The sequence below is a fragment of the Pseudomonas sp. A25(2017) genome, assembly GCF_002001065.1.
Lineage (GTDB): Bacteria > Pseudomonadota > Gammaproteobacteria > Pseudomonadales > Pseudomonadaceae > Aquipseudomonas > Aquipseudomonas kilonensis.
In genome coordinates, this window is the sequence record NZ_MUOA01000034.1 from 1 (window position 1) to 57,671 (window position 57,671).

Consider the following 57,671-nt stretch of genomic DNA (forward strand, 5'->3'; position numbering starts at 1 on the left):
GCTTGGGGCGGGGTGAAGCAGACATCTGGAAAGCAGGCGATCGACTTGCCCGCCGCCGACTTGCAGGAAACTTCCATATTGTTGGCGTATACCTCATTCGCCATTACGCAGCCCTCACAGTCTGGTAACTGAGCAACGCGACGGCGCGTTCGCCGGCGTCGTTGCCGAGGTGGTAGAAGATATTCGGACCTTCGCCGTAGCCCTTGCGGCTGGCGGCCAACGCCACGGCGAGCATGGCCGGGCCGATGGCGGCGCCGACTTCACCGATGCAGTCGGCCGGGTGCCAGAGATGGAAGAACTCCTTGCGCACACGCAAGGTCCGGCTAAGGGCCAGGGAGGCTTCCTTGAAGTAGTACTGCTCGCCGGAGATGTCGGTGAGCCGATAATCCATTTGCTCCAACCCACAGCCGGCTTCGCTCAGGGCAGCGCGTACGGCTTGAGTCAGGCCTTCGGCGCGCAGGGGAATGTCTTCGGCCTCCACCGTGGCCTTCTCCACACCGAACCCCAGGCCGATGCAGGCCAGTTGCGGCGTTGCGCTGGCAACCGGAGCGGCCAGTACCACGGCCGCAGCACCTTCGCCGGGAATAAAACCGTTGGAGTTCTCGCTGGTCAGCAGGCGTTCGCGTTCTTCGAAGGCGGCCAGGGTCGGTCCGCACAGGAAGGAGTCGACACCGGCGATTAGCACGTGGCGATGGCCGCCCTGGTAGATCAGCGTGCGCGCGTCAAGCAGGGCCACGGCAGCGCTGACCCGGCCGCGGGCGATGATGTTGGAATCCGGATGAAAGCGCAGGCCCAGTTCAGCTCCGATGTCCTGCAACAGTGTTTTATCGAGGCCATCCAGGCGGCCAGGGCGTTCGGTTTCGGCCACGCCCAGAAGCAGCGGGGTCTTTTCCGGGTCGACCCCAGGGGTGCTCTGTAACGCCTCGGCGACGGCACGGGAGGCCATCTTGATCAGCTTGGTGCGGCCGCGCCAGGGCTGTTCCAGAGGTACGCTGGCGGCCATCAACCATTCGCCACCTTGGTCGATGAAGCGGGTTTCCTGGAAGTTGTCGATGGCGCAGCGGATCGCTGCGCAGCTCGCGGGTGCGCTGAGGCCGACAGCGCTGACCATGCCGGAGCCGATGATGCAAAGTGCGGTCATCAATCCGTCTCCTCAGGAGCGCGCCTGGCTTTTACCAGGGAGGAGAGCGACGGGTAGTAATCCTTGCCCAATTCACGGGCGCGCCACCAACCCGTGGACATTGTGCCGACCAGCACCTGGGCGATCTCGAACATATTGCGTCGCAGCGGACGGGAGACACGCCAGGTCAGCTGCACCTGGAGCGCATCCGTATCAATCAGCAGGGTGTCGATGACCGCCTGCACAGTCTCATGGCCACCTTTTTTCAAGAAAAACGTTACCGGCACCTCCATTTCAGGGATGCGAAAACCCGCGCGCTCCTGGGGCGTTAGGTTGAGCAGCAGCACGTCCTCGCCGCCACGCAGATAAGGAATCTGCTGATCGTCAGGGGCGGCCTGAAAGTAGCGGCTGTCGAAATCCTGCGGCAGAAATGGAAAGCAGTCGCCCAACCAGGCGTCATCGTAAGTACCGGCAAAACGTGCGCGTTGCGGCCAGCTGCGGCCGATGGGGCCGAGAGCCATGGGGCGGAAGTCGCCGGAGGGGCTGTCGATCGGCTTGCCCAGTTCCTCGGTATTGGGCATTGGCTTGTAAGCGACTTCAGCACTGTCGATGCTGCCTGGGAACCAACCGCAACCGCTTGGGTTGTCCGGGTAGCAATGCCGCATATCCGGATTCTTGGCCATGGGATGGGAACCTCCGTAGGCCTGGGCATAGGAGATGTCCTGCTCGGTAAAGGGTTGCGGTAAACCGGGAGAAACCCCCAATAGCCCCGGTTGCCATTGTCGGGGGCCGAGGACGGAAAAGGCTTTGCTCATCTGACCGACACGAATGCCTGCGGTCAACTGCGTCACGGGCCGGCCACCTGGCGCATAGGCCTTGCCGCGGACCAGCACATCGCAGAATGGCTTGACCGGGGCGAAGTCCATTTCCTGCAGCGGGGCGCTGAGGCCCGGTTCGCCGAGGAAAGTATCGGCCATCAGCAGCGGCTGCTGGACATCGGCAAGGGTCGCGACGCGACCGTCCAGCGGCAGATCGAAAGAGCCCTTGGCAACTATCACCAAAGATTCGCGACCGTCGCTCGCCATCCCCATGGTATAGGCAGCCTGTAGTTTGCTGGCGTTGAGCAGCTCCATCGTGCGACTACCTGTCTAGTTGATCTGCACCGAACCGCCCTTGATGCGGTTCACGCCGGATGATCGGCTCGAAAGATAGGTCCCTCGAATCAGCACCTTGCCCTCGCGGGTGAGGGTGATGCTCGCCTTGCCGCAGCGCAGGACGATTTCCCGCTCCGCCGTGAACTCCAGGCGTTCGCCGTCCAGGTGGGCGACGGCTGGCGTGGTGGTTTGTGGCAGGCGCTGGATGCGACCGATCACCAGCGGCCGGCTCAGGTCGCCGGCCTCGAACATCAGCGCGACCTGGGCGCCGATGTCTTCACGGGCGAGCGGGGTGGTGGTGCGTGCGGCGAGGCCGGTTTCGCCGGGGCAGCCAGGGAAGGCCACCACAGGGGTATCTGCACTGGGCACATCCAGCAGCACCCCAATCACGACGCCATCCACGCGCGCGGGCGTGGCAGTGGAGGAAACGGGGAAATGATATTCAACGGTCATGGCGCCCACTCCGTGGCTAGTTCTGCAGGATTTTCTGGCCTTTGACGACAACGTTCTTGTTCGCCTTGATGTTGATGGCACCGGAGCCGTCGATGGTAATGTTCTTGCCGCTGATCACGATGGTGCCGTCCTTCTTCATGGTGATGCTGGCCGCGCCCGTGGTCAGGCTGATCGAGTCGCCGGCGTTGAGCGAGAAGTGCTTTCCCACATCCAGGCTGTCGTTCTGCTTGACGTTGGTGGTGCGGTTCTGGCCGACCTGAGTACTCTGGTTGCCGTTGATCTCGATGCCTTCATTGCCTTGGACCGTTTCGTTACGGTTGCCGCTGATGCCGATGGTCTCGTTGCCGCCCACGTCTTCGGTGCGGTTGCTGGCGATGCTGATTTTCTCGTTCGCACCGACCTTTTCCGTGCGGTCGGCACCGATGGTGATGGTCTCGTTACTGCCCACGTTCTCGGTGCGATTGGCACCAATGGTGATTTTCTCGTTGCTGCCGACATCCTCGGTGCGGTTCACACCGATGGAGATGGTTTCGTTATTGCCGACCTTTTCCTTGCGATCCACACCGATGGTGATGGTTTCGTTGTTGTCGACGGTTTCAGTGCGGTCGTGTTTGACGTGCACGGTCTCGTCGTTGTCGATGGTCTTGCTGCGGTCGTGGCCCACCCAGTGGGTCTCGTCGTTCTCGACCTCGATGTCCTGGTTTTTTTCGGCGTGGATAAACAGCTGCTCGGCGCCTTTCTTGTCCTCCATGCGGATTTCATTGAAGTTGGCCGGTGAACCGCCCTTGCTTGAACGGCTTTTCGTCCCGCTCTGAGTGGCATTGGCGGGCAGCGCGTAGGGCACAGTCTGTTCGGCGTTGTAGACGCGGCCGGTGATGATAGGCCGATCCGGATCGCCCTCGAGGAAACTGACGATCACTTCCTGGCCGATCCGCGGGAGCTGCACGGAGCCCCAGTTCTTGCCGGCCCAGGCCTGGGAAACGCGAATCCAGCAGGAGCTGTTTTCGTTGGACTGGTCATGGCGATCCCAATGGAAGTGCACTTTGACCCGGCCATACTGGTCGGTCCAGATCTCCTCGCCATTGGGGCCGACCACCACGGCGGTCTGCGGTCCACGGACGACGGGCATGGGCGTGAGGGGCAGAGGGCGGAAGGCCTGGTTGGCATCCATGCAGTCCAGCTCGCTGACGAACTGTTCGTCGACGTCAGACTGCCCGCTTTCATAGGCATCCTGACGAATCTGATAACGGGCGGCCACCACGAGATACTCGCGGTTCTGGTCCGCACGGTCGTACCCCGTCAGCGTGAAGACATGACCGCAACCGATGCCGCGGGCGCGGCCGCGTAATTGCACACGCTCGAACTGGCTGTGAATGGCTTCGATGCGGGTACGGGCGTAGTGATCGCCATCGTTGCTCTGGACGTATTCACCCGGGTAGTCGTAGAGCGGGTAGTCGGCGTTGGTGTGGTTGCGCGGCACGCTGGAGCGCACCTCAAGACTGGCGCGTGGGCGCAGGAAGTCATAGTCGTTCAGCGCCAGCGAGCCAGGTTGGACTTCTCGCGCCAGTTGCCAGTCGTAGAAATGATCGCGCTCGCGCATTTGTCGATCGGGCGGGTAGAAGGGCACCGAGGCATAGTCCGGCGCCGTGGAGTGGGCGCCATAGGCGTCGGCGAGCACCAGCACATGCCGGGATTGTTCATGGCGAAAGTAGTAATAGATGCCTTCCTGCTCCATCAGCCGACTGACAAAGTCGAAGCTGGTTTCGCGGTACTGCACGCAATATTCCCACTCACGATAGCTGCCGCTCAGGCTGTCTTCGAAATCGGAAAACCCTAGATCGCGGAACACCTGCTTGATGATGTCCGGCACCGTCTTGTTCTGGAAAATCCGGCAATCGGAGGTGCGCGTGAGCAGCCAGAACCAGGGCCGTAGACTGACGCGATAACCGGCGAACTGGCCGTGCCCGGTCAGTTGCCGGCAGCTGCAGACAATGCCGTGGAAGTAGCGTTTGCCACCGTCGTACAGCTCCAGGGTCAGGCCCATCGGCTTGCCCAGCAACTGGTCGAACGTGATCGCCCGGTCTTCGGAGGTCAGGTCCAATTCGTAGTGGAACAACCGCCCCAGCTCTACGCTGCCTTCCATGCTTTGCAACAACAGGACATCGCCGCCGAGAGGACTGTCGACCTGTACCAAACGGTTGTTTTGCGTAATTGCCATGAGCGGCTTCCTTGGCTCGGGTTCGGGCGTCAGTTGGCCGTCGTAAAGAAGGTGGCGTCGCACGCATAGTCGTCGCCATAGGGGATGCCAGGGGGAATCGAGTCCAACAATTGCTGCACATCCACCACAGGGGGATCTCCTTATCGGTCTTGCGGTCTTCAATCAAACTGAACGTACGAGCAGATCCTTATCCTGCCGATTAACGTGTGTCTGGAGCCCGTTAGATAACGTTCCAGCATCGCCCCAGTTGGGACGGATACCTGACGTCAAGATAGGTGACGAAAGGTCGTCTACATAGTTTCGTTAGCTATAACTGTAATTCCAAATTCGAATAACTCAGTAACAGTGACGGACTCGGCCCTTGCAGCTTTCCTGACAAGAATGTCAGGAAGCGGTCAGCCTGAGGACACCTTCGCCGCCTAGACTGGGGAAAATGTACATCCAGGCGATCGTGCAGGGGCTTGAAGCATCAGCACCCAGCCAAACATCGGGATCGACTATTGGGTCTCCTAATTTGTGGCACCGTTTTAAGAGAGGCGTTACCCGATGCGTTTGCTCATTGTCGAGGACGAAGAAAAAACCTCCTCCTACGTCCATCGTGGCTTGACCGAGCTCGGCTACATTGTCGACGTTGCCACGAATGGTATCGATGGCCTGCACTACGCGTTGGAATGGGATTACGACGTGGTGATCCTGGATGTGATGCTGCCGGGCAAGGACGGCTACGACGTGCTGCAAGGCCTGCGCCTGCACAAGAAAACCCCGGTCATCATGCTGTCGGCCAGGGGCACGGTGGATGACCGCATTCGAGGGCTGCGCGAGGGCGCCGATGATTACCTGGGCAAGCCTTTTTCGTTTGCCGAACTTGTCGCACGTGTCCAGGCCTTGATACGTCGTCGCGCCGGTGACACGGTTGACCTGACGCATTTGCGCATCGACGACCTGGAGGTCGATCTGCAAGCGCGCAAGGTGACCCGGGGAGGGCTGCGGCTGGACCTGACGGCCAAGGAGTTCTCCCTGTTAAGCCTGTTGGCGCGGCATCAGGGCGAGATCCTTTCCAAGTTGATGATTGCCGAGCAGGTCTGGGACATGAATTTCGACAGTGATGCCAACGTCGTCGAGGTTGCGATCAAGCGCGTCCGCGCCAAGGTGGATACCCCGTATCCGCGCAAGCTGCTACATACCGTCCGCGGCATGGGGTATGTACTGGAAAGCCGAGAGGCAGATGGCAGGCAAACGGGTACACCTTGATGAAAAGATCGATCGCCAAGCGGCTTGCCCTGATGTTCGCCCTCGCTGTCCTGCTGATCATGTCGATCAGCGCGACGCTGTTGCGCTGTTCCTTGAAGCAATCGCTCGATGACCAGATGCAGAATGAGCTGATCCTGCGCCATTCCGTGCTCGACCCGGTGCTCGCCAAATACGATTCGCCGACGTTCTGGGTCGGTTTGCGCCAGAAGCTCGACGGCCTGACGCCTGCGGATGAACGAGTCCGCTATTGGATCCTGGTGGACAACCCAGCCTTCAGTTACGGCGGGGCGATGCCGGACGGCCAGGATTGGTCGAAGCGCTCCGATGGGCTGTTTACCGTCGACCTGCCTGAGAAAGAGCGGCCCATGATGGTGTTGCTCAAGACCATTCCCGCCATGGGCGATCGTCCGGAACTGCGCTTTATCGTGGGGCTGGATTCAACGCCGTTCAGGAAGACCCTGGACCACTTCACCAAGATATTGATCCTGACCTCGGCGTTGGGCATCGGGCTGGTTGCGCTGCTCGGTTACTGGATCGCGCGTTTTGGTCTGGGACCGGTAAGGCGTTTGAGCCGTCAAGCCAACAGCCTGCCGCCGGGGGATTCGAAGCAGCGACTGGACACCGAGGCGCTGCCAGGCGAATTGCAGGAACTGGCGGTGTCATTCAACGGCGCCCTGGCTCGCCAGGAAGCGGCCTGGTGCCAGCTCGAAGGGTTCAACGCCAATGTGGCCCATGAGTTGCGAACGCCCCTGACCAACCTGATCGGACAGACCCAGGTGGCATTGGCCCACGGGCGTGAGGTGAGCGAGCTTCAAGACTTGCTGCAGTCGAACCTCGAAGAGTTGGAACGGATGGGCACCATCGTCAATGACATGCTGTTCCTGGCCGGAGCCGAGAGCGGGCAACGGGCTACCGAGCTCAGTGATGTCTCGCTTTATGAAGAGGCGTCGAAGACGGTGGAGTATCTGGAGCCGGTCCTGCACGACAAACAACTGAGCGTGGTGATCCAAGGTGACATGCGTGTGTGCATCGACCGACGCCTCTTTCACCGCTCCCTGGCCAATTTGATACAGAACGCGGCGCGATACGCGGTGCCGACAAGCACCATCACGGTAACGCTGGCCAGCCACGGCATGCAGGTCGAGGTGAGCGTTTCCAATGCCGGGGAGCCCATCGACAACGTGCACCTGGAGCGTTTGTTCGAGCGTTTCTATCGCGCCGACACCGCCAGGGCGCGAAGCGATGCGCACCATGGCCTGGGCCTTTCCATCGTGCGGGCGGTGGCGTCCATGCACGGTGGACGCGTGTTTGCCCACAGCGAAAATGGGCTCAACACCTTCGGATTTTCCTTGATGAACCAGACGGCGCGTTAGTCGTCGCCCCTGCGAGTAAAGTCCGCCCGCGTTTGACATCTTCCCGTCAGCCAGCAGTCACCTTGACGTCAGTCGCCCCCGCCTAGAGTGCCACGACCATCCCAACGAGGACAGTGTCGTGGAGCCCACTATGAACATTCGAAACCTGTCGATTGCCGGCCTGCTGGCAGTCATCTCCTTGAGCGGCTCGCCGCTGCTCGCCAAAGAGCAAACGCAGTTCCCGGCCTACGAATATGGCATGCCGCTGGACATCGCCAGGGTCATCCATATCGAGGAGGCGACATCACCGGTATGCGAGGTCGTGCAAGCCAATATGACCTATTTGAATACCCAAGGAATAAAGAAGCACGTCAGCTTTCTGCAGTTGGCGCAGGCGTGCTCGAACCAGTGACCGTCCGGCGATGCCGGTTCATTTCTTCAGACAGGGACCATCACCATGTGGAATAGAACAACACCCGCCATTGGCCGCACGAGCACCATGAATCGGCTTGCGAGAATGGCGAGAACCCTCGCCGCGGGCGTCGCGCTGCTCAGTACGGTGAGTATCGAAGCTTCCGATCGCATTACACCGAAACCAGACTGGTCGACCAGCGACATACCGTCCCAGAAAGGCCGGATTGTCCTGATCACCGGTGGCACCAGCGGCATGGGCTACGAGGATGCGCTGGCCTTGGCGCGTGCCGGCGCCGAGGTCATCATCGCCGCGCGCAACCCGGAGCGCGGCGCACAGGCTATCGCACGTATCCGCGAGTCCGTGCCCGACGCCAAGGTGCAGTTCGAGAACGTGGACCTGGCTGATCTTTCATCGGTGCGCGACCTGGCCCAGCGTCTCAATCAACGGCTGCCGCGCCTCGACGTGTTGATCAACAATGCCGCCGTCATGGCACCGCCCGAGCGGGGTACATCCGCCGATGGCTTTGAACTTCAGTTGGCCACCAACTATCTGGGACACTTCGCGCTGACCGGCCTGTTGGTGCCGCTCTTGCGTCAAAGCCAGGATGCCCGCGTGGTGAGCCTGTCCAGCATTGCCGCGGCGCGCGGCGCGATGAACCTTGATGACCTTCAGAGCGAGCAGAAGTACGACCCGTACGCGGCCTACGCGCAATCGAAACTGGCCGTCCTGCACTGGGCATTTGCCTTGCAGCGGCGCAGTGATGCTGAAAACTGGGGGATTCGCAGCATGGCGGCGCATCCCGGCGTTGCGGTCACCGAGTTGGTCGCACGGGGGCCAGGCCTGGACAGCGAGTTCGGTCGGCGTTGGGCAAAGGACCGTGACGCGTACCACTCAGCGGCACAAGGGGCGTTGCCCACCTTGTATGCCGCCACTGCTGCGCAAGCGGTGGGCGGAGCTTATTACGGCCCGACCGCTGACGATGAAAGACGCGGTCCGTTGGGATTCGCCAAGACGCCGCCCGCCGCGAGCACGCAGGCCGATGCCGAACGGCTCTGGGCCGTCTCCGAGCGACTGACCGGCGTGACCTATCGCTGATGCAACCCTGGGCGCGGGCGTCCGTCCCGCGCTTGACCTTTGTCTTGTTGCCGTCTCCCCGGAGTTCCTTATGAGTGCGCCTTCCTATTTGCACCGGCTGAGTCTCGCCCTGAACGCCCGCGACGGTGAGTTGCGTCCGGCGCTGTGCGGGTTCCTGCTGTTCCTTTGTCTCTTCACCGGTTACTTCACGCTGCGCCCAATCCGTGAATCGATGGGCATCGCGGCGGGGGTGGAGAATCTGCAATGGCTGTTTACCGCGACCTTCCTGGTCATGCTGGCAGCCGTGCCGTTGTTCGCCTGGCTCAGTTCGCGGGTGCCGCGCCTGCGCCTGATCGACTGGGTGTACGGCTTCTTCGGTTTCAACCTGCTGATGTTCGTCGAGTTGTTCCAGTTCCAGCCGGACAGTGTCTGGCTGGCCCGGGTCTTTTACGTCTGGATCTCGGTTTATAACTTGTTCGTCGTGTCAGTGGCCTGGAGCCTGATGGCAGATGTATTCGACAGCGAGCAGGCCAAGCGTCTGTTCGCCTTCATCGCCGCGGGCGCCAGCGTCGGCGGTCTGTTGGGTCCGGCCCTGAGCGCGCTGCTCATCGGTCCCCTCGGCGCCTCGGGGTTGATGTTTCTGGCGGCCGTGTTGCTCGGTGCCACGCTGGTGTTGAAACGGGCGTTGATGGGGTGGCGCGAAACGGGCGGGGCTGGTCGTCCCGGCGCCGCGCCGACGCAAAGCCCCCAACAGCCATTGCACGGTAATCCGTTCAGCGGGTTGACGGCGGTGCTCAGGTCACCTTACTTGCTGGGGATCGCCGGCTTCGTGGTGCTGTTGGCGACGGTCAGCACCTTTCTCTATTTCGAACAGGCGCGCCTGGTGGCCGAGCACTATCCGGATCGCCAGGCGCAAGTACGCATCTTCGGCACCATCGACATCATCGTGCAGGCCGGTGCGTTGCTGTCCCAGCTGTTCATCACCGGCCGCATCGCGCCGAAGTTGGGGGTGCGTGCTTTGTTGAGCGTCGTGCCGCTGCTCATGTGCATCGGCTTCCTCGGCCTTGCGTTGGCGCCGGGGTTCGCTCTGCTGGCGGCGGTGATGATCGTGCGACGAATCGGTGAGTACGCGTTCGTCCGACCGGGCAGGGAAATGCTGTTCGCGCCGTTGGATGCCGAGAGTAAATACAAGGCCAAGAACTTCATCGACACCGTGGTTTATCGCGCAGGCGACGCCATGAGCGGCTGGGCCAAGAGCCTGCTCGACCTGCTAGGGCAGGGGGCCGGTCTGGCCGCGATAATCGGCGCCTGTTGCGCACTGCTGTGGGGTTACTTGGGCTGGCAACTGGGGCGGAGGGCGGATAATGCCACGTTGCGGGAGTTACGTTTGGCGACCATCTCGGCCAGGGCATGAAGACCATGCGGACCAGAATGAAACCCACTCTATTGTCTGCCGCGTCGTAGCGGCGAGGAAAGGTGAAGCGGATGAGTCTGAAAAACAAGGTACTGGCGATCGTAGCGCTCGTTGCTTTCTCGGCGTTCTCCACAGCGTTTGCGGGCAAAGAAAATGCCTTGGTCGGGACATGGCGCATGGTCAGTGCAACCGTTGAGAGCCAGGGCAGTAGATCGGATGCTTACGGCCCCGATCCTCATGGTTGGCTCGTCTTCACGCCAGAGCTGACGTTTGTCGAAGTACTCACGGATCCACGCGTGCCGGCGTTTCGATCCAACGTTCGTGGCGAAGGCACCGATGAGGAAAACCGTGCAGCGATGGCGGGGAGCATCGGTTTTTTCGGGCGATATACCGTCGACCCGAACGGTGAGTTCACAGGCAACACTGTCGAAGGGGCTACGTTCCCGAACTGGGTGGGCGCTGTGCGCACCCGGGACGACCTGCAGTTGAAGGTCGATGGCAACCGGATGGTAGAGGATTTTAGCCGCCCGGATGGGGCGAAGGTTCACATCGTTTTTGAGCGTGTCAGGTAATTTCGAAGCGTCTTCCCGAAAAAAAATCCGATACCTGTCATGGCATCGGATTTTGCGTCACGCTCGGGCCGTGGAACTGACCCGCTACATTGTCGGCTGCTAGGCCTGGTGCGCTTCGGCCAACTCATCGATCAAGTGCCGCTGAAATGCCGCAAGCGCCTCCTTCGGTTGCTGTAGTTGTATAAATTCCAACATGGGATCGGTGACTGCTGTCCTGACGCCCGCCAGTTCTTCGATGGTCGCCAGCCCGCAAAACGGCACATACGCTTCGGAATACCCACCTTCGTGGACCAGAACGAGACGGCCCTGGCACAGGCGTTCGGCGGCTTTGCGCACCAGGCTGGTCATCTGCCGGAACGAGTCGCTGTGCAACAGCATGCGAGCCAGCGGATCGACGGCGTTGGCGTCGTAACCGCAGGCAACAATGATCAACTCGGGCTCGAAGCGCTCCAGCGCTGGGATCACGATGCGTTCCATCGTATGCAGATAAGCCTCATGACCGCAGCCGGGTGACAACGGAATATTGATGTTCGCGCCCAACCCCGCGCCGCGGCCGCGCTCAGCTTCACCGCTGTAACCTGGCGGGAAACAGCCGTCCTGGTGCAGTGAAATGGTCAGCACGTCACCGCGCTCTTCGAAGATGGATTGCGTGCCGTTGCCGTGGTGTACGTCCCAGTCGATCACCGCGACGTTGCCCAGGCCATGGCGGGCTTTTGCGGCTTCAATGGCGATGGCAATGTTGGCCAGAAAGCAAAAGCCCATGGCGCTGTCGGCGAAGCAGTGATGGCCCGGCGGGCGCGACAGTGCGTACGCGTTATCGACTTCCCCGACGAGCACGGCATCGACGGCGGCGATGGCCAACCCGGCAGAAAGCGTGGCTATTTCATAACTTCCAGGCCCGATGGGCGCGTGCGGCCCCAACTCACCGCCCCCGGCGTCGCTCATCGCCTTGAAGCGTTGCAGGTAACCGGGTGTATGAACCCGCAGCAGATCTTCATCGGTCGCCGCGTTGGCGCTGCGTACCTGCAAATGGCGGGTCAGGCCGGAAACGTCCAGCAGGCTCTTCAGACGGCGTTTGGTTTCCGGCGACTCAGCGTGGCCCGCAGCGGCAGGTGGTTGCACCCATCCTCCCACCGGCAAGGTCAAGGCATGCAACCCGGCGCTGTGCCAGAGGCTGAGTTCGTCGAAGAAAAATGCACTTTTTCGGCTCATCGTCTTTCCATTTTCTTTAGGGTAATAAGGCCATTCATGCGTTTGGGCGGCTGCCGAGCATCAACGCCAGGGACAGCAGGGTGATGCACGTCCCGCCGATCAGCAGCGAGTGGAAACCGCCGCTGGCTTCGATCAGCCGGCCCGCCACTGTCGGGCCGATAGCCAGGCCACCGCCGATCACCAGGTTGGAGGCGTTCATCAGTTTTCCGGAGCGGTCGAGGTCGGCCAGGCAGGCGAGGATCAACGGCAGAATGAAAGTCCAGGTGAACTTGAACAGCAGCGCTGCCACGGCAAAACGCATTATTTCGGGTTGCCCCCGCAGCAACAGCACTGAGCCGGCCATCAGTGCGTAGCCCAGCAGCAACAGCAGCAAGCGTGGCAGTCGGTCGCCGATCAGTGAGGCACAACCCGCTCCGACAATACCCATCACCGTGGCGAGCGCCAGAACCTTGCCACTGGACTCGGCGGAGATACCTGCCTGGGTGGCGATGGAGCCGATAAAGGTCCACACACCGCCCAGGCAAATGTAGAAGCTCAAGACCCCCAGAATGCCCAGTGCGGCTTTCCACAGCGAGGCGATGGCGACGTGCTCGGCGGTTGTTTCAGCCGATGGGCTGCCTTGCGGAAAATAGCGGGCCAGTGGCAAAAAGACCGTCATCAACCCGGCGAGGATCACGTAGCACGCCGATAGCCCGAAGTGTTCGAAGAGCCGAGGCAGGATGCTCAAACCGATCGCCCCGACGACCAGTTGCCCCAGCACCCATAACCCATAGACGCGGCCGGGATTGGCTGTTGACGCGGCGCTGGACAGGCAGATGATCATCAACGAACCGCCCGCCAGGGCACTGCAAAAGCGCAATGCCAGGAGTATCGAGTAGTCAGCCGCAAGCACTGATAAAAGGTTTGCTGCAATGAATACAACACCCGCCAGCAATGCGGCGCGGCGCCAGTCGCTACGTTTCAGCCACCACAGGGCGGGCAAGGTGGCCAGGCTCATGGCGCCAAGTTCGGTGGAGAACAGATCGCCGATCTGTGACGGGCTCAACTGCCATTGAGTCGCCAGTTGCGCGGCGATGGCCGGTGCGGTCATGAGAATGGTCGGGGTGATGGCGGCGAACAGCACGATGGCTGCCAGCAGCGCCCGTTGAGATGATGCGCGCACACGCTCATCCACCAGCGATTGGGTCTGGGTGTTCATGGGGAAGCTCCGGTGAATGAATTCAGAACACATGGACCAGACGCAGCAGTGCGTCAGTGCCGTGGTAGCCGTTATCGGTGGCAACGTTCTGCGAAAGGCCGAACATCACCTGGTTCTGTTTATCCAGCCAGTGGCCGACTTCGAAGCCCACTTGGGTGTAGCGCTTGTGGGTGTCATCGATGCGCTGGTCGTTGATCCGCAGTTCGCCGCCGTCGGCGTGGATCAGCCGCAGAGCACCGTAGGTGCTTTGCGTAAAGTCGTAGGAGGCGAAGGCTTGCAGGCGATACAACGGGTCCTGTTTCAGATCGCTGCCAAAGTAGTCGTCGTTCTTGCCGTAGAGCTGGGCTTCAAGGTTGGCTTCCAACACCCATTTTTCGCCGATGCCCTGGGTGTAGTTGTAAACGAAGGTGGCCCCCCAGCGATTGGCGCCGGGCGATACATCTGGATTGTCGTTGTGGTACTCGCCAATCGGCAGCGTAATCAGCGTCAGCAATCCGCTGTAAGTGCGTGAAGCAGGGTCATTGATCAAGAACAGGGTGCCGCCGACCTGAGGGTCGCCAAAGCCGCTTTCCCCGGTGTGTTGGCTGGCACCCGGCAGGCGCGCGTTGATGTCGGCGAAGGGCACGATGAACTGTGGCGTACATAGCGTGCCGCAGATGTCGGTGAAAAATACCTGGCGGTAAGCCATGGCGTTGACCTTCAGGTCGGCCTTGCCGGTGCTGTCGGCCGGGCCGTGGAAGTCGTCAGCGCGGCTTGCCGGCAGATAAAGCAAACCCAGGTTGGTGCCCGAAGGCGCGCCGAAAAAATCCCGGGCGTTGAGGTCGGCGGCACTGGCGTGCAGGCTCGACAAGCCGCCGATCAGGGCCAGCGCTGTATTGCGAGTGAAGGTGTTGGTCATGGGCATTGCATCTCTTCTTTAAGTTGTTGTGCGGCGAATGGCTCGCCCGTAGGTGGCAGAGGGGCAAAAAAAGGGCAAAGGTGTCCCGTGGCCGTCAAAACGACAGCGAAAAAGTCAGCGCGAGTCAGCGGTGCGGATCAGTCAGGTGGGGCATGCAGCAGATGGGCGATACGGGCTTTGTCCTTGACCCCGAGCTTGCTGTAGATAGCGCGGATGTGGTGGCGCACGGTATTGGGGGACATGCCCAGGTCGCGGGCGACTTCCTTGTAGGTCTTGCCTTCGCCGAAGCCTTGGGCCACGGCGTTTTCCCGTGGGCTCAGTTGCATCAGCACCGTGCGGCTGCGGGCGGCCAGCAGGAACAGATCGCCGACCGTCGAGGCCTCGACCTGCAAGTGCTTGCCTTCATACCCGTCGGCGTCCATCGCCACCGGCAGGCAAGGACCGCTCCAGTCCGGCCATTCGCTCAACAGCAAGTCGACGAAGCCGCGCTCTGCGCAGTGCAGGGTGCCGCGTCGGTCGCACACGGCTAGAGCGAGATTGCGTGGGTGAGTGAGGGCCTCGCGCATGGCCACCAGCGTGCGAATCTGATTGGCGGACACTGCCGCCACCAGGTGCAGCATGAGGTTGTTCAACAGCAGGCAGTCCTGCTCGGTAAAGCGTGCCGCGTCGGTCGCGCGATAGAGCGCGAGGTGATCGCTGAGATGGGTTTGCGGGTCGATGTACACCACGCACAGCAATTCGCCAATGGCGTAGGTCTCACCGAGCCAATTGAGCCCAGGGCCGCTGGCAGGGTTACGCATGTCGACAATGACGGCTTGCCCGGGAACATCGTGAGCCCTGGTGACGGTCACATCGATATGACGAATCGACTGCCAGTCCGACAGGTAACTACGGGGCAGTTTATGGAGATAGGAGCTGTGTTCTTCGGGTAACCCGTCAATCAATGCTCCGCGGCCCCACCAGGCGCTGTCGAAGGGCAGCAGTTGGCTGATGCAGCTCAGTGCTGCTTCGTGGAAATGCTCGATGTCTTTGTCCTGCGCCAGGCGCTGAAGCTCCAGTGTCATTGCGCTGAAGGCCTCGAGGAGGCGGGCGTGACCATGATCATGACGGCTCATTCGTATGTACCTCTGTGCGACATTTTTATTGTTTTCGTCACGAAGTCATTGATGGCCGGAACGTCGTTTTGACGTGGGGCAGGGCCTGGGGCGAGTATCGGCGGATTCAAGGAGGATCGCCATCCTACAGATGCATGATGATAGCGCCCGGAGGGAGCTCTTCCGCCTGTGGACGGCAGGTGTGAAAATCCGCAAGTCCAAACGGTGGCCGGTGTCAGGGGAGGAAGAGGACGCGTTCAGCCTGCCTGTTCAAGGGCGAGGAAATGAGGACAGGCTACTAGATGATAGCCTTTTGCTTTTAAGCGGATCCCGCTAGAATTCGTCCCCCTCTCTGTGAGCGGCATTAGTCAAATTACGCAAGGAAGTCGATATGCAATTTGCAAAAGCCATAGGCCTCGCCTTGGCCTTGAGCCTGAGTGGATGCGCCAGTTTCACCAAAGATGAAGTTGCCCCCGTGAATCTGCCTTCAATGGCCAGCTACTCGAACAAGCCGAACGTCTATGTCGATTTCGATTTCTATCAGGGCGACCCCGACAATGCCAAGGCCACCGAGGTGCCGCAGGCTCGCGACATGCTCAAGCCCGACCTGAAGCGAACCTTCGATGAATCAGGACTTTTTGGGCGCGTGGTCTTTGACGAATTCCAGAAGCAACCAGGCGATTACAGTCTTCGATTGAAGGTCTACAACCATGCGCCAGGCGGTGGGCAAATGGTCCTGGCGTTCATCAGTGGCTTCACGTTCACGATCATTCCTGCGTTGGCGACCGACCAGTACACCATGAGCCTGGAAACCCTGGACGAGCAGGGCCAGCCGTTGGGCAAGACCAGCAATCATGATGCGGTCAACACCTGGATGGGCATCTGGTTCCTGCCCCTGGCAGGTAATACGCCCAAGGCGGCCATCACCGACACCTTCAACCGTCAGGTCAATGCGCTGTTGAAGAACTGGGTCGACAACAACCGCATAAAATACTCCGCTGTCGACACCCGCATTCCACGGGGCTGACACCGATAGAAAAAGAGCCGCAATCGCGGCTCTTTTTTTTGATCACTTCAACGCTTGAGTGAACTGCGGGTCGCTGTACAAACTCTTGAGCAAGTCTTGCAGCATAGGGTTGTAGTTGTTCGCAGCCGCCGGAATGGCGATCGGACCGAAGAAACTGCTATCCCAATCACGCTGCACGTCTTTAGTGGTTTCGTATAAAACCTGATCACCTTTACGCAGCGTGAAGCGCGCAGCCACTTCGCCATGGCCGCTGCTCATGCCTGCGGTGAGCTGGCTCTTGACCAACTGAACCTGCAACTGCCGGTCAGCCCGAGGGTCCAACAGACCCGCCTGGCGGAGCTCATCGTTGATCGCGGCCTGGATGTGCAGTGGAACGCTGCCCTCGGGCGACGAAATCGGGTTCAGGCGCACCATCAGCGACCCTTGACCTGAATCCGCATTCACCTGCGTCTCGCGCAAGGGCTGCATGGGTGCATTTTTCTTGAGCTGCTGAACGTTCTGAAAATTGGGTTCATAGCGGGTCATGGTCACGCCACAGCCTTGTAGCAGCAGCGCGCAGAACGGTAGAGCCAAGTAGAGCTTCTTCACAGCAAATCCTTATGTGCTTTTTTAGAAGGCGTGATTATCGACAGACGGCCTTAAGCTATCAAGGATGAGTTGAGGGTTATGCTGCACCCAAACATCTCAGCCGTATTGGCTGGCAGATCCAGCAGCGGTTCTAGGCTTTCTGGAACAGGTCAACTGGTAAGCAATTGCCAACCAGATGAACCACGCCGGCATGACCATCAACGCAATACGGGTGTCAGGTCTCAACGCCAGCAGGCAAAGAACAAAGCCCAGAAACACTAGGGAAAACCAGGCCATTGGCACGCCGCCAGGCATTTTGTAGGCCGATTTCGCATGCAGCTCAGGCCGCTTTTTGCGGTAGGCAATATACGACGCAAGGATCGTCGACCAAGTAAAAATCACCAAGATTGCCGATACAGTGGAAACAATGGTGAAGGCGGTCATCACTTCTGGAACGATGAAAAGCAACAACACACCCACGAGCATTAACAGCGTGGTGAAGGCCAGACTCAGCAGAGGCACGCTATTACTCGACAGACGTCGGAAAATCCCCGGGGCGTTGTCCTGGTTGGCCAGTCCGAACAGCATGCGACTAGACGAAAATACACCACTGTTGGCCGAGGAAGCGGCAGACGTCAGCACCACAAAGTTGACGATACCGGCTGCCGCGGGAAAACCTGCAACCAGGAACAGCTCGACGAAAGGGCTCTTGTTGGGCGATACCTGTTGCCACGAAGTCACTGCAATAATGCAGGCCAGTGCCAGCACATAAAACAGGATGATTCGCAGCGGAATCGAGTTGATGGCTTTCGGCAGGGTCTTCTCGGGGTTGCGGGTTTCGGCGGCGGCGGTGCCGATCAGTTCGGTGCCGGCAAATGAGAAGATCGCCATCTGGAAACCGGCAAAGAAACCGAACAGGCCGTTGGGGAAGGCCGCTTGTTTATCCAGCAGGTGGTTCAGCGAAGCAGTAACACCGCTGGGTGAGACAAAGGAGCTGGCAATCAGCACCATGCTGACGCCAATCAGGGTGATGACGGCAATGATCTTGATGATCGCGAACCAGAACTCCACTTCACCAAAGAGCCTGACCGTCAGCACATTCAAGGCGAACAGTGTCATCAGCATACCGATAGCCGGTATCCAGGCGGGTACATCGGGGAACCAATACTGAAAAAATCCGCCGACCACGACGCAATCGCCTATCACCGCCACGCTCCAACTCAGCCAGTACGACCAGCCAAGAAAGAATGCCGCGCGCGGGCCGAGGTAGGCACCGGCAAAATCCGCGAAAGTCTTGAAGTTCAAGTTGGAGAGCAGCATTTCGCCCATGGCACGCATGACGAAATAAACGAACAGACCGATGATCATGTAGATGAGGATGATCGACGTGCCCGAGAGGGCGATGATCTTCCCGGAACCCATGAACAAACCGGTACCGATGGCGCCTCCCATGGCCATTAACTGAATGTGACGATTGCTGAGGGTGCGCTGCAGCGCGGGCTGTTCAATCAGCCCTGATGGAGTCGATTTCATTACAAAACCTCTTGATTTTATGTTTTTGAGTTTTGGCAGAAAAGTGGTGTCTTGCGTATTTGTTAGAGATGCAACGGCTACTGACGGTGGTTGTTTTTGCAGAGCGAGATTTGCCGCGTACCCACAGTGGTGCGTAGCCCCTTGGCACTTTGCTCAGGGGCATCACTGATGGTTTTTTCAACTCACTGTGCGCAGGCGTGAGGGGATGATTGCTGGCTGCTGATCCAGGATCTGGTAGAGGTCTTTTATGTTGGCAGGCCTCGGCACCAAGTGGATGTGCTCACCGATTGCATGCTCCTGCGCCAGGTCTAGCACGTAGCGCAATGACGAAAAGTCTTCGAGGGCAAAGCCCACCGAATCGAACACGGTGACCTGCGCGTCGTTCTCGCGGCCCTTGATTTCACCCTGAACAATCCGGAAAAACTCGACGACGGGAAAGTCGGCTTCCAATTGCTGGATGTCACCTTCAATCCGGGTCTGAGGTTCAAATTCAACGATGACCCGGGCATTGCGCAAGATCTCGGCGTGCAGCTCGGTTTTCCCCGGACAGTCACCCCCTACGGCATTGATATGCATGCCGGGTTCGATCATCTCGGGCGTCAGGATCGTTGCGTAGGCTTTATCTGCGGTGACCGTGGTGACGATGTCTGCGCCCTTGACCGCTTCTTGCACCGAGCCGGCCAGGATCACTTCAAGATCCGGGAACGCGGCCAGGTTGCGCTTCAACTTCAGCGAGGCGTCACGATCGATATCGAATATGCGCAGTTCCTTGATCGATAGCATTTCGTGGAAGGCGAGGGCCTGAAATTCGCTTTGGGCGCCATTGCCGATGATTGCCATGATGCGGGCATCCGGGCGCGCCAAGGACTTCGCGACCAAGGCGGAGGTCGCCGCAGTGCGCACAGCGGTGGTCAGCGTCAGTTCACTGAGCAGGGTTGGATAGCCGCTGTGGACATCGGCCAGGACACCGAAGGCCATGACCGTCAGCAAGTTGCTTTGACCGTTGTCCGGATGGCCATTGACGTATTTGAACGAGTACTGCTGGCCATCGTCGGTCGGCATCAACTCGATCACACCCTTGGCCGAATGATTGGCGGTGCGAGGCGACTTATCAAACTGCGCCCAACGTGAATAATCAGCTTCGATGTAATCCGCCATTTCGCGGATTGCGCGACGGATGCCCACCGTGGCGAACAGGCGTGCGGCATGATCGACGTCTATGAAAAGAGTCATGTTTTTATTCTCCGGTTCAGTAGTAACAACGTTGCGGGGCAGGGGACGGCTCAGCTGCGTTTGCTCTCGAAACCATGCAGCACATTGACCGCATTGATTCCGATTTCATCGACCATATAGCCACCTTCCATCACAAACAGAGTGGGGCAGCCCACACCCGCTATCAGCTCGCCGATGCCGATGAAATCTTCGCTTTCCAGCAGGAAGTGGCTGATAGGGTCGTCCTTGAACGTGTCGACGCCGAGTGAAATAACCAGTACTTCAGGGGCGAATTGCTGGAGTTTCCTGCAGGCGTGGAGCAGGGCATTGCGATAGCTTTCCCAAGTGGTGTTTTTCGGCAACGGGTAGTTGAGGTTGTAACCTTCGCCATGGCCGGCGCCGACTTCGTGACTGAAGCCTGAGTAGTACGGATAAGACACCGCAGGTTCGCCGTGCAGCGACACGAACATGACGTCACTGCGTTCGTAAAAGATGTTCTGGGTGCCGTTGCCATGATGGAAGTCGACGTCCAGTACCGCGACACGTTTCGCGCCTTGAGTGATGGCCTGTTGTGCGGCAATGGCGGCGTTATTGAGATAGCAATAACCCCCCATGTATTCACGCGCTGCGTGATGGCCGGGCGGACGGCACAGGGCGAAGGCACTGTCGTGGCCTTCATCGATCAGTGCCAGGCCGGTGAGGGCGATGTCTGCGCTGGTCTTTACGGCTTGCCATGTGGTCGCGGTAATCGGAGAACCGGCATCCATGGCGAAGAAACCGAGCTTTCCGTCGATGAAAGTCGGTACTTGATCGTTGGACAAATCGCGCACTGGCCATACCAGCGGCAAGGCATCGTGGGTACGGCCGATCGCACACCATTCTGACCATGCGCTTTCAAGGAAGCTGACGTAGCGCTCGCTGTGCGCATTGACGTAACACGACCGGTCAAATACCCGTGGTTCGACGATCTGGCCAAGGCCTACCTGCTTAACTCGATCATGTACCGTATCGGCCCGGCTGGGCTGTTCGAACGACGGCTTGAGCACGCCGTCCTTCAATTCGGTGCCGTGGTGCAAACGGTGGGAATCACTGAAAACTGTAAACATTCTGCGCATCCGTTAATGTGAGCCAGTGCAAATATTCTGTTCTGGACTGGATGCGCTTTCTTTGCTTTATATTCGTGGCTTGCTAGATTTTTCGGGCGTTTTTACTCAGGAATTGCGAAATGCAGAAAAAATCATCCAAACGCATCAGCCTCGACGAGACGGACTTGGCGATACTCACATTGCTGCAAGAGGATGCGAGCATTTCCAACGCCGAGCTCAGTGAACGCCTGTCGTTAAGCCTCACACCTTGCTGGCGCCGGCGTAAGAGAATGGAGGAAGCGGGCGTGATCAAGGGCTATCAGGCCAACCTTGATCGACGCATGCTGGGGCTGGATATCATGGCGTTCGTGCACATCCGTTTTTCCACTCACGCCGATCATGCTCCCGACGCCTTCGAGGCGGTGATTGCGCAACTACCTGAAGTGCTGTCCTGTCACAAGATCACCGGGGATGCCGATTACGTGCTGCAAGTGTTGGCAGAGGATCTTGATAGCTACAGTGATTTTATCGAGCAGGTGCTCAGGCGCCAGGTGGGCATTGCATCCATTCAGTCGAGCCTGGCGTTACGCGAGGTCAAGACCAGTAGCCGTATTGCGATACCCAAATCGAGCAAGGAGTGAGTGGGGTGACGATTTTCTTCTGCACAACTTTTACACTTAACGGCTCCCCACCCTCGAAGGAACGTTCCCGGTGAATGTCAACGACGCCAGTTTCGAAGAACTGCTCAACGCTTTACATGACGGCGTCTACATCACTGATGGCGACGGCAAGACGCTGAAAGTCAATCAAGCCTATGAGCGCCTGAGCGGACTCAGTGGTGGCGATCTCATCGGTCGACCTATGCAGGAGCTGGTGAAGGAGGGCGTTATCTCGCAATCGGCCACGCTGCGGGTATTGCAGGGAGGTCGGCCTGTGTCGGTGATGCAGAGCCTGAGCCAGGGCAAGAAATTGCTCGTCAGCGCCACGCCGATTCTCGACGCTGAAAACCGGATTTCATATGTTGTCAGTACCGTACGCGACATGACAGAACTGCTGCGCATGAAACACGAGCGCGATGAGTTGCAACAGCTTAAGCAACTGCGCAGCAGCACCGCCAAACTTCATGCTGGCCAACGAGACAAACTCCTGAGTTCTCCGCTTATGGCCGATCAGGAGGTTTCCGGCCGTGTCTTCTCGCTGGCCCGGCAGGTAGCCAGCAGTTCGGTGAAGGTTTTGCTCCAGGGCGAAACCGGCGTCGGGAAGACCCTCGTAGCGCAATTCATCCACAACGCCAGTCCGCGTGCCAGCGAGCCATTTCTCGCCCTCAACTGCGGTGCGCTGCCCGAGAATCTGATCGAAGCCGAGTTGTTTGGCTATGCGCCCGGAGCGTTCACAGGTGCAGGTCCTAAAGGCAAGCGTGGCCTGCTGGAGTTGGCGCATCACGGAACATTGTTTCTCGATGAAATTGGTGATTTGCCGCTGCCGGTGCAGGTCAAGTTACTCAAAGTCATCGAAGAAAATCGTTTCATTCCGGTCGGGGGGCTGGAGCTGAAGGAGGTCGATGTACGCATCATCAGCGCCACCCACCGTGACCTCAAAAAGCTGGTGGCAGAAGGTCGTTTTCGGGCTGATCTGTATTACCGGCTCAACGTGGTGCCGATCAACATTCCGGCACTGCGCGAGCGCCGGGAGGAGATTGCTCCGCTGCTGCATTACTACCTGGACAGATTCAATGTCCGTTATGAACGCCAGGTTCAATGGGGGCTCGAAGCCCTCGACCTGATGTGCGACTACGACTGGCCTGGCAACATCCGTGAATTGATCAACATAGTCGAGCGCCTGGTGGTGACCAATCAGACTGGGACTATTGAGGCGCTTGATATGCCTGAGGAGATCCTCAACCTCAATCCACTGAATACCAATGACACCGGCTTGCCGCTGCGCAAGGTATTGGAAAACGCCGAGCGCAATGCGATTCGTGCCGCGCTGCGTGCGCACAAGACCACGCGCCTTGCAGCCAAGGCCTTGGGCGTGAGTCAGGCGACCGTGGTGCAGAAAATGAAACGCTGGGAACATTCTGATTAGGATTCTAATCAGCCCCGATTAAATCGATCAGAAAACTAATCGGGACTGACCGGTAAAAAACCTCCTTCTTTCGTGTGAATCGCGTAAAGGCCCACGCCACGGGGCTTTGCGGGTATTGGCACGTCTTTCGCTAACTCGTATGGCACGTCTTCCAATAAAACAACATCAACTGGACGAGCCCGATGAACATCTCTGCTTTCAAAATCGCGAACAAATTGATCACTGGACAAGGCGCTATCGAGCAGCTTTCAGCTGAACTGACTCGCCTGGATGTCCAAAACCCGCTGATCGTCACCGACGTCATTCTGTTGAAGTCCGGCACTGTTGATCTGGCGCTGGCGCAAATGGGCGGTCGCCGTTACGGCATTTTCGATCAGGTCAAACCTGAGCCGGAAATTGCCATCGTCGAGGACTGTACCCGCGCCTATCGCGAGGGCAGCCACGACGGCTTGATTGCTGTGGGCGGTGGTAGTGCTATCGATATCGCCAAGGGCGTCGCGGCGTATGCCGGTCATGGAGGTCCGCTGACCGAACTGTTTGGTGTCGACCTGGTGAAACGTAAAGGCCCTGCGTTGATTGCTATCCCAACGACCGCTGGCACGGGTTCGGAGGTTACCAACGTAGCGATTTTTTCTGACAAGCAAGCGCAGTTGAAGAAAGGCATTGTCAGTGACTACCTACTACCCGACGTGGCGCTGGTTTGTCCGACCATGACACTGACCTGCCCACGCAGTGTGACGGCAGCCAGTGGTGTCGACGCGCTGGTGCATGCGGTCGAGTCCTATCTTTCGCTCAACGCCTCGCTAATCACGGATGCCATCGCGTTGGGCGCTATCAAACTGATTGCCAAGGCGCTGCCGAAGGCTTATGCCAATCCATCCAACCTGCAAGCTCGGGAGGACATGGCCACTGGCAGCCTGATGGCCGGCATGGCATTTGGCAACGCAGGGGTAGGCGCAGTGCATGCGCTCGCATACCCCTTGGGCGGGCGTTTCAATATTGCCCACGGTGTCAGCAACGCCTTGCTGCTGCCGTACGTGATGGAATGGAACAAGACCGCCTGTGTCGAGCGTTTCCGTGATATCGCCGAAGCCATGGGCGTGCGTGTCGCGCACCTGAGCGACAAGGATGCCGCGGATCAGGCTGTCAAAGCCATGGCAGATCTATGCGCCACTGTGGATATTCCATCCGGTATGCGCAGTTTCAACGTGCCTGAAGATGCCATCCCGGCAATGGCCGAGGAGGCCAGCCAGATCGACCGCTTGATGCGCAACAACCCGCGCAAGCTGACAGCCGCTGATGTCGAGAAAATCTATCGCGCCGCCTATTGATCCCGATAAGCCACGACTCCCGTCCTGCGGGTCCGTGCGCCCGCCATTACAAGACCAATAAAACAGGTGAACTCAATGTCCGACACTACTGTGCAGCGGAGCGAAAGCCCGTACATCCCGCTGGGTCCTTTCAAAGTTCGGTTGCCGTTTATTCACTACAAGATAGAAATCCCGGACTACCTCCAAGGCTTGCTGATGTGTGCCGTGGATCTGGCCGCCATTCCGCTGATGACCGAATTGCTCGGCATGCCATTTGAGGTCGCGCTTGCCGTCGTGATGCTCAACGGCTTGCTTTACCTCGCGCACCATTTGCTCGGTGACCCGACCGTGCCTGGCTGGATCACCCCGGCGGTGCCGCTGTTGATGGCTTACTGCGCTCAGTTCCCAATGGGCCCGGAGCGTGTCCATGCCCTGATTGCTTTCCAATTGATGCTGGGGATCTTTTCAATTGCCCTGGGGGCGACTGGAATGGCGAAGAAGGTGGTGGAATATGTGCCCTCGGCGATCAAATCCGGGATTATCGTCGGTGCCGGCTTGAGTGCGGTGATCGCGGTGTTCCAGGTTGGCGGCAAATTCAATGTGCTGCCCTGGACCATTTCCATTGCGGTCGGCATTGCCTTCTATTTGATCTTCTCCCAGCACTTCAACGAGCTCAAGCAGCGCAACCGCTTCTGGTGGAACTTCGCCAAGCTCGGCATTTTGCCGATCATTCTTTTGGCAGTGGTGATTGCACCGTTGTTTGGTGAAGCGTCGTGGCCAACTATTCAGTGGGGCATCAGCAAACCGGATTTTTCCGGTCTGTGGAGCAACTACACCGTGTTCGGTCTGGGCATGCCGCCGCTCTCCATGTTCATCTCCGCTCTGCCGACCATGTTGGCGGCGTACATCATTGTTTTCGGCGATGTGCTCAGTGCGAAATCGCTCCTCGATGAAGCTGAAACCGTGCGCACGGATGAAGTCGTCGACTACAACGCCGATCGTGCTCACCTGATCTTCGGCGCGCGAAACGCATTCATGAGCATCTTTGGCCCGGATGTCGCCATGTGCGGCCCAAAATGGGCGGCGATGCTGGTGGTGGTGATCGAACGTTTCAAAGGTGGGCCGAAGGCGATGAAATCGATCATCGGCGGTGTCGGGTCGTTCCGTTGGGGGACCAACACCGGTCTGCTGTTGTTGCCCGTAGTGACTCTGGTGCAGCCGATTCTCGGTGTTGCTCTGTCGCTGACCTTGCTGATCCAGGGTTATGTGAGTGTGCGTCTGGGCATCCTTGAAGCGCGTAGCCAGCGCGACCTGGGTATCGCCGGCGTGATCGGCGCGGTACTGGCAATCAAAGGTGCTAGCTGGGCATTCGGAATTGGCGTTGTGTTGTGCTTGCTGATCTACGGCAAAAACTTCTTCAAGGGCGAGGTGGATGGGACATTTGCCAAGGACTTGAAGATAACGCCTACCAAACCAGCCAAAGCTGCTGGGGCGGCCACGGCTATTAATAAGCAGGGAGTAGAAGAGGTTATGGCTGATTGATCGGTCTAATCGCTCAATAGCGTGATTGCCCGTCTAAAGACGCTTGGTCATTGAGCGCGCCATTTTATTCGATATTTTGTATGTCCTGACTGATACGGATACAAGGCACATTTGTTGTGCGCCTTAATCACCACTGCAACTAAGAAAAGGAAAAATCATGAATACTGCAGTTCCTACAATGGAAGATTTATTGAAGAATACTCCTTCTAACTGGGGCAGATGGGGAGCGGAAGACGAAGTAGGCTCTCTGAATTACCTGACGGCGCAAGAAGTCATGCGTGGGGTTGCACACATTAAGACGGGAAGCGTATTTACCTTACAACGAATGATCGGTAATCCTGCAGGCGACCCAGTTTGGCCAGGCCGTACCCCAGCAGAACGTACGATGGTTCTCGATGAATCAAGTTGGGACAATGATCATGGTCCTTGTTATCCCGGGGGCCTGCACTACGCGGATGACAAGATCGACGCGTTCCTGCAAGGGTCCACGCAATATGATGCGCTTGGCCACCTCTGGTACGGCGGAAAAATATGGAACGGGTACGATGCGCGAACAACTGTGGGCGGCCTCGACAAGGCCAGTGTTGCACCTATCGGCGAACGAGGAGTAGTCGGGCGTGGAGTGTTACTGGATATGGCTCGGCATCGTGGTAAGCGCATGCTGGATAAAGGTGAGACATTCACTCATATAGATCTTGAGGCATGCGCAGAGGCTCAGGGCCATACCATCGAGCCGCACGACATTCTGATTATCAGGACTAATTTTCTTCAAGCGTTCTATGAACAGGGCGAGGCGTTTTATGACGGTTTCTGCGAACCAGGCCTTACGTATTCGGAGGAGCTTGTTGAATGGTTCCATAATAAGGAAATTCCAAATCTTGTCACCGACACCATCGCCAATGAAGTAACGACAGACCCAGTATCAGGAGTGGCGCTGCCTTTGCACTGTGCTTTGATGCGTAATCTCGGTATCGCCTTTACAGAGATTTGCGATTTGGAGAAGCTGGCTGAAAGTTGCGCCAAAGATAGGCAGTATACTTTTCTTTATGTGGCCGCACCGCTTAAAGTGCATCGCGCTACCGGATCACCGGTTAACCCAGTAGTAATCAAATAGTCATTTATGCAGGGGCAGGTTTACTCCTGCCTCAGCATAAATTAAGCACACTGCTTTAAGCCGTTTGCATCAAAGGATGCTCAGCGTAGGCGGGGAGGAGGGTAACTCCGACGAGGCACAACAATGGTTGTTGAGAGTGGCTGTTGCCTTTACGCCAAGCATTAGCCACTGGCGAAATAAACGGCTCATGGGGGCATGAAACCAAGCTGATTTCCCCGCAGTTCGGCCGCCCTTACGTCAAGGGCAACCAGCTTGGTTTCCTCTTGAAGTTCGGGGTCAGGCTACCACCTCTATCCGGCGAGCATTGTCGCCTAAGGAAACTCTGAAAAAGACTTCCATCTCTGGTGAAATACCCATTTCTACCGTTCGATTCGTGTCAGCTGGGTATACGGCGCAGGCTTCGCGCCCATTGGGGTTTGCTCAGAAACTGCTAGGATTGCGCCAGGATCAATTGATTTTCACAAGGAGTGTTTGTTGTGCATCTTCCAGATATGAATCTGCTGGTGGCCCTGGATGCGCTGCTGGACGAGGGCAGTGTGGTCGGTGCCGCCCGGCGCATGAGCTTGAGTCCCGCGGCCATGAGCCGGACCTTGACCCGGATACGTAGCGCAGTCGGTGACCCGATTCTGGTGCGCGCCGGGCGTGGCCTGGTGCCGACACCCAAGGCGCTGGCATTACGGGTTCAGGTGCGCAGCTTGGTCGAGCAAGCGGCGCAGGTGTTCCTTTCGGGTGACGAGGTCGATCTCACGACGCTGGAACGCTGCTACAACTTGCGGGCGAATGACGTATTTGTCGCGGCCTTTGGTGCGCAGTTGCTGGAAATCATGCGCAAAAAGGCCCCACGTACCGTGTTGCGCTTCGTGCCGGAAGGCGAGGGTGAGGATGACGCGTTGCGCGAAGGGCGGATCGATCTTTATATCAGTGCGACGCGCAATCTTGGGCCGGAAATCAAAGTCCAGAGCCTGTTCACCACGACCTTTGTCGGCCTGGCCCGGGTGGATCACCCAATCTTTCAGGAAGAAATCACGCCCAAACGTTTCGCCTCCTATGCGCAGGTCAGCGTGTCGCGACGCGGGCGTGCAACCGGGCCGATCGATACTGCTTTGGCCGGGATGGGCTTGCAGCGGCGTGTCGCGTTGATCACCCCTAGCTTTCACTCGGCGATGTTCGCCTTGCCCGATTCCGACCTGTTGCTGCCGCTGCCGGAGCATGTGTTGTGGAGCGTCTCGCGGCTGGGGTTGCCGTTGCGTTCGTTCCGTATTCCTATGGCGCTGGAGACGGTGGTGGTCATGCAGGCCTGGCATCCACGCTTTGATAACGACTCGGCCCATCGCTGGCTGCGCCAGACGCTGAAAGAGAGCTGCGCCCAGTACTCCTCGCCACGGGTTTGAAGCAGCTAAGCAGCTGCCGAAGGGCAATTTGGAGCTGGATAATTTCTGTGCATTGATACGTGCGTTGGGTGCAGCTTAAAGCTTCCCATATGTCAGTTTTCGGAACTATTGCGTCTTCATAAACTATCCAGGTAAATCCTTTACTTGGAGTCATGACGCAATGTGCCTTGTGTTGTTTTCTATCTTTCGGGGCGCTGGCCGACGGGTGACCCCGTGAGTTCGCTTGCAGCCTCTACTGTTATGGCCCCGGCGCCGGAGGTGGCGAAACCCGCACCGGCGGCCGCTGCGCCAGTGTTTGGCCTGCGTATTGTGATCGGGCTGGTCGGGGTGCTGATTGCCGTATTGGTGGCCGGTCTCAACGAGATGGTCGCCAAAGTGGCCATGCCTGACATTCGTGGCGCGCTGTATATCGGCGCGGATGAAGGTACCTGGTTGATCGCTACTTACGCTGCCACCTCAGTCTCGGCCATGGCGTTTGCGCCCTGGTGTTCAGTCACCTTCTCCCTGCGTCGCTTCACGCTCAGCGCGATCGGTGCGTTTACCGTGCTTGGGATTCTCTGCCCGTTCGCTCCGAACCTCGAAAGCCTGATGGTGTTACGAACTTTGCAGGGGCTGGCAGGGGGCAGTCTGCCGCCGATGCTGATGACCGTCGCGCTGCGTTTCCTCCCGCCCGGCGTCAAGCTTTACGGGCTGGCAAGTTACGCGTTGACTGCCACCTTCGGCCCGAGCCTGGGGACTCCGTTAGCCGCGTTGTGGACCGAATACGTCGGTTGGCAATGGGCGTTCTGGCAGATTGTCCCACCCTGCTTGTTGGCGATGGTCGCGGTTGCATATGGCTTGCCGCAGGACCCTATGCGCTTTGAGCGTTTCAAACAGTTTGACTGGCGTGGTCTGTTGCTCGGTTTCCCGGCGATTTGTGCGCTGGTGATTGGTCTGTCCCAGGGCAATCGTCTGGACTGGTTCGAGTCCACGCTGATTTGCTGGCTGCTTGGTGGCGGTATGGTGCTGTTGGTGTTGTTCTTCATTAATGAATGGTCGCACCCGCTACCGTTCTTCAAATTGCAGATGCTGACCAACCTGAACCTGTCGCACGCGTTGCTAACCCTCGGCGGGGTACTGATCGTATTGCTGGCGGTGATCATCATCCCTTCCAGCTACTTGGCTCAGGTGCAGGGTTATCGCCCGGTACAAACTGCGCCCGTATTGCTGATGGTGGCCTTGCCGCAGTTGCTGGCGTTACCGCTGGTGGCGGCCTTGTGCAACATCCGTCGGGTCGACTGCCGATGGGTTCTGGCTATCGGTCTTGGATTGCTGGCGCTGGCCTGTGCTGGCGGCACGCAAATCACTTCCGAGTGGATTCGTGACAACTTCTACATCTTGCAGCTGTTCCAGGTGTTTGGTCAGCCGATGGCGGTGATCCCGTTGCTGATGCTCGCTACCGGTGGCCTGGCGCCGCAAGACGGCCCGTTCGCTTCCGCCTGGTTCAACACCGTCAAAGGTTTTTCGGCAGTCCTTGCTACCGGCGTGCTGGATGTGCTGACCACGGCGCGGCTGCATTTCCACTCAACCATGCTGGTCGATCGCCTGGGCAACTCGCCTCTGGCAGACAGCGACGCTGAAGGGCTTGCCTATCGCATCCACGAACAGGCGGTCGTACTGACATCTTCGGACTTGTACTACTGCATGGCGTTGCTGGCACTGGCCTTGATTCTGTTGATCCCGTTGATGCCTTCCCGGATTTATCCACCTCGTGCGCTGGCATAGAGCTCCATTCAGAGAGAAAGTCGTTATGACTACGAGTAAAAACCAGAAAATTGCTTTGTACACGGTTGCCTTGGTTGCTCTTGGCGGGGTCATCTACCTGGCAGCGCCGCGCCTGTTTGGTTCCGGCTCGCTGCAAACCACTAACGATGCGTTTATCACGGCGGACTACACGTTGGTGGCGCCGAAGGTTTCGGGCTTTATTAGTCAGGTGCTGGTGGAGGACAACCAGCCGGTGAAGGCCGGTCAATTGCTGGCGGTAATCGATGATCGTGACTATCAGGCGGCGCTCCAGGCGGCCGAGGCACAGTCACTGGTTTCGCAGGCGCAGTTTCAAAACGCGCAAGCCACGCTGGAACGCCAGTCATCATTGATCGCTCAGGCGCAGGCCATGGTGGCTGCCGACAAAGCTGAGCAAGCATTCGCGGAGCACGAACTGACGCGCTACAACCATCTCGCAGGCCAGGGCGCCGGCACCGTGCAAAATGCTCAGCAGGCCCGCAGCCGGGTAGATCAAGCCAGCGCCCGCCTGGCCAACTCGACCGCGGCCTTGGCCGCTTCGCGCAAGCAGGTGGATATCCTCAAGGCCCAGCTCGACAGTGCCGACGGAGGCCATAAACATGCGTTGGCATCTTTGGAGCGGGCCCGTTTTGATCTGTCTTACACTCGTCTTGTGGCACCGATAGATGGTGTAGTCGGTGAACGTGCGGCGCGTGTCGGGGCCTATGTCAATCCCGGCGCGAAGATCATGGCGATTGTTCCTCTGGATCGGGCCTATGTGGTTGGCAACTTCCAGGAAACCCAGTTGACGCATGTGCAGCCAGGACAGCCCGTGAAGATCCGCGTCGACACCTTCAGTGGCGAGAGCCTCACCGGTCGGGTCGATAGTATTGCGCCGGCGACCGGGGTGACCTTTGCTTCGGTCAGACCGGACAATGCGACGGGCAACTTCACCAAAGTCGTGCAGCGGATACCGGTGAAGATTGCGCTGGATGCCGATCAACCGTTGGCGAACCGCCTGCGTGTGGGCATGTCGGTGGAAGCCAGTATCGAGACGCAGGACCCGCAGGGCAACGACGCACGTAAAGAGGTCACCCTTCGATGAGTCGGACTTTCCCTGTTCAGCCATTATTGTTGTCGAGCGTGTTGATGCTCTCGGCTTGCAGCGTTGGTCCGGACTTTCAGAAGCCTCAGGGGCCAGGCAACGCAAAGTGGTCCGTGCTGCAAGGCCAGGCTGCCGCCAGTCGCCCAGAGCCTTGGCCGGTGGAAGAACGCTGGTGGGACCTCTTTCACGACACGCAGTTGTCTGCCCTGGTTCGCCGTGTTGTCACCAGCAGCCTCGATATAAAAATCGCCAGTGCTCGTCTGCAGCAGAGTCGAGCGGCGCGCCAGACCATCGCCGGCGATCAATATCCGAGCCTTGATGCCGGTATCGGCTATGAGCGGGCACGCAATAGCAGCAAGGGCCTGAGCGATCCTTCGGACAAGGGCGTCAAGTCTGCCTTCAATCTTTGGGAGGGCGATTTCACCGCTGCCTGGGAGCTAGACTTGTGGGGTCGGGTCCAGCGCGAAGTGGAAGCGGCCGATGCATCGGTCGAGGTGGCTGAGAACGACCGGCGCATGGTCCTGCTGTCGATTCTTGCCGAGACCGCTCGCGATTACATTCAGCTGCGCGGCGTGCAGAGCACTCTAGCGGTCACTCGCGAGAACCTTGATGTTTCCCGGCACAGCCTAAAGCTGTCGCAGATGCGTTTGGCGGATGGCATCGCGACCAATCTGGATGTGGCTGAAGCCGCTGCGCAGGTCGCCGCCGTCGAAGCTCGCTTACCGTCGCTCGAACAGCGTCAGGCACAGTTGATCAATGCTTTGAGCCTGCTGTTGGCCGAGCCACCAAGAGCCTTGCAGGCCGAACTGGAACAACCGGCGCAAGTACCGCAAACCCCACAACACTTCGCAATTGGCTTGCCGTCGGAGCTGGCCGAGCGGCGTCCGGATATTCGTCAGGCCGAAGCCCGTCTGCATGCCGCGACGGCTGGGATCGGAGTGGCCAAGGGTGATTTCTATCCGCGCATTCGTCTGTCCGGCAACGTTGGTTTCCAGTCGATGCAGCTATCGGATTTCGGATCCTGGGGCTCGCGCCAATTTGCTATCGGCCCACAGTTGAGCTTGCCGATTTTCGAGGGTGGACGTTTGCGTGGGATGGTCAAGTTACGCGAGGCGCAGCAACAGGAAGCGGCGCTCGATTACCAACAGGTGGTGCTGCGGGCCTGGCATGAAATTGATGATGTGCTGAGCGTGTACAACGCCAGCCAACTGCGACGTGACCGACTGGCCGAAGCGGTGCGGCAGAACCGGATTGCGCTGGAAACTGCGCAAAGCCAGTACGTCGAAGGGGCGGTGGATTTTCTCAACGTGCTGACGGTTCAGAGCGCCTTGTTGGCGAATCAGGAACAACTGGTGGAAAGCTCGACCACGGTCTCGTTGGCCATGGTTGGGCTATATAAATCACTAGGTGGCGGCTGGCAGTCGATTTATCCGCTGGCAACGGCTGATGCCGGTACCACTGATTGAGGCGCCAGGCTTTTCGAATCAATTACGGCGGACCTTGAGTCCGCCTTTTGTGTCGTTACATCATCCATCGGAGAAAGTAAGCATGAACATATCGTTGCATGGAAAGCGCGCGATCGTCAGTGGTTCCACGGCCGGTATTGGTCTGGCTATTGCTTTCGGTCTGGCCGAGGCGGGTGCTGAAGTGGTCATCAACGGGCGCAGCGAGGAGAGGGTGGGCAAGGCTATCGAGCACATCCTGAGGCGACTGCCGGGTGCTCGGCTGATCGGTCTTGCAGCCGATCTGGGAACAGTGGAAGGCGCGCAGGAACTGTTCTCCAAAGTCTTGAATGCCGACATCCTGGTGAACAACCTGGGGATCTTCGAACCCAAGGGTTTCTTTGATATTACCGATGCCGACTGGCAGCGTTTTTTCGACGTCAACGTGATGAGCGCAGTGCGTCTGTCACGTCACTATGCGCCGGCCATGGCTGAACGTGGCTGGGGTCGGGTGTTGTTCCTGTCCAGTGAATCGGCGTTGCAGATTCCGGCTGAAATGGTCCATTACGGCACCACCAAGACCGCGCTGCTGGCAATCTCTCGTGGTCTGGCGGAAACGCTGGCCGGCACCGGTGTGACGGTCAACGCGGTACTGCCGGGGCCAACGCGTTCTGAAGGTGTCGGCGGTTTCTTCGCGCAGATGGCCGAAGAACAAGGCGTGCCGTCTGAGCAGCTGGAGAAGAGCTTCATCGCGCAACATCGCGCAAGCTCGCTGATCAAGCGTTTGGCGACGACCGAAGAAGTGGCGAATCTGGTGGTCTATCTGGCGTCGCTTCAAGCCAGCGCAACCACCGGTGCGGCGATGCGTGTCGATGGTGGCGTGGTTCGCTCCATCGCCTGATGCAGAGGGTGACCGTTGAAGGTCGCTGGAGGCAAGAGGGCATGGGCGGTGACCAGAGGCTGATGGATGCTGGTTTTCAAAAACCATGCTTTGGGATCTGGTTGGAATTGGGTAGAACCTGGCAGGCTCAGAATCGAGCAGTGTGGTTTGTCCCCGAGCTGGTTGCTCATGGCACCTCCTAACAGCCTCAATTGTGAGGCCCGGAGGTCTCAAGGGAAGCGGGGCCTGAATAACGCAGTCGAAAATACAAATACGATCAGGCCGTGGGCGCTTGGGCGTTCTAACTGGCTCTTCGCTGGATCACTGCGCAGTGGTAAACGGGCGGCGACCATGATCCTGAACCAGTCGGCACGCATGAACGGGCATGATCCGTACGCATACCTCAAGGATGTACTGACGCGGTTGCCGACGCAGAAGGCCAGTGAGATCGAACTGTTGCAGCCGCATCAGTGGATGCCGTGCTGACCTGCGTCCGTACGCTTACCAACAAAGGCCGCGCTAGGCTCATGAAAGCGAAGGATTTGCTGAGGGAAGGGGAGCTCAGCATCGAGAACATTGTCGAGGGGCTTGGGTTCAGTAATAGTGCTAGCCTGCGCTGTGCTTTTAGACGTTGGTTGGGGCATTCGCCGAAGACTCAGGAGTTAGTGGCACATACATGGATCGACCAAGACGCATCACACTGGTTCCGTAGGGACATAGGAAGTAAGCATGACGCTGATAATTACAGTTGCATCACCACTGTTTGTTATCCAAGCTGGGGATCGTCTTTTAACGACTCAGGCTGATGGTAAGACTCAACAATTTGATGATAAGTCAAATAAGAATCTGATTTATGAAGCCAGTGATGGCATTTTAACGATTAGCTATTGTGGCGCTGCATTTATGCGGGGTAAGCCAACAGATGAGTGGATCGCAGAGCAGCTCGATACTCGTATAAGAATCCCAACGGACGGGTCTGATCCTTGGGCTATGCAACTGGGCGGCTTAGGTGAGCAAAAGCAACTTCACTTTGATGGAGTCATAAAACGGATCAAGGAGAAGTTGACTAGAATTTCTCAAGGCGAATTGTTGAGCTCAGGGTTGACGATTGTGATTGCCGGGTGGAAGCGCAAACGCGATAAGTGGAAGCGGGTGCTGATTGAAATTAGCCGGAGTCGTAGTTCTTTGAAACTCTCTAATCCTGTCGGTTTCAAAGAACGCCCTGGCATAAAGGGAAATTGCGGTATCGACATGGTTGGTTCTGGTTGCCGCCCTGAAACCGAAGCTTTTTTTGACGCCGAGTGGAAAGCAATCCACGAAAGACAAGGGCTTCCTGATCTCAGTGCTTATGAACAATATGTATCGGACGTAAGAGATGCAATGGTGGCCACTATTAAGTTTGCCTCTACTATTGAGAAAACAGTGGGGGCTAACGTACATACGGCAACCATATACGGGCCTGAATACCAGTCTCATATGTGCTGTGAAACTCATTTTTTCAGCGATATGCCCCATCCAGCAGTGATCGAAACCCCAACAAGAATTGTGTCTGTGGCTGATGCTGGTGTTACGGGATGGGTGCTGTTTCCCGATATAGTCAAAGCTCCGGCATATCTGGTTGGTACAGAGCATACTCAGGGGCGCTTTACCATATTGCGTTCTAACGGTTCACCTTCTCAGGCTGGTGTTCACCATTTTCAACAGACCGTTCCGAGGCGTAGGGCGTGAGGGGCCTGTATGACCGAGCACCTATTTGAACCCTCGACGTCGGCCAGAAGCGGACTTCTAAAATTTCAGCCAAAAAGACATGCGCTCAGGGAATGAATGCTGGAGGGCTGAAATTTGCTGAGTATGAGGCGAGAGGGCTCGCCAGATAGAGGTGTCTGATGACCAAACCTTCCGGCATACGTGCAGCCCTCGGACGCGAAATCACTTAAAGCATTGTGGTGACACGTAAACATCTCGTTTAACATAATATACATTATGTGTACTAACAGATATTCCCACGGCCCCCGTTGATGGCTGAATTTGAAGCCAATCCCATCCTCTGAATACCGTACTGTGAAGTCGCCGATATTCTTCAACGCTCCCAAAACCCACATAACGTACTAAGGTTTAAATCGCCTGCTGAATCGGCGCGATTTCCTACGCGCAGCCACCGTGCGACAAACAAGGAAGGAACGAACAGTATGAATGCCAGATCGGACCCTGGCGGTGACGGCATCGTCCTGACACTGGGAGCCACCGAAAGCGTCGACAGCGTGGCCTACGCTTACGGGCATGCACGCTCGACACTCTGGGATCACCCACGCAATGCCGATCTGCGCCATCAACACCCGGACGGAACGACGCTTGCGACGGGTGATTTATTGTTCGTGTCCCCGCGTACGACAGCGACCTTCGAACAGAACGCCACCGGGCGAAGGCACACTTTCCGCGTGCTGAACACGCCGGCCATGCTCAGGTTTCGTCCTTATGCACTCGCCGGCCAAGGCCTGGCGCGCCACTTCGAAGTATTGCGTGGCGACACGCTGCTGGGGCGTGGCACGGCCGAAGCGAACGGCGATATCGTCTGGCCGCTTGAGCCAACCGCCGATGACATCACCGTACGCGTAACCTTTGACGGCTTCTTGCGCGACTACCAATTGAGGCTTCGCGCGCTCGACCCGATCAGCACCCTCAAGGGCGTGCAACAACGCTTGCGTGGCCTCGGCTACTTCAACGGCGAATGCGATGGTCAGATGAATGACGCGACCCAGGTGGCCATCGGTGCGTTCAAGATGCAGGCCGGGTTGCCCGACGACGATGAGTTACTGAGCGATGCCGTACGCGCGACGCTCCACGGCTACCACGGAGAGGCCTCCCTATGATCCGGGTTCACAAAACGCCAACGGCCCCTCCCGCGCTGCAGCGCTCGCATGCTGAGATGCAAAAAGGCATCCAGCAGGCTGTCCAGGCTGGCGCCGTGGTGGTCCTCTGCACCAAAGGCACCAACACCGCCAAAACAAAAAGTGTCCCGAAAGGCGCGGTGAAGATCGTCATCGACGACGATCAGTACAAGCCACCTCACGCCAAGGCGCTGCTGAAGGTAGACCAACATGGCAAATGTGCCTTTTGCGAGGCGCGCTTCATGAGTACCGCAGGCGGGGATGTCGAGCATTTTCGGCCGAAAAAACGCCACGACGGTTTCGTCCCCGTGGGCGCCCAGGCACTCGATAACCTCGGCTATTTTCAATACGTTTACGAGTGGAGCAACCACTTGTGGTCATGCAAGGAGTGCAACGAGACCTACAAGAAGAACTACTTCGACGTGATACCGGACAACCTGACGGATCCGCCACCGAGCCTGGAAGACTTCGACACGGAGGACGAGTTCTGGCAAGCCATTGGCGAATGGGGTCGCTTGGTCCCACCGCAACACGACGCGTGGAACAACCCGAGCAACGTCGAAAAACCGGTATTGATCAATCCTGTCACCGAGAATCCGCGCGAACACATCAGCTTCGATTCAGAGACAGGAGAAGCCGTTCCCGCCCCTCTCGACGACCTTAACCAACAAATGCAGCCCACGAGCGACAGGGGTGGCAAGAACATTCTGGTCCTCGGCCTGAACCGCAAGGAGCTTGTGTTCGCCCGCATGCGGCACCTGGCGATGTTACGCGGCGTGTTCCTGGAGATGACCCGCAGCCTCGACCTGACGATCGAGTTCCTGAAATGGCAGCGTGGAGACGAGTGGTTCAAGACCCTGACGGTGCCGACATTGCGCTACCAGGTGAAGTACCACGCCGCTTACCCAGTGTCGGAGGATCAAACCCGCTCGGCTATCGAGTTTTTGTATTACTCGACGACGCCCCAGGCGCCGTTTTCGGCCTTGGCAATGGATGCCTTTGCCTGCTGGAGCCTGGAGCTGGCAAGGCACGTGATGCAGTCACGCGAGCACATCACCCAGCTGCAGGCCGCACAAAGCGGCAATGCCCCGGCCACCCGCAGCGTCCACGAACTTCCCCAGCTCGGTCTGCATGAGGTCATCCTGGCTACCTACCAGGCGGACATGGAGGCGCTGAAAGCGTTGCGCAACACCCTTGATGCGTATGCCCCATTATGGGATGCCGGCTTTGAGCAAACGCACATTGAATACGTCTGCCGTTACCGCCTGGCACAGGTCATGGCTCTGCACGCCCAATTTTACAAGGACCAAAAGGGCTTTTCCCGTTACGACCCGGTTTTTGTCGCTGCTTTTCTGAGCCACGAGCGCGATGTCCTTGATGTCTGGAATGCCCTGGAAACCTATGAGTGCGACAAGGATACATGGAGCAGCGCGATAGACACGATGAACCAAAACCTGACGGAATACGGGCCGGATCTCGCAGAAGACCTCACTGCCCATTGCAACCATATCGTCGCCAGACTCAACCAAGCGACACAAGCGTTCACCCAGAATCGAAACCTGAATCAGACAGCGCCCTGGTGCAGCGAAGTGGTCAAGATCGGTCAGGATGGTGAACTGCTTACCGCTGAGCTCGACCGTCGGTGCCAGGCCTGCGCAAACGAAGATATGAGCAACAGCACCAGCAGCATGCGCGTCACACTGACGGAAGTTGCCGAGGCCATCGACACGCTGAAAATGGGCAATACCCCCGAAACAGTGTTGCCATTTCCGCTGCCAACTCCACCGAAACCCTGGATCACGCCCAAGGCCACCGGGCTGCGAAAGCGCGCCGGCATGCCCCCAAATCTGGACGCCGCGTGGCAGCATATCCGTCTCAAGTCCAATTCATGAGCCCTTCCAGCGCTCCACCGCACGCCGATCCAATTCCGGAAACGTCACCTGACAGTCGCCCGGATCAAGGCCATCCACCCTCGCCCGTCCGAGTTCATCAAGCACACCGCTGTACTGGGTCCCGTTTGGCAGGGCAATGACATAGGACTCCCCTGCAACGGGTTGCCCCTGCATATCCACTAACTCGATCTCCACGAATGTCAGCACCACCACCGGCTCAGGTCGACTGGCGGATTCGGATGAGGCTTTTACCGGCAGACGCTTGCGGGCTGCGGCGGACACCGGCGCAATAACCTCTTCTACAGCGACCGAAGCCGGTAGGCGAACGGGCATCGGCCGCTGGTATGGATAAACGTAAGCACACAGCTCCCCGCTCCATAGTTTGCTGGCTACCTGGCGGCGAACTTCCTGATCGTCCAGCAGATGGACCAGAGACTCCTGGGCAGATAACAGCGCGCGCAAACGGTGTATCTGGTCAGTCCCGGCAAAATGTCGGTGAATAAAGCTGTCGGCCTGCCACGCTTCACGCAATTCGATCCTGGTCGCCCCGCTCCCCCCTTGCTGCATGGACGGACCGTCAGCAAGGCTGGATCGAGGCCCCAACTCGATGTGATCGGCGCCATCAAAAAAACATATCCGCATAGGCCGCCAGTCCCGGGCAGGAGGATGAAGGGGCAGTGTAGATGATTATCATGGAGCCCCTGCTACAGGCCACTGATAAGTCCGGTGCGAAAACTGCGAAGCCAGTGACTCAATCCTGTAAATGACATCGCACACACTGCTGCTCATCCCCCAGCAAGGCCTGAGGCTTCTCGCAGCCAACGGTGCATAGATTGCACCGTTCGCGGAAGAAGCAGCCACTCGGTAGTTGGCGGTTCCCTGGTAATTCGGTAGGCGCCGCGACTTGCTCGTCGTGCAGTGGCACGCCCAGTCGTGGTACCGCCTCGAGCAACAACCGGGTATAGGGGTGACGTGGCTGATCGAGCACTTGAGCCGCGCTGCCCAGTTCAACGATTTGCCCCAGGTACATCACCGCCACCCGATTAGCCATATGACGCACCACTGATACGTTATGAGAAATCAGGATGTAAGTCAGGTTGCGGGCACTTTGCAGCTCTGCCAGCAGGTTGAGAATCTGCGCCTGAACCGAGATGTCCAGCGCTGACGTGGGCTCGTCCAGGACAATGATATCCGGGTCTGACGAAAGGGCTCGGGCGATGGCAATGCGCTGACGCTGCCCCCCGGAAAACTGGTGCGCGAAGCGGTCCAGGTACTCCGGGCGGATGCCGACTTGGGCCGCGACCCTGGCGGCCACATCGCGCATCTGCGCATGGCTGACATGACCTCGGGCGTATAACGGTTCGGTGATGATTCTCCAGATAGGCAGGCGCGGATCAAGGGACGACTGTGGATCCTGGAAAACAATCTGAACGTTGCTGCGGCCTTCGCCGCTGCGATTGACCCAGTTCAGCTCCCCGCTGCTCGGCGGCACCAGGCCCATCAACAGCTGGGCCAAGGTGCTCTTGCCGCAACCTGACTCGCCGACAATACCCAGGGTCTCGCCTGCCCGCACCTGAAGATCAATCCCGTTCAAGGCGTGGGCATATCCACGCGGTCGCCCCAACCAGTCATTGCTCACGGGGAAACGAACATGAACATCGTCAAGTTGAAGAATCGTGGGAGCTTGGGTGATGGGTTGAAGGACGGCACTGTTCATCACGAAAGCTCCTTGACCGGTAACCAGCACGCGCTTTTACGTTGGTCATTACCGTTGATAGTGTTGAGATTCGGGCGTTTGCTACAAACCGGCATGGCGTATGTACACCGCTCCTGAAAAGTACAGCCCACGGGCAAAGAGGCCAGGTTCGGCACTTGACCGGGAATGGTCAGCAGCGGCTGGCCCGGCTCGACCATTTCCGGCAGGCCACTGAGCAAACCTTGCGTATAGGGATGTTGCGGATTTCCCATGACATCGGCCGTGCGGCCCTCCTCGACCACTGCCCCTGTGTACATGACGTAGACCCGGTCGCAGAACTGCGAAACCAATGCCATGTCATGGGTGATGAGCAAGATGGCCGTGCCCCGCTGCCTGGCTTTTTCTCGCAACAGCAACAGCACCTGGCGTTGCACGGTCACGTCGAGGGCCGTTGTCGGCTCGTCGGCGATCAGCAATTGAGGTTCGCAGGAGAACGCCAGCGCGATCATCACCCGCTGGCGCATGCCGCCAGACAGCTCGAAAGGATAGCTCTCCAATACCTGTTCCGGACTGGCGATGTGCATGTCGCGCAACAGTGCGATCGCCTTGAGACGGGCTTGGGCGGCGCTGATTTTCTGGTGATGGATGATCACATCGAGCATTTGCCTACCGATGCGCCGGGTCGGATTCAAGGCTGTCATCGGTTCCTGGAAAATCATCGCGGCATCGCGCCCACGAATCGTCAGTAACTCCTTTTCAGGCGCTGCCAGCATGTCGCGACCGAGCATGCTCAGGCTGCCGGCGGTGATGCGATAGCTGCGCTCGGGCAACAATCGCATGCTGAGCATGGCCGTGACCGACTTGCCCGATCCGGACTCGCCGACGACGCCGACGATTTCCCCCGGATTGACGTGCAGCGACACGCCGTTCAGGGCTTTGACGTTGTTTTTGTAAGCCGGGAATTCCAGGCTCAGGTTGTCGATGGACAATACTGGACTCGACGCATGCATGGTCATTTCCCCTGTTGCCGTGGGTCGAGCAGATCGCGTACGCCATCGCCCAGCAAGTTGAACCCGGTGGCCGTGATCAGAATCGCCAGGCCTGGAAAGGTCGAATACCACCAGTTATCGAGGATGTAGTTGCGCCCGGTGGCGACCATCGCGCCCCACTCGGCCGTAGGCTGCTGCGCCCCCAGGCCGATAAAACCCAAGGCCGAGGCCATGAGGATCGCGCTGCCGATATCCAGGCTCAACTGCACCAGCAATGGCGGCATTGCGTTGCGTGCCACGTGCCAGTGCACCACGTGCCAGCGCCCTGCCCCGAAGGTTTGGGCGGCCTTGACATAACCCATCTCGCGGATGCTCAAGGCTTGGCCGCGGGCTAGCCGGACATAGGAAGGAATTCGTACAAGCGTAATTGCCAGCATCGCGTTGAACAGGCTCGCGCCCAACGCAGCCGCCAAGGCCATGATCAGCACCAGCGATGGCACCGACAGCATGATGTCCATCAGGCGCATGATCAATGCGTCGAAACGGCCACCGATGACCCCGGAAAAGCACCCCAGCAACCCGCCGATAAAACAGGATGCAAAAGCCACGAACAGACCGACACCCACTGACTGCTGGCTACCGAACAGCACGCGGCTGAACAGGTCGCGGCCGACTTCGTCAGTGCCGAACCAATGGGTGCTGGATGGCGGCGCCAGGCGTTCGGCCAAGTTCAGCGCGTTGGGATCGTGACTGGCGAGCCAAGGGGCGAAGATCATGCACAGCAAGACGATACAAGTGATCGCCAGGCCCGCCATGGTCAGCGGACTGCGGCGGACGCGGTAGGTCAGATAGGCGAGTTTTTCGTTCCAGCGCGGGCGGCGCGTGGCCATCAGGGTAGCGGACATTTCAACTTACCTCTCCGATGCGCGGGTCGATCACGCGATACACAATATCGATGGCCATGTTCAGCAGCACATAGATGAACGAAACCAGAATGGCGAAACCCATCACCGCCGGGAAGTCCAGCGACTGGATCGACTTGACGACATAGGCGCCCATGCCGGGCCAGGCGAAGACCGTTTCGGTCAGCACCGCGCCGTACAGCAAATCTCCGAGGGTCAGCCCCAGGACAGTCACTGAAGGGATGAGCGCGTTAGGCAGTGCATGGCGCAGGATCACAGTCCATCGGGACAAGCCGTAGGCGCGGGCGGTGCGGATATAGTCTTCGCCGAGTTGATCAAGCATGGCTGAACGAATCTGCCGTGCGACGACGCCCAAGGTCACGAACCCCAGGGTTGCCGCCGGCAGAATCAGATGCTCCACGGCATCGAGAAACAGCCTGCCCTCACCGGCGAGCAGCGAGTCGAGCAGATAAAAACCGCTGATTGTCGGCGGCGGAACAAGCCCTTCGGACAGCCGCCCTCCTCCCGGCAACCAGCCCAGATGCCCGTAGAACAGAACGATGGCGCCCAGGCCGAGCCAAAAGGCCGGCGTTGAAATACCGGTGACTGCAAGCGTGCGGGCGATCTGGTCAATCGCCCGATTGTGATAAACCGCTGATAGCACGCCAAGCGGCACGCCAGCCAGGATCGCAAGTACCAGCGCTACCAGCGCCAACTCCAGTGTCGCCGGGAAGAACGTCTGCAAGTCTTCCAGAACGGGACGGCTGGTGCGTATCGACGTTCCCAGGTCTCCCTGCACCAGGTCCATCAGGTAACGACCGTATTGTTGATACAGCGGCAGATCCAATCCCAGTTGATTACGTATGCCGGCCACCAACGCATCACTGGCGCGGTCACCAGCGATCAATCGAGCAGGATCACCCGGGATCAGGTGCGAAATTGCAAAGGTAATCAGCGAAACGCCGAACACGACCAGCAACAGGCCGAGCAGGCGCTTGCGCAACAAAGTCAGGAAGGCCATTTTGGCACCTCAGTAACACCCACGACGAAAGTCAGAAGCCGCGCCAGCCATCAATGGCCAGCGCGAGGGAGCCGGTTTATTTGCTCATGCTGCCCAAGTTGAACACCTGCTCGAGCATGGGGTTGAACACGTAACCCTTGACCGAATCACGCATCGGCAAGGTGTAGCTCTTCTGGTAGAGGTAGGCGTAGACGCTGTCCTTGAGCACCATTTTCTGCGCGGTCTGGTACAGCTCGACGCGCTTCGCGGTGTCGCTATCAGCGGCGGCTTCTCGAATCAACGTGTCGACTTGCGGGTTGCTATAGAAGGAGCGGTTGCCCTGCAGGCCCTGCATCTTGGAGTCGAACCAGAAGTTCATGAACATGTACGGGTCGGCAAAGTCCGGGCTCCAGGCACCGACGGCAATGTCGTAGTCCGCCTGGCCGACGCGCTCACGCAGCGTGGCGTTGGCGAGCTTTTCCAGCTTGAGGTTGATACCCAGTGGCGCCAATGCAGCTTGCAGAGTCAGGCCGATCGGTTCCCAGTTAGGGTCCTTGTCCGAATACATGTAGCTGAGGTTGGTGATTTTCTGCGGTGTTTTGGCGAGGCTGTCCTTGGCCGCGGCCATGTCCTGCTTCATCGGCGGCAACGAGCTGTCATACGCCCACATGCCGTCCGGGATTGGCCCATTCAGGAGCTTGGCCTTGTCCCTGAGAATGCCTTTGACGATGCCGTTGTAGTCCACCGCTTCGGTGATCGCGCGACGTGCATCGACGCTGGTCAGTGGGCCCTTTTTGTTGTTCAGGTAGAGATAGGTGACCCGTAGCGACGGGAACTCCTTCACCGCCACGCCGGGCTTGCTGGCAAGAACGCCGAGCTGGTCTTCGGGCATGTCTTCGATGATGTCCAGGTCACCCCGCTCCAATTGCAGGCGACGCACGGAGGGCTCACCGATGATCTTGATGACCACGGTTTTCAGCGCAGGTTTGGGACCGGCGAAGTAGGTGTTGGGCTCCATGGTCAACGACTGGCCTTTTTGCCAGTTGCTCAAGCGGAAGGGACCGGAGCCTGCGGTATGGCTCGACAGCCAGGCATTGACGTCCGCGCTTTTATTGACCACAGCGGGGTTGATGATCGAAGCGCCATTGTGGGCCAGGGTAAACAGGAACGGCGAGAAAGGCGTCTTCAGGGTGAACCGGATGGTCTGCGGGTCGACAACCGCGACCACCATGTCCTCCGGAAATGCACCGGAAGGTCCCTGCTTGAGGGTCATCAAGCGATCAAAGGAAAACTTCACCGCGGCGGCATCTACAGGGGCGCCGTCGTCAAATTTGTTGCCAGGTTTGATTTTGAATTCCCAGACCAGATTGTCCGGAGAAACGGTCCAACTCTCGGCCAGGTCACCCTGGACTTCAGTGCTGCTTTTGTCGCCTTCGACCTTGTAGCCGACCAGGCGCTGGTACGACGGGTAGGTAATGGTCCAGTCGTTGTTATCGAAGGTCACGGCCGGGTCGAGGGTCTGGGGATCGGCGGGTTTGCCGATGACCAGGGTGTCTTGTGGTACAGCCGCTGTCGCGGCCTGCCAGGCACCAAGGCTCAATGCACTGCACAAAATACTCAGCAATAGCTTGCCGGCGCCGGGAAAGGGTTTGCTGGTCACGGTGTTCATTGGGTTCATGCCGGTTTCCTTGATCATTCGATAGAGGGAAGTACGTCAGGTTTTTTATAAAAGCTATAACCGGGCAGTTGCAGGTGAAACGTAAGTAACGCTGTCTTGTTATTGTTATCAGCCGCACTGAGCGTGGGCTGCGCGGTGCTATCTGTTGGTGAATCAGTGGTTTAAACATCCTCCAGCAAGGGGTAATCGTCGGCATTCGGAAGTTCGTAATGCCACCACTCGGTGGCAATCGCCTGGAAGCCGGCGGCGAGCATGATCCCCACCAGCAGCAGTCGATTGCGTTGCACGTCTACTGGCAAGTCGGGATAGAACTGGTGGGATTTCTCTTCCATTGCGTCGAATTCAGTCCCCATATTCAGCGGCTCGCCATCAGTACCGACCAGCGTCAGATCCACCGCCACGCCACGGCTGTGATGGGAGCCCAAATGTGGGTCACGCACGTAGTCGTTGTTTGGCAGCGCGTCCCACAACAGGTACTGAGCATAAGGCGGCCGATAGGCGTCATAGATGCGAAGGGTAAAGCCGGCCTGACGCGCGAGCTGACTGGCCTTGTACAAACAGTCGGCCGCCTGGCGATGTAACAGGCAACGCGCATTTGGATAAATCACTCTTCCTGCCAGGTTGTCTGCACCGGCGTAGATCAAATCGATTTGCACCTGGTAGCGCTGGGCATCGATCTCTACAAGGGGGCTGTTGTTCACGCCAATACTCCAGTTGGGATTCGGTGGGACGATGAGGATCAGCCTTCGAACTGACCGAAAGCTTTTTGCAATTGACGGTTCTTGGCCAAGCGCTCATCGAGCCGATCCCCGTATTTCTCAGCGACGGCCGACACGATGAGATTCAACAGGCAGGCCAATGGCGCAGGTGAATCCCAGAACTGCCCGACATCGGTTTTCAGTTGCAAGAGGTCGATTGGGTAGTCTCTGGCCCAAGGGCATTGCAGGTCGGTGATCAGGGCCAATGGAAGGTTGTTGTCTATGGCCGCGTCGCAGAAAGTCTGAGTCACGCTGGAATAAGCACGAAAATCCGCAATGATTGCGTAGGGATTGGCGAAGCCGGAATTCAGGGTTTCTGCGTAAATGCCGGACAGACCATCGACGTAGTAGACCTTGGGCCGGATGTACTCAAGGTGGCTATGGAACGCTGTGAGAATCCCTCGAGTGGACTGAATGCCGAGAATGAACACTGCATCGGCTTCGTAGATGCGTTGCACGATATCGGCGAACGCGTCACTTCGCGCCAGACCGTAGACATACCGAATGGCCTCGATCTCCCGACTCAGGGAACGATCAAGAGCATCTTGCTGATTGCTTTCGGCACGAAAGGCGCCGATGCGATCAGTGATTAGCCACGACGCTGGTGTTTCAACGCGCAGGCTCTGTTTGACTTCATCGATGTTCTGGTAACCAAGGGATCGAAAAAAGCGCCCTACGGAAATCCCGGTGGTGGAGGTCTGCTGCGCGATGCTATCGGCCGACTCGAACGGAAGCTGTTCTGGGTTACCCAACAGATAACTGGCGATCCGCTTGCCCGTCGGGGTCAGGTTGGAGAACTCTCGCTCCAGCAACTGCAGGAAGCTGTTCTTTTCCATGGATTTTCAGAGCTCTCGAACGCGAAATGTTATTGTAGTATCATTAATTTACGCTGTGTTACAACAATAACATTCGCTTTCGAAGCAATACAATGACTATTTTCAGCAGACGTCCTGCGAGGATCAGACGGGAGCACCTACGTGAGCTCCATCGCCGCTTCGTTTGGCTCGGGCAAATCAGCCTCGGTACAGAGATCCCTCCGCCGTTGTTGATGCAAGCACCTTAATGTCCAGAATTGTTGGGATAAACCAGAGAGCTCCGATAACACTGTTTGTGATACTCAAACAATAGCGATGATGACTCATCGCAAGAAACGACTGTTGCTATCAGATAAGCCCGGACTGTAACTAACCCCCTCCTCGCCATTCGCTTACTGTCGTGGCTCATCCCTCGGAGCGATTTTCCCATGCCGGATACCGCCAATCTCTACCTGTTCGTGGTTGCTGTCGTGCTTTTGCTGATCGTCCCGGGGCCCAACATGGCCTTTGTCACCAGCCATGCGTTGGCCCACGGCTGGCGTGCCGGCATTGCTGCCGCCCTCGGCATTTCCTTTTCGGACGGGCTGATGACGATGATGGTCAGCGCGGGCATTGGTGCGCTGGTGATGAGCTGGGCGCCGGCGTTCGATCTGCTGCGTCTGGCCGGGGCCGGCTATTTGCTGTGGCTTGCCTGGCAAGCACTGAGAACGCCGGCAGCGACTCAGGATAGCCAGCTCCAGGCGGCTTCGCTGTGGAAAATCTTCTGCCGAGGTGCCCTCAACAGCCTCCTGAATCCCAAGGCGCTGCTGTTCTTCATGGTATTCCTGCCCCAGTTCGTCAACGTCAAGGCCGGCGGCGTGACTCTGCAGTTGATCTTCCTCGGAGCATTGCTGGCACTGATTGCTCTCGTCTTCCATACCCTGCTGGGTGTTTGCGCCGCCCTGCTCAGGGCGAAACTGGCAAGCGGCGGGATTTCAAGGCGCCTGGGTACGTATGGTTTTGCCGGGGTCATGACAGCGCTGGCGGCGCGCCTGTTGTTTCTTGACCGCCCGCTTTGACCACTGGCTTCCCTGCGCCGGCGATTGGCCTATGCTTAGCCAATCCATTGCGGAGCTGGATCAATGTCGTCCTCGGAAACCACCCTCCTCCAAAGCTGGCACCACAACGCCCAACCCTGGATCGAAGCCATCCGCACCGGCACCATCGAAAGCCGGCTGACGGTCACGGACCAGGCCATGCTGCTGGCGGTTCAGAGCCGCCAGCCTGAGCGTGTGCTGGATCTGGGCTGCGGTGAAGGCTGGTTGTTACGGGCGCTGGCTGAACGGGGCATCGAGGCGGTCGGTGTGGATGGCGACGCGACGCTGGTCGATGCGGCCCGCGCAGCCGGTTCCTCGCCGGTGCACCTGGCCAGCTATGAAGCGCTGGTGGAGGCGAAGGTGGACGTCGGCACCGGCTACGACCTGATCTGCGCCAACTTTGCCCTGTTGCACCAGGACATCATTCCGTTGCTCGCTGCAATGAACGCCCTGCTCGGTCCAGGCGGCGCGCTGGTGCTTCAGACGCTGCACCCATGGACCGTGGCGGCGGGCGATTATCAGGACGGTTGGCGAGAAGAAACCTTCGATGGGTTCAAAGGCCAATGGCAACCCATGCCGTGGTATTTCCGCACGTTGTCCAGTTGGCTCAATGCCTTGGACATGGCCGGTTTTCGACTGGTCGGCCTGCAGGAACCGCAGCACCCACAAAGCCCGGTGCCGCAATCGTTGCTATTGGTGGCCGAGCAATCCCCGTCACGGCGTTAGCGACTCGACGGTAAAACACCCCGAGCGATAAACCCTGCGCGCCTGCATGCCGCGCTTTTGCAGGGTTTTCCTGACAGTCCTGAGAAACATGCCGTGGGAGACAACGATCGTGATCTTCCCCGGTTCGCCGCAGCTGTTGTAAAGCTCATCGGCCACACCGAGCGCCCGCTGGTGTTCGGCTTTTCTGCTGGCGGCGCCCAGTGAAATCCCCAACAACCACAGAATCCTGTGCAACGCGAACCAATGCCTCACGCCCATTTTCAAGACGGGAATGCTGCTTAACCGCAGGTCGTATTCGCGTAACCGAGCATCTTTTTGAATACGCGCTACGTCGAATAACCGGCATGCCGTCGCGTAGGCTCTGTTGACGGGAGAGGAAATGATGTTGGCTTCGCTCGCCAAAAGCCCTTGGGACACGTCCGGTTGGCTCAGGAATGCTGTAATCTCAGCCTCATCGATGGATGAAGTCTGGTTGTATTCATCCAGCAAGGTCTTGGCCGAACGCGCATTACAGGGCTTGTAATCGATCAGCGGCGTAGCGTGGCGTATCAGGTAAATCACAGCAACAGCTCCTTTGTTTTCCCGGTAAATCCCTTTCGAAGCACACCTGTATACAGGCAACGACGCCATTGATCGAGCGCCGATCGCTGTGCATGCAGCCCCGCCCCGGGCTGCATGCTGGTGACGGAGTGATGGAACAGTGATTTGCAAGCCTCGAACGAGGCTGTTTTCAACTTGAAGGGATACACGATGAACACCGCTCAGCTCTCGATTCAACAGTACATCCGTGCCAAGGACGGCAACCGCCCACACCTGCTGGACCAGGCCTTTACACCGAGCGCTATTCTGGACATGGTCGTGCGCACTGGTTCCATCGCGTTTCCCGACCACGTCGAAGGCCGAGCCGCCATTGGCGACGTGCTGGTCAGTCGCTTTGGCCAGACCTTCGAAAATGTCTACACGTTCTGCCTGGCCGCCCCACCACCGGCAAACGCCGAGGCGTTCCAGTGCAAATGGCTGGTGGCGATGTCCGACAAGAACAGCGGCGAGGCACGCGTCGGTTGTGGCTTGTATGACTGGCAGTTCGATCCAGCATCGAAACTGGTCGAGCGACTGACCATCACCATCGAACACATGAAAACCCTGCCAGCGACCGATCTGCCGATGATCATGGCCTGGGCATCGAGGCTGGAGTACCCATGGTGTCGGCCTGAAGCGGCAATCGATAACGCGCCGGATTTGGGCGAGTTGCAAGAAGTTGCCCGCTACTTGGCTAATACCGGGCAGTGAAGAAAGTGAAGAAAGTGAAGCCAGCCTGACCCGGGAAGTGGTGGGTGAGTTCGTCGCACCGTTGCCGGCCGGGTACCGGCTCGATTTGAGTTAAGCCGCGAATTCATTTCGTCATCAGACTTTCACACCTGTGCCATAACGTGGGCGCCGATTGATCCATTCCACTTCAATCGGTGAGCCGCCCACGCGATGCAAAAACTTCTGAAAAACCGCACTTGCGAAGACTCGAACCTCTGGCAACAGGGGCATGACGTGCAGGGCCATGACGTGGTCCACGACAGTGAAATCAACGTTCGGTTTCTATCGCCTGCCGATATCCCCTCACTGCTTGAACTCGAACAAAAAAAATGGACAGACGATCAGCGTGCCGATGTGTCCACGCTGGCCTCCCGCATCGCCGAATTTCCTGCCCTGAGCGTCGGTGCGTTTTGCACGCGTACCGGTACCGCGCTGGCATCGTTGTTCATGAAACCGACCCGACACGAGCTGATGCGCCAGTGCCCAACCTGGGCCGACTGCGCCAGGAAACAGCACGGCGATGAATCCGCCAGAACCGGCACGCTGTTTGGCATCAGCCTGAGCAGTGTCGATCCAAAAGCTGCGAACGCCATTTTCGAGTTCTTCTGGCCCTACGCGCTGAAACACGGCTGGTCAGACGTCTACCTGGGCTCTCCCGTTCCGGGCCTGCGCGGCTGGCTGTCGAAGAACCCTGATATCAGCGTCGCCCAGTACGTGCGAAGCAAGCGCCAGGGCCTGCCGCTGGACCCGCAACTGCGCTACTACTTCAAAAAAGGCTTTCGCAAGATTGTCGCCATCAGAGACAACTATTTCCCCCATGAGCCGTCGCTGGATGTGGGCGTGTTGATCCTGGGTAAAGTGCCACTGTCCGGGCTTTCGTTCATATGGAAGAGAGTCCCGCTGCCCTGGTTGCAGCGCATGAAAAAACTGTTCTTCCTATGCCTGTGAACACCTCCCTTGCGCTAGAGAACCCGGCGCCGACCCTGGCTCGCGACAAAAACTTCCGACGCCTGCTGGCTTGTGCCGTGGCCTCGATGTTGGGTGATCAGTTCACCCTGGTCGCCTTCCCCTTGCTCATCATGGTGATATCGCCAGACCCGATGGCACTCGGCTGGGCGTTTGCCGCACTCGCCCTGCCCCGTGCCCTGTTCCTGTTGACGGGCGGCTCGCTGGTTGACCGCTTCGGTGCCCGCTCGATCTGGTCGTTCGGCTGCTACGGCAGTGCACTGGCGTTGTGCGGTCTCGCCTGGGCGGTCTATCACGGTCAGGCCACCTTATCGGTGATCTATGGGGCGGCGGCGCTGCTGGGGTTGTGCAGCGCACTCACACTGCCGGCCGGCAGCGCACTGGTGCCTGGCATCGTGAACGCGCGCGACCTGGAGCGGGCCAACGGCATTCTCCTGGCGCTCAGACAAGTGACCATTGCGGTCGGCCCGGTGGCCGCCGGGGGTGTCATCGCCAGCGCGTTCTGGCCCTTTGGTCCACGGCCGGCGGCCAACGCGACGCTGGATGGCTATGTCATCGCATTCGTCCTCGATGCGCTCACTTTCGCCTTGTCCGCGTTCGGCCTGCGTGCCTTGCCTGTCCGCCGCGCCACGGGTTCCGAAACCAGCGCCGGCACGACAACGGCAGAAGGCCTGCGTTATTTCTTTCAGGATCGACGTCTGCGCACCTACCTGACCTACATGGCCGCCATGACATTACTCATGAGCGGGCCGGTGCAGGTCGCCTTGCCGCTGCTGACCCATGAGCGCTTCACGCCCGAGGCGCCCGCGCTGGGATGGCTGTTCGGGGCGCAGGGGGCCGGCACGCTGGTGGGCATGCTGATGTTTACCGCCCGGCCGAAACTGCGGATGGTCAATCTGGGCATCACGTTGCTCGCCGTCGACGCCGCCATCGCCTTGCTGCTAATGCCATTGGGTTGGGTCTACGCCCTTTGGCAGGGGGTGGCCTTGTTGTTTGCCATCGGGCTTTGCGGCGGCTTCGTCCAGGTCATGGCGTTTACCTGGTTGCAGCGCTCATTACCGCCCAGGCTGCTTGGGCGCGGCATGAGCCTGTTCATGCTGGTGTTTTTCGGTCTTGCGCCGGTCTCGGCGGCGATTGCGGGCTGGGTTCTGCAATTCGTCTCCATCCAGGCCGTCTTCCTTGCAACCGGCGCGCTGCTCCTGGCAGCCGTATTGATGACTTACTTTGGATCGAGCCTGAGGAGGCTGTCGGATGTTTAATCCAGTTGAACCTGGGCAATCCCACGGGCAGCACGAGCGTACCGTCACGCGCGCCCAATTGCTGGAGTGGGGTCGCCCCGCGCCCTTGCGCTTGCTTGCCAGCACGATTCTGGAGTGGGTGCTCATTCTGGGGGCGGCAACTCTGGCCATCCAGACCCAGACCATTTTCGCCTCGCTGCTGGCCATTGTGTTCATCGCCACCAGGCAGCATGCCTTGCTGATCCTGATGCATGAGTTCTCTCACCGGCAGTTCAGCCGGACTCGTCCTGTGCTCAACGACACATTGGGCGACTTCCTGACGGCACTGCCCTTCACCATTACCCTGTTTGGTTTTCGGCGCGACCACGCCGCCCACCACCGACATACCGCCACTGACCATGACCCCAACTGGGTGTCATGCACCGGGCAGGACCGATTCAGGTTTCCCAAATCGGCCTTCGACATGCTCGTCCTGCTGTTGAAACACTGCATCGGGCTGTACAGCATCCACGAGTTCAAAACCGCCTTGGTGACATCAAAAATGGCCTCGCAGTGCCCACCCGCCACTCAGTACAGGCAATGGATTTTCGCCGTGTTGCTTGCGGTGGTGCTCACCGGGTTTCACCTTTGGCTGGCGGCGTTGGTGTACTGGCTTATACCGATGTTCACGGTGCTGATGGCGCTGCTGTATTGGCGCGACGTGGCAGAGCATTTCGCGATGCCTCAGCCCGGTCACGGCGCGTCTCGAACCGTCATTGCCCCTGGGTGGGAACGCCTCTTGATCGCGCCCCACGGAGTCGGCTTTCATGCCGAACATCACCTTTACCCCGCCATACCAGGCTTTCGCCTGCAGCAGGTGCACGCCGCGCTCATGAAAGACAAGGCGTATGTCCAAAAAGCCCAGATCACTCATGGCTATTGCACCGGACTGATCCGCGAGATAGCCGCCACCGGCACAGCGCATTCACGCATGAAGGACTGAGCCAATGAATATTCCCCAGCAACAGGTCACCGACCGACATGGCGAAGACGACACTTTCGCCCCCTTCTGGAACGACACACCGATCAGGACCTACCTGTTCGATGCCTTTTCGGTGTTGCTTCCCGCCGGAGAACAGTTCGTGATCTCGGTGGTGGAATCATCCGCTTTGCAGTTGCCGCCAACCTCGACGCTGGCAGACCAGTCGCGCAGCTTCGTGGCCGAGGAACGCGCCCACCAGCGAGCCCACCGCCTCTACAACCAGCAACTGGAAAAGCAGGGATTTAAGGTCCAGGAATACGAACACGGAATCGAGAAGGACCTCGATGCCCTGCGCGCCAAACTGTCACTCAAGGCGCAGCTGTCCCTGGCTGCGGCGTTCGAGCATGTGACGGCCGTCACCTCGCGGATCGCCTTGCGCAGTGGCGGGCTGCTTTCTACCCGCGCCTCCGCGCAAACGCGCCTGTGGCGATGGCACTGCACGGAAGAAGTGGCCCACCAACACGTCACCACCGACCTCCTCCAGGCGCTGGGTGTTCCCTATTGGCAGCGAATTCTCTATTTCTTGGCCGCTTCAGCGCTGATGACCTTCGATGTCCTGCGACATCTGCACGGTTTTGCGCGACTGGACATTGCCCGCGGCCGCGTCAGCGCCAGACAGCTGCGACAGGCAACGAACCGCCTGCTGCTGCGCGACAGCGCGAACCTGGTGTTGCTGGCAGCGGGATGGGCCGCCTACTTCCTTCCGCTGAAAACAAATGCGGCGTCAGGCTGTCAGTGAACTGCAATATCCCCGACTTATTCTGAGTCGAGCGCACTGCGGCGAACGCTGGTTGTGCATGTCGCTCGCTCGGAACGATCCAGGGAATCCGCCATGAAAATCAGTGTATTCGGAAGTGGCTACGTAGGTTTGGTGCAAGCCGCCGTGTTGGCCGAAGTGGGCCATGACGTGGTGTGCATGGACATCGACGAGCGCAAGGTCGACAGCCTGCGCCAAGGCCAGGTGAGCATTTACGAGCCTGGCCTGGCCACGCTGGTGCGTGAAGGCCTGGAGGCTGGCCGTTTGCATTTCACCTGCGACGAACAGCTCGCCGTGCAGCACGGCCAGGTGCTGTTTATCGCCGTGGGCACGCCTTCCCGGGACGATGGCAGTGCCGATCTGAGCCAGGTCCTGGCCGTCGGCGAGGCCGTCGCGCGTTACCGCGAGCAACCGCTTATTGTGGTGGAGAAGTCCACCGTGCCGGTGGGCACCGGCGACGTTCTGCGGGCGCACATCGACAGGTGCCTGCTCAAGGCCAGTCGCTTGCTGCAGTTCGATATCGTCTCCAACCCCGAATTCCTCAAGGAAGGCTCGGCGGTCGCCGATTGCCGGCGTCCGGACCGCATCGTGATCGGCTGCGAGCGCGATGAAGTGCGCGAAACCATGCGCGACCTGTACGCCCCGTTCAACCGCAACCACGACCGGATCCTGTTCATGGACCTGCGCAGCGCCGAACTGACCAAATACGCCGCCAACGGCATGCTGGCGACCAAGATCAGCTTCATCAACCAGATCGCCGAACTGGCCGAACACCTGGGGGCCGACATCGAGTCCGTGCGCTTGGGCATCGGCGCCGACTCGCGCATCGGCTACCACTTCATCTACCCAGGATGCGGCTACGGCGGCTCGTGCTTCCCCAAGGACATGCGCGCCCTGATCCACACCGCCGAGCAGGCCCACTGTTCCAGCGACCTGCTGCAAGCGGTGGAAGCCATCAACGGGCGGCAGAAACACAAGCTGTTCGAGCGGATCAACGCGTTCTACCAGGGCGACCTGCGCGGCAAGACCTTCGCCCTATGGGGGCTGGCCTTCAAGCCCAACACCGACGACATGCGTGACGCACCGAGCCGTACCCTGCTGGAATCGCTGTGGGCCGCGGGGGCCAGCGTCCGTGCGTTTGACCCGGAGGCGATGCAGCAAACGCAGTTGCTCTACCCCGACGAGACCCGACTCATGCTGATGGGCACGCCGGAATCGGTGTTGCCGGGGGCCGACGCGCTGGTCATCTGCACCGAATGGCAGCCCTTCAAGGCGCCGGACTTCGAGCTGATCCGGCAGAGGCTCAAGGCCCCGGTGATCTTCGACGGACGTAACCTGTTCGACCCGGAGCGCATGGCGGACAAGGGGTTCACCTATTTCCCGATGGGTCGCGGGCAGTCGCGCAACCTGCCCATTACCCAGCAAACGTGGTTCCCAGCGTCGAGAAGCGCATGAGCCGTGGCCTTACCTCAAAATTAATGCACTCAAGCAGCATTAATATGAATTTGTAAGCAAGGGGTGTGAACGGCACACTGTGCAACGTTCCTCCCCCAACTGTTGGAACACTTAAAGGGCTTTCTGGGATTTTCCCGTAAGCCCCTTTTTTTGTTCGTTTTTTGGATTCTCGCTTAATGCTTTCTCGCTGGTTCCCCGCCGCTATCAATACCCGTCCCACCGAATGGAGCCGAGCCGCCATCGGCATGGCGCTGGGGACGATGTTCAGTGTCTGGCTTTGTGGGCAGGTATTTGGCCTCGAGGTGGCGCAACACCTGATCGGCCCGCTCGGCGCGTCGGCGGTGCTGTTGTTTGCGGTGTCATCGGGCGCCCTCGCCCAGCCTTGGTCGATTGTCGGCGGTTACCTGTGTGCGTCGGTCGTCGCGCTGCTGGTGGCCCATGTATTGGGCCGCACCCTGGGTAGCGCCTGCCTGGCGGCGGGCATGGCGCTGGTATTGATGTGCTGGCTGCGTTGCCTGCACCCGCCGGCAGGCGCCCTGGCGGCGACGTTGGTGCTGGCCGCCCCGTCTATCATTGCCTTGGACTGGCAAGCCGTTGGTGCGGCGATGCTGGCCGGCTCCGGGTTGCTGGCCTTTGCGCTGGCCTACAACAACCTGACGCGGGTGCGGTATCCCAAGCGTGCCAGCGAACCGGTGGCCGTCATACCGGCCGACCACACTCCCGTCGACCGCCAGGCGATCACGGCCGAGGACCTGAAACTGGCCTTGGCGGAAATGGAAGCATTCTTTGACGTCACACCGGAAGATCTCGAGCAATTGATCCACGTCAGCGAGCGAAATGCCAAGCGCCGCAGCATCACGGAGGTTCTCTCTGGTCGCGGTTGAGCCTGTGGCTGCTATAAATATGCAGAAAGGACCTGCACGTATCCCGGTTGTGCAATGCAAATTTGCACTGGTACGATCCTGAATGGGTACGCGCGACACAATTCATAAAGAAGAATAAAAGCAGGGAGTTAGCGATGACAGCTCAGGTTTCATCACACGCTGCGGGAACCATCGAAACCGCAGCCTATGAGGTGCTGGTCGAAGTTCGCAATCACATTGGCCATTTGACCCTGAACCGCCCCGCCGGCCTCAATGCCCTCACCCTGGGCATGGTGCGCAGCTTGCAACAACAACTCGATGCCTGGGCCCTCGACCCACAGGTCCGCGCCGTAGTACTGCGTGGCGCGGGGGACAAGGCGTTTTGTGCCGGCGGCGATATCCGCTCGCTGTACGACAGCCACAAGCAGGGCGACACCCTGCATGAAGATTTCTTCGTCGAGGAATACGCCCTCGACCTGACGATCCACCACTACCGCAAACCGATCCTCGCCTTGATGGACGGCTTCGTGCTGGGCGGCGGCATGGGGCTGGCACAAGGTGCCGACCTGCGGGTGGTGACCGAGCGCAGCCGCCTGGGCATGCCGGAAGTCGGCATCGGGTATTTCCCGGACGTGGGTGGCAGTTACTTCCTGCCGCGCATTCCTGGCGAACTGGGTATTTACCTGGGCGTCAGCGGCGTGCAGATCCGTGCGTCTGACGCCTTGTATTGCGGGCTGGCCGACTGGTATCTGGACAGTCGCAAGCTTGAACAGCTCGATGCGCGCCTCGATCGCCTGGCGTGGGGTGATACGCCACTCAAGGACCTGCAAAGCTTGCTGGCCAAACTGGGTGTGCAACAGCTGCCTGCCCCGCCCCTGGCCGACTTGCGGCCGGCCATCGACCATTTCTTTGGCCTGCCCGACGTGCCGAGCATGGTCGAGCAGTTGCGCCAGGTCACCGTCGCCAACAGCCACGGATGGGCGATTAAGACCGCCGACCTGCTGGACAGCCGCTCTCCCCTGGCCACGGCCGTGACCCTGGAAATGCTGCGGCGCGGTCGGCATTTGAGCCTGGAAGACTGTTTTGCCCTGGAACTGCATCTGGATCAGCAATGGTTCGAACGCGGTGACCTGATCGAAGGCGTGCGCGCCTTGCTGATCGACAAAGACAAGAACCCGCGTTGGAACCCGCCGACCCTGGAGGCGCTGGACGCCGACCATGTGGCGAGTTTCTTCGAGGGCTTCGACGACCACGGGAACTGAGCCATGCATGACCTCGAACTGACCGAAGAACAAGTGATGATCCGCGACATGGCCCGGGACTTCGCCCGCGGTGAAATCGCCCCCCATGCCCAGGCCTGGGAAAAGGCCGGCTGGATTGACGACGGCCTGGTGGCGAAGATGGGCGAACTGGGCCTGTTGGGGATGGTGGTGCCGGAAGAATGGGGCGGCACCTACGTCGATTACGTGGCCTATGCCCTGGCGGTGGAGGAAATCTCCGCAGGCGACGGTGCTACCGGCGCACTGATGAGCATCCACAACTCGGTGGGTTGTGGGCCGGTGCTGAATTTCGGCACCGACGAACAAAAGCAGACGTGGCTGGCTGACCTCGCCAGTGGCCAGGCCATTGGCTGCTTCTGCCTGACCGAGCCCCAGGCCGGCTCTGAAGCCCACAACCTGCGCACCCGGGCCGAACTGCGCGATGGCCAGTGGGTCATCAACGGCGCCAAGCAGTTCGTCAGCAACGGCAAACGGGCGAAACTGGCCATCGTGTTTGCCGTGACGGACCCGGAGCTGGGCAAAAAAGGCATTTCAGCGTTCCTGGTGCCCACCGATACGCCGGGTTTCATCGTCGATCGCACCGAACACAAAATGGGCATCCGCGCCTCGGACACCTGCGCGGTCACCTTGAGCAACTGCACCATTGCCGAGGCCAACCTGTTGGGGGCTCGCGGTAAAGGCCTGGCCATCGCCTTGTCCAACCTGGAAGGCGGCCGCATCGGCATTGCTGCGCAAGCCTTGGGCATCGCCCGCGCGGCGTTTGAAGCGGCACTGGCTTACGCGCGTGATCGCGTCCAGTTCGACAAGCCGATCATCGAGCACCAGAGCATCGCCAACCTGCTGGCCGACATGCACACCCGCATCAACGCCACCCGCCTGCTCAT

Annotated in this window: 54 protein-coding genes and 1 pseudogene (1 of these 55 running past the window's edge); 33 read left to right on the top strand and 22 right to left on the bottom strand. The window is 58.9% G+C overall.

The annotated features are described in order from the left end of the window. The 5 genes from B0E42_RS31395 to B0E42_RS02035 all read right to left on the bottom strand — a co-directional run. Window positions 1–104: hypothetical protein (locus B0E42_RS31395; protein ID WP_256578266.1), on the bottom strand; the 104-nt coding region annotated here is incomplete at its 3' end. Continuing rightward, complete coding sequence (locus B0E42_RS02020; RefSeq protein ID WP_139353074.1) at window positions 104–1,144, bottom strand: hypothetical protein; 1,041 nt, start codon at window positions 1,142–1,144, stop codon at window positions 104–106. The genes B0E42_RS31395 and B0E42_RS02020, both read right to left, overlap by 1 nt. After that, the gene (locus B0E42_RS02025; protein ID WP_077505477.1) at window positions 1,141–2,253 is read right to left on the bottom strand and encodes a DUF2169 domain-containing protein; all 1,113 of its coding nucleotides are present in this window, start codon (window positions 2,251–2,253) and stop codon (window positions 1,141–1,143) included. Before B0E42_RS02025 ends, B0E42_RS02020 begins: the two co-directional genes overlap by 4 nt. A gap of 15 nt (window positions 2,254–2,268) precedes the next feature. Further along, the gene (locus B0E42_RS02030; RefSeq protein WP_053179819.1) at window positions 2,269–2,727 is read right to left on the bottom strand and encodes a DUF6484 domain-containing protein; all 459 of its coding nucleotides are present in this window, start codon (window positions 2,725–2,727) and stop codon (window positions 2,269–2,271) included. Between the two features lie 16 nt (window positions 2,728–2,743). Further along, window positions 2,744–4,945: a type VI secretion system Vgr family protein gene (locus B0E42_RS02035; RefSeq protein WP_077505479.1), complete on the bottom strand. Its 2,202-nt coding sequence runs from the start codon at window positions 4,943–4,945 to the stop codon at window positions 2,744–2,746. 546 nt (window positions 4,946–5,491) lie between these two features. Between B0E42_RS02035 and B0E42_RS02040 the strand changes: the two genes are divergently transcribed. From B0E42_RS02040 to B0E42_RS02065, 6 genes are all read left to right on the top strand, one after another. Then, a complete protein-coding gene (locus B0E42_RS02040; RefSeq protein ID WP_018603997.1) occupies window positions 5,492–6,196 on the top strand; it encodes a heavy metal response regulator transcription factor in 705 nt (234 codons plus the stop codon). After that, the gene (locus B0E42_RS02045; protein WP_053179823.1) at window positions 6,196–7,569 is read left to right on the top strand and encodes a heavy metal sensor histidine kinase; all 1,374 of its coding nucleotides are present in this window, start codon (window positions 6,196–6,198) and stop codon (window positions 7,567–7,569) included. Before B0E42_RS02040 ends, B0E42_RS02045 begins: the two co-directional genes overlap by 1 nt. A 130-nt stretch (window positions 7,570–7,699) precedes the next feature. Then, window positions 7,700–7,960 (top strand): DUF2790 domain-containing protein, encoded by a 261-nt coding sequence (locus B0E42_RS02050; RefSeq protein ID WP_018603995.1) that lies wholly within the window; start codon window positions 7,700–7,702, stop codon window positions 7,958–7,960. Window positions 7,961–8,065: 105 nt separating this feature from the next. Then, window positions 8,066–9,058, top strand: coding sequence for an oxidoreductase (locus B0E42_RS02055; RefSeq protein WP_018603994.1), 993 nt, complete (start codon window positions 8,066–8,068; stop codon window positions 9,056–9,058). A gap of 70 nt (window positions 9,059–9,128) precedes the next feature. Continuing rightward, a complete protein-coding gene (locus tag B0E42_RS02060) occupies window positions 9,129–10,451 on the top strand; it encodes an NTP/NDP exchange transporter (RefSeq protein ID WP_077505481.1) in 1,323 nt (440 codons plus the stop codon). Window positions 10,452–10,522: 71 nt separating this feature from the next. Continuing rightward, window positions 10,523–11,023, top strand: a complete 501-nt coding sequence (locus tag B0E42_RS02065) for a lipocalin-like domain-containing protein (protein WP_077505483.1) — start codon at window positions 10,523–10,525, stop codon at window positions 11,021–11,023. A gap of 99 nt (window positions 11,024–11,122) precedes the next feature. Here B0E42_RS02065 and B0E42_RS02070 read toward each other — a convergent pair whose 3' ends face one another. The 4 genes from B0E42_RS02070 to B0E42_RS02085 all read right to left on the bottom strand — a co-directional run bounded on the left by B0E42_RS02070 (window position 11,123) and on the right by B0E42_RS02085 (window position 15,446). Next, window positions 11,123–12,235 carry a class II histone deacetylase gene (locus tag B0E42_RS02070; RefSeq protein WP_077505485.1) on the bottom strand — a complete coding sequence of 371 codons (1,113 nt, stop codon included), beginning with the start codon at window positions 12,233–12,235 and terminating at the stop codon, window positions 11,123–11,125. Window positions 12,236–12,269: 34 nt separating this feature from the next. Continuing rightward, a complete protein-coding gene (locus tag B0E42_RS02075; RefSeq protein WP_018603990.1) occupies window positions 12,270–13,433 on the bottom strand; it encodes an MFS transporter in 1,164 nt (387 codons plus the stop codon). A gap of 22 nt (window positions 13,434–13,455) precedes the next feature. Then, window positions 13,456–14,337 carry a transporter gene (locus tag B0E42_RS02080; protein WP_172681153.1) on the bottom strand — a complete coding sequence of 294 codons (882 nt, stop codon included), beginning with the start codon at window positions 14,335–14,337 and terminating at the stop codon, window positions 13,456–13,458. Between the two features lie 131 nt (window positions 14,338–14,468). After that, complete coding sequence (locus B0E42_RS02085; protein ID WP_018603988.1) at window positions 14,469–15,446, bottom strand: helix-turn-helix transcriptional regulator; 978 nt, start codon at window positions 15,444–15,446, stop codon at window positions 14,469–14,471. 370 nt (window positions 15,447–15,816) lie between these two features. Here B0E42_RS02085 and B0E42_RS02095 point away from each other — a divergent pair, with 370 nt between their 5' ends. Further along, window positions 15,817–16,452 carry a hypothetical protein gene (locus B0E42_RS02095; RefSeq protein ID WP_018603986.1) on the top strand — a complete coding sequence of 212 codons (636 nt, stop codon included), beginning with the start codon at window positions 15,817–15,819 and terminating at the stop codon, window positions 16,450–16,452. A 42-nt stretch (window positions 16,453–16,494) separates the two neighbouring features. On the opposite strand, the gene B0E42_RS02100 is transcribed toward B0E42_RS02095, so the two are convergent. The 4 genes from B0E42_RS02100 to B0E42_RS02115 form a co-directional block, all read right to left on the bottom strand. Beyond that, window positions 16,495–17,040, bottom strand: coding sequence for a hypothetical protein (locus tag B0E42_RS02100; protein WP_053179834.1), 546 nt, complete (start codon window positions 17,038–17,040; stop codon window positions 16,495–16,497). Window positions 17,041–17,136: 96 nt separating this feature from the next. After that, window positions 17,137–18,552, bottom strand: coding sequence for an amino acid permease (locus B0E42_RS02105; RefSeq protein ID WP_053179836.1), 1,416 nt, complete (start codon window positions 18,550–18,552; stop codon window positions 17,137–17,139). Window positions 18,553–18,729: 177 nt separating this feature from the next. Next, window positions 18,730–19,785 (bottom strand): ornithine cyclodeaminase, encoded by a 1,056-nt coding sequence (locus tag B0E42_RS02110; RefSeq protein WP_053179838.1) that lies wholly within the window; start codon window positions 19,783–19,785, stop codon window positions 18,730–18,732. Between the two features lie 50 nt (window positions 19,786–19,835). Next, on the bottom strand, window positions 19,836–20,870 hold the full coding sequence (locus tag B0E42_RS02115) for a histone deacetylase family protein (RefSeq protein ID WP_053179840.1): 1,035 nt from the start codon (window positions 20,868–20,870) through the stop codon (window positions 19,836–19,838). A gap of 119 nt (window positions 20,871–20,989) precedes the next feature. Between B0E42_RS02115 and B0E42_RS02120 the strand changes: the two genes are divergently transcribed. From B0E42_RS02120 to B0E42_RS02185, 15 genes and pseudogenes are all read left to right on the top strand, one after another. Beyond that, on the top strand, window positions 20,990–21,490 hold the full coding sequence (locus B0E42_RS02120) for an Lrp/AsnC family transcriptional regulator (protein WP_018603980.1): 501 nt from the start codon (window positions 20,990–20,992) through the stop codon (window positions 21,488–21,490). Between the two features lie 70 nt (window positions 21,491–21,560). Further along, window positions 21,561–22,934, top strand: a complete 1,374-nt coding sequence (locus tag B0E42_RS02125) for a sigma-54-dependent Fis family transcriptional regulator (RefSeq protein ID WP_053179842.1) — start codon at window positions 21,561–21,563, stop codon at window positions 22,932–22,934. Between the two features lie 182 nt (window positions 22,935–23,116). Further along, window positions 23,117–24,265: an iron-containing alcohol dehydrogenase gene (locus tag B0E42_RS02130; RefSeq protein ID WP_053179844.1), complete on the top strand. Its 1,149-nt coding sequence runs from the start codon at window positions 23,117–23,119 to the stop codon at window positions 24,263–24,265. 75 nt (window positions 24,266–24,340) lie between these two features. Continuing rightward, the gene (locus tag B0E42_RS02135) at window positions 24,341–25,786 is read left to right on the top strand and encodes a hypothetical protein (RefSeq protein WP_018603973.1); all 1,446 of its coding nucleotides are present in this window, start codon (window positions 24,341–24,343) and stop codon (window positions 25,784–25,786) included. Between the two features lie 157 nt (window positions 25,787–25,943). Continuing rightward, complete coding sequence (locus tag B0E42_RS02140) at window positions 25,944–26,900, top strand: cyclase family protein (protein ID WP_033062519.1); 957 nt, start codon at window positions 25,944–25,946, stop codon at window positions 26,898–26,900. Window positions 26,901–27,376: 476 nt separating this feature from the next. After that, window positions 27,377–28,291: a LysR family transcriptional regulator gene (locus tag B0E42_RS02145; RefSeq protein ID WP_053179846.1), complete on the top strand. Its 915-nt coding sequence runs from the start codon at window positions 27,377–27,379 to the stop codon at window positions 28,289–28,291. 240 nt (window positions 28,292–28,531) lie between these two features. Next, window positions 28,532–30,055, top strand: coding sequence for an MFS transporter (locus B0E42_RS02150; protein WP_139353079.1), 1,524 nt, complete (start codon window positions 28,532–28,534; stop codon window positions 30,053–30,055). Window positions 30,056–30,080: 25 nt separating this feature from the next. After that, window positions 30,081–31,157, top strand: coding sequence for an HlyD family secretion protein (locus tag B0E42_RS02155; RefSeq protein WP_053179849.1), 1,077 nt, complete (start codon window positions 30,081–30,083; stop codon window positions 31,155–31,157). Continuing rightward, on the top strand, window positions 31,154–32,623 hold the full coding sequence (locus B0E42_RS02160) for an efflux transporter outer membrane subunit (protein WP_077505489.1): 1,470 nt from the start codon (window positions 31,154–31,156) through the stop codon (window positions 32,621–32,623). The genes B0E42_RS02155 and B0E42_RS02160 overlap by 4 nt, the downstream gene beginning before the upstream one ends. Before the next feature lie 82 nt (window positions 32,624–32,705). After that, on the top strand, window positions 32,706–33,500 hold the full coding sequence (locus tag B0E42_RS02165; RefSeq protein WP_018603962.1) for an SDR family NAD(P)-dependent oxidoreductase: 795 nt from the start codon (window positions 32,706–32,708) through the stop codon (window positions 33,498–33,500). Window positions 33,501–33,728: 228 nt separating this feature from the next. Further along, window positions 33,729–33,965, top strand: a pseudogene (locus tag B0E42_RS02170) (transposase domain-containing protein); the annotation flags it as partial. A 41-nt stretch (window positions 33,966–34,006) separates the two neighbouring features. Next, window positions 34,007–34,285, top strand: a complete 279-nt coding sequence (locus B0E42_RS31665) for an AraC family transcriptional regulator (protein ID WP_139213128.1) — start codon at window positions 34,007–34,009, stop codon at window positions 34,283–34,285. Then, window positions 34,209–35,207, top strand: coding sequence for a hypothetical protein (locus tag B0E42_RS02175; RefSeq protein ID WP_018603958.1), 999 nt, complete (start codon window positions 34,209–34,211; stop codon window positions 35,205–35,207). Before B0E42_RS31665 ends, B0E42_RS02175 begins: the two co-directional genes overlap by 77 nt. A 461-nt stretch (window positions 35,208–35,668) precedes the next feature. Continuing rightward, window positions 35,669–36,349, top strand: coding sequence for a peptidoglycan-binding protein (locus B0E42_RS02180; protein ID WP_077505491.1), 681 nt, complete (start codon window positions 35,669–35,671; stop codon window positions 36,347–36,349). Further along, entirely contained in the window at window positions 36,346–38,259 is a 1,914-nt protein-coding gene (locus tag B0E42_RS02185; RefSeq protein ID WP_077505493.1) for a protein Hnh, read from the top strand. Before B0E42_RS02180 ends, B0E42_RS02185 begins: the two co-directional genes overlap by 4 nt. Here B0E42_RS02185 and B0E42_RS02190 read toward each other — a convergent pair. The 8 genes from B0E42_RS02190 to B0E42_RS02225 form a co-directional block, all read right to left on the bottom strand. Beyond that, window positions 38,254–38,790: a carboxypeptidase-like regulatory domain-containing protein gene (locus tag B0E42_RS02190; RefSeq protein WP_139353075.1), complete on the bottom strand. Its 537-nt coding sequence runs from the start codon at window positions 38,788–38,790 to the stop codon at window positions 38,254–38,256. The genes B0E42_RS02185 and B0E42_RS02190 overlap by 6 nt on opposite strands. 220 nt (window positions 38,791–39,010) lie before the next feature. Then, window positions 39,011–39,976, bottom strand: coding sequence for an ABC transporter ATP-binding protein (locus B0E42_RS02195; protein WP_018603950.1), 966 nt, complete (start codon window positions 39,974–39,976; stop codon window positions 39,011–39,013). Next, window positions 39,976–40,965 carry an ABC transporter ATP-binding protein gene (locus B0E42_RS02200; protein WP_053179869.1) on the bottom strand — a complete coding sequence of 330 codons (990 nt, stop codon included), beginning with the start codon at window positions 40,963–40,965 and terminating at the stop codon, window positions 39,976–39,978. Before B0E42_RS02200 ends, B0E42_RS02195 begins: the two co-directional genes overlap by 1 nt. Before the next feature lie 2 nt (window positions 40,966–40,967). Next, the gene (ddpC, locus tag B0E42_RS02205) at window positions 40,968–41,849 is read right to left on the bottom strand and encodes a D,D-dipeptide ABC transporter permease (RefSeq protein ID WP_053188522.1); all 882 of its coding nucleotides are present in this window, start codon (window positions 41,847–41,849) and stop codon (window positions 40,968–40,970) included. A 1-nt stretch (window position 41,850) separates the two neighbouring features. After that, the gene (locus B0E42_RS02210; RefSeq protein ID WP_077505497.1) at window positions 41,851–42,867 is read right to left on the bottom strand and encodes an ABC transporter permease; all 1,017 of its coding nucleotides are present in this window, start codon (window positions 42,865–42,867) and stop codon (window positions 41,851–41,853) included. Window positions 42,868–42,943: 76 nt separating this feature from the next. After that, on the bottom strand, window positions 42,944–44,524 hold the full coding sequence (locus B0E42_RS02215) for an ABC transporter substrate-binding protein (protein WP_053179875.1): 1,581 nt from the start codon (window positions 44,522–44,524) through the stop codon (window positions 42,944–42,946). Window positions 44,525–44,685: 161 nt separating this feature from the next. Then, on the bottom strand, window positions 44,686–45,225 hold the full coding sequence (ddpX, locus tag B0E42_RS02220) for a D-alanyl-D-alanine dipeptidase (RefSeq protein ID WP_018603941.1): 540 nt from the start codon (window positions 45,223–45,225) through the stop codon (window positions 44,686–44,688). Between the two features lie 38 nt (window positions 45,226–45,263). Beyond that, window positions 45,264–46,118 (bottom strand): MurR/RpiR family transcriptional regulator, encoded by an 855-nt coding sequence (locus B0E42_RS02225; protein ID WP_053179877.1) that lies wholly within the window; start codon window positions 46,116–46,118, stop codon window positions 45,264–45,266. 407 nt (window positions 46,119–46,525) lie between these two features. Between B0E42_RS02225 and B0E42_RS02230 the strand changes: the two genes are divergently transcribed. Together B0E42_RS02230 and B0E42_RS02235 are read left to right on the top strand one after the other, a co-directional pair. Beyond that, entirely contained in the window at window positions 46,526–47,155 is a 630-nt protein-coding gene (locus tag B0E42_RS02230; protein ID WP_018603937.1) for a LysE family translocator, read from the top strand. 63 nt (window positions 47,156–47,218) lie between these two features. Continuing rightward, complete coding sequence (locus B0E42_RS02235) at window positions 47,219–47,899, top strand: bifunctional 2-polyprenyl-6-hydroxyphenol methylase/3-demethylubiquinol 3-O-methyltransferase UbiG (RefSeq protein WP_053179879.1); 681 nt, start codon at window positions 47,219–47,221, stop codon at window positions 47,897–47,899. On the opposite strand, the gene B0E42_RS02240 is transcribed toward B0E42_RS02235, so the two are convergent. Further along, window positions 47,888–48,460, bottom strand: coding sequence for a histidine phosphatase family protein (locus B0E42_RS02240; RefSeq protein ID WP_018603934.1), 573 nt, complete (start codon window positions 48,458–48,460; stop codon window positions 47,888–47,890). The genes B0E42_RS02235 and B0E42_RS02240 overlap by 12 nt on opposite strands. A 189-nt stretch (window positions 48,461–48,649) precedes the next feature. Between B0E42_RS02240 and B0E42_RS02245 the strand changes: the two genes are divergently transcribed. The 9 genes from B0E42_RS02245 to B0E42_RS02285 form a co-directional block, all read left to right on the top strand. Next, on the top strand, window positions 48,650–49,189 hold the full coding sequence (locus B0E42_RS02245) for a hypothetical protein (protein ID WP_077505533.1): 540 nt from the start codon (window positions 48,650–48,652) through the stop codon (window positions 49,187–49,189). A 189-nt stretch (window positions 49,190–49,378) separates the two neighbouring features. Beyond that, window positions 49,379–50,155 (top strand): hypothetical protein, encoded by a 777-nt coding sequence (locus tag B0E42_RS02250; RefSeq protein ID WP_018603930.1) that lies wholly within the window; start codon window positions 49,379–49,381, stop codon window positions 50,153–50,155. Then, window positions 50,146–51,432 (top strand): MFS transporter, encoded by a 1,287-nt coding sequence (locus tag B0E42_RS02255; protein ID WP_053188534.1) that lies wholly within the window; start codon window positions 50,146–50,148, stop codon window positions 51,430–51,432. Before B0E42_RS02250 ends, B0E42_RS02255 begins: the two co-directional genes overlap by 10 nt. Next, window positions 51,425–52,393: a fatty acid desaturase family protein gene (locus B0E42_RS02260; RefSeq protein WP_018603927.1), complete on the top strand. Its 969-nt coding sequence runs from the start codon at window positions 51,425–51,427 to the stop codon at window positions 52,391–52,393. The genes B0E42_RS02255 and B0E42_RS02260 overlap by 8 nt, the downstream gene beginning before the upstream one ends. Before the next feature lie 4 nt (window positions 52,394–52,397). Then, a complete protein-coding gene (locus tag B0E42_RS02265; protein ID WP_077505499.1) occupies window positions 52,398–53,171 on the top strand; it encodes a metal-dependent hydrolase in 774 nt (257 codons plus the stop codon). A gap of 93 nt (window positions 53,172–53,264) precedes the next feature. After that, entirely contained in the window at window positions 53,265–54,644 is a 1,380-nt protein-coding gene (locus B0E42_RS02270; RefSeq protein WP_077505501.1) for a UDP-glucose/GDP-mannose dehydrogenase family protein, read from the top strand. A 176-nt stretch (window positions 54,645–54,820) separates the two neighbouring features. After that, window positions 54,821–55,528: an HPP family protein gene (locus B0E42_RS02275; RefSeq protein ID WP_053179890.1), complete on the top strand. Its 708-nt coding sequence runs from the start codon at window positions 54,821–54,823 to the stop codon at window positions 55,526–55,528. 134 nt (window positions 55,529–55,662) lie between these two features. Next, entirely contained in the window at window positions 55,663–56,769 is a 1,107-nt protein-coding gene (locus B0E42_RS02280) for an enoyl-CoA hydratase/isomerase family protein (RefSeq protein WP_077505503.1), read from the top strand. Window positions 56,770–56,772: 3 nt separating this feature from the next. Next, a protein-coding gene (locus B0E42_RS02285) for an acyl-CoA dehydrogenase family protein (RefSeq protein ID WP_053179894.1) crosses the window boundary here: on the top strand, window positions 56,773–57,671 show its 5' portion. 253 nt of this gene lie beyond the right edge of the window; only the first 899 of its 1,152 coding nucleotides appear in the window; the start codon lies at window positions 56,773–56,775; its stop codon lies beyond the right edge, outside the window.

Coding starts and splice junctions, on each gene's coding strand:
- B0E42_RS02025 (WP_077505477.1), bottom strand. CDS start 2,253: ATGGAGCTGCTCAACGCCAGCAAACTACAGGCTGCCTATACCATGGGG.
- B0E42_RS02030 (WP_053179819.1), bottom strand. CDS start 2,727: ATGACCGTTGAATATCATTTCCCCGTTTCCTCCACTGCCACGCCCGCG.
- B0E42_RS02035 (WP_077505479.1), bottom strand. CDS start 4,945: ATGGCAATTACGCAAAACAACCGTTTGGTACAGGTCGACAGTCCTCTC.
- B0E42_RS02040 (WP_018603997.1), top strand. CDS start 5,492: ATGCGTTTGCTCATTGTCGAGGACGAAGAAAAAACCTCCTCCTACGTC.
- B0E42_RS02045 (WP_053179823.1), top strand. CDS start 6,196: ATGAAAAGATCGATCGCCAAGCGGCTTGCCCTGATGTTCGCCCTCGCT.
- B0E42_RS02050 (WP_018603995.1), top strand. CDS start 7,700: ATGAACATTCGAAACCTGTCGATTGCCGGCCTGCTGGCAGTCATCTCC.
- B0E42_RS02055 (WP_018603994.1), top strand. CDS start 8,066: ATGGCGAGAACCCTCGCCGCGGGCGTCGCGCTGCTCAGTACGGTGAGT.
- B0E42_RS02060 (WP_077505481.1), top strand. CDS start 9,129: ATGAGTGCGCCTTCCTATTTGCACCGGCTGAGTCTCGCCCTGAACGCC.
- B0E42_RS02065 (WP_077505483.1), top strand. CDS start 10,523: ATGAGTCTGAAAAACAAGGTACTGGCGATCGTAGCGCTCGTTGCTTTC.
- B0E42_RS02070 (WP_077505485.1), bottom strand. CDS start 12,235: ATGAGCCGAAAAAGTGCATTTTTCTTCGACGAACTCAGCCTCTGGCAC.
- B0E42_RS02075 (WP_018603990.1), bottom strand. CDS start 13,433: ATGAACACCCAGACCCAATCGCTGGTGGATGAGCGTGTGCGCGCATCA.
- B0E42_RS02080 (WP_172681153.1), bottom strand. CDS start 14,337: ATGCCCATGACCAACACCTTCACTCGCAATACAGCGCTGGCCCTGATC.
- B0E42_RS02085 (WP_018603988.1), bottom strand. CDS start 15,446: ATGAGCCGTCATGATCATGGTCACGCCCGCCTCCTCGAGGCCTTCAGC.
- B0E42_RS02095 (WP_018603986.1), top strand. CDS start 15,817: ATGCAATTTGCAAAAGCCATAGGCCTCGCCTTGGCCTTGAGCCTGAGT.
- B0E42_RS02105 (WP_053179836.1), bottom strand. CDS start 18,552: ATGAAATCGACTCCATCAGGGCTGATTGAACAGCCCGCGCTGCAGCGC.
- B0E42_RS02110 (WP_053179838.1), bottom strand. CDS start 19,785: ATGACTCTTTTCATAGACGTCGATCATGCCGCACGCCTGTTCGCCACG.
- B0E42_RS02115 (WP_053179840.1), bottom strand. CDS start 20,870: ATGTTTACAGTTTTCAGTGATTCCCACCGTTTGCACCACGGCACCGAA.
- B0E42_RS02120 (WP_018603980.1), top strand. CDS start 20,990: ATGCAGAAAAAATCATCCAAACGCATCAGCCTCGACGAGACGGACTTG.
- B0E42_RS02130 (WP_053179844.1), top strand. CDS start 23,117: ATGAACATCTCTGCTTTCAAAATCGCGAACAAATTGATCACTGGACAA.
- B0E42_RS02135 (WP_018603973.1), top strand. CDS start 24,341: ATGTCCGACACTACTGTGCAGCGGAGCGAAAGCCCGTACATCCCGCTG.
- B0E42_RS02140 (WP_033062519.1), top strand. CDS start 25,944: ATGAATACTGCAGTTCCTACAATGGAAGATTTATTGAAGAATACTCCT.
- B0E42_RS02150 (WP_139353079.1), top strand. CDS start 28,532: ATGGCCCCGGCGCCGGAGGTGGCGAAACCCGCACCGGCGGCCGCTGCG.
- B0E42_RS02155 (WP_053179849.1), top strand. CDS start 30,081: ATGACTACGAGTAAAAACCAGAAAATTGCTTTGTACACGGTTGCCTTG.
- B0E42_RS02160 (WP_077505489.1), top strand. CDS start 31,154: ATGAGTCGGACTTTCCCTGTTCAGCCATTATTGTTGTCGAGCGTGTTG.
- B0E42_RS02165 (WP_018603962.1), top strand. CDS start 32,706: ATGAACATATCGTTGCATGGAAAGCGCGCGATCGTCAGTGGTTCCACG.
- B0E42_RS31665 (WP_139213128.1), top strand. CDS start 34,007: ATGAAAGCGAAGGATTTGCTGAGGGAAGGGGAGCTCAGCATCGAGAAC.
- B0E42_RS02175 (WP_018603958.1), top strand. CDS start 34,209: ATGACGCTGATAATTACAGTTGCATCACCACTGTTTGTTATCCAAGCT.
- B0E42_RS02180 (WP_077505491.1), top strand. CDS start 35,669: ATGAATGCCAGATCGGACCCTGGCGGTGACGGCATCGTCCTGACACTG.
- B0E42_RS02185 (WP_077505493.1), top strand. CDS start 36,346: ATGATCCGGGTTCACAAAACGCCAACGGCCCCTCCCGCGCTGCAGCGC.
- B0E42_RS02195 (WP_018603950.1), bottom strand. CDS start 39,976: ATGAACAGTGCCGTCCTTCAACCCATCACCCAAGCTCCCACGATTCTT.
- B0E42_RS02200 (WP_053179869.1), bottom strand. CDS start 40,965: ATGCATGCGTCGAGTCCAGTATTGTCCATCGACAACCTGAGCCTGGAA.
- ddpC (WP_053188522.1), bottom strand. CDS start 41,849: ATGTCCGCTACCCTGATGGCCACGCGCCGCCCGCGCTGGAACGAAAAA.
- B0E42_RS02210 (WP_077505497.1), bottom strand. CDS start 42,867: ATGGCCTTCCTGACTTTGTTGCGCAAGCGCCTGCTCGGCCTGTTGCTG.
- B0E42_RS02215 (WP_053179875.1), bottom strand. CDS start 44,524: ATGAACCCAATGAACACCGTGACCAGCAAACCCTTTCCCGGCGCCGGC.
- B0E42_RS02225 (WP_053179877.1), bottom strand. CDS start 46,118: ATGGAAAAGAACAGCTTCCTGCAGTTGCTGGAGCGAGAGTTCTCCAAC.
- B0E42_RS02230 (WP_018603937.1), top strand. CDS start 46,526: ATGCCGGATACCGCCAATCTCTACCTGTTCGTGGTTGCTGTCGTGCTT.
- B0E42_RS02235 (WP_053179879.1), top strand. CDS start 47,219: ATGTCGTCCTCGGAAACCACCCTCCTCCAAAGCTGGCACCACAACGCC.
- B0E42_RS02245 (WP_077505533.1), top strand. CDS start 48,650: ATGAACACCGCTCAGCTCTCGATTCAACAGTACATCCGTGCCAAGGAC.
- B0E42_RS02250 (WP_018603930.1), top strand. CDS start 49,379: ATGCAAAAACTTCTGAAAAACCGCACTTGCGAAGACTCGAACCTCTGG.
- B0E42_RS02255 (WP_053188534.1), top strand. CDS start 50,146: ATGCCTGTGAACACCTCCCTTGCGCTAGAGAACCCGGCGCCGACCCTG.
- B0E42_RS02260 (WP_018603927.1), top strand. CDS start 51,425: ATGTTTAATCCAGTTGAACCTGGGCAATCCCACGGGCAGCACGAGCGT.
- B0E42_RS02265 (WP_077505499.1), top strand. CDS start 52,398: ATGAATATTCCCCAGCAACAGGTCACCGACCGACATGGCGAAGACGAC.
- B0E42_RS02270 (WP_077505501.1), top strand. CDS start 53,265: ATGAAAATCAGTGTATTCGGAAGTGGCTACGTAGGTTTGGTGCAAGCC.
- B0E42_RS02275 (WP_053179890.1), top strand. CDS start 54,821: ATGCTTTCTCGCTGGTTCCCCGCCGCTATCAATACCCGTCCCACCGAA.
- B0E42_RS02280 (WP_077505503.1), top strand. CDS start 55,663: ATGACAGCTCAGGTTTCATCACACGCTGCGGGAACCATCGAAACCGCA.